Source organism: Microbacterium galbum, from assembly GCF_032464915.1.
Lineage (GTDB): Bacteria > Actinomycetota > Actinomycetes > Actinomycetales > Microbacteriaceae > Microbacterium > Microbacterium galbum.
Window position 1 is genome coordinate 394,090 of sequence record NZ_JAWDIS010000003.1, and the last position, 57,115, is coordinate 451,204.

The window sequence follows — 57,115 nt, forward strand, 5'->3', positions numbered from 1 at the left end:
CCGGAGCGCCGGTTCCGGAGGCTGCCCACCCGCCGGCATCTCACCGCTGAACAACTGCACGAGCCGGGACCGTGGATCCTCCCGGTCGCCGAAGACCTTCGCCGCTCGTTCGCTCTGCATGCTGCACCTCCCGGCATCCACGCTACGAACGCCGGTGCGCGGGTGCCTCCGCCGCGAGGAGGAGATGGCGTACGCCCAGGCCTGAACATGCCGCGGACATCCCGGACGCGACGAGACCCCCGGATGCGCTGGACCGAACCTCTCGCTCCGGGAACGACGAAGCCCGCCCCGCTGAAGCGGGACGGGCTGTCGAAACGGCTGCGGCTCAGAGAGCGTTGACCTGCTTCGCGATGGCCGACTTGCGGTTCGCGGCCTGGTTCTGGTGGATGACACCCTTGCTCACGGCCTTGTCGAGCTTCTTGCCGGCGAGGACGAGCGCCTTCTCGGCGGCTTCCTTGTCACCGGCCAGAACGGCCTCGCGGGTGCGACGCACGTGCGTCTTCAGCTCGCTCTTGACGGCCTTGTTGCGCTCGCGCGCCTTCTCGTTGGTCTTGTTGCGCTTGATCTGCGACTTGATGTTCGCCACGTCGACGGTCTTTCGTTTGAGTGAGTGTTGGAAGTGCCGGTCGAGCGGTAGAGGGGCGCTGTACCGGCGGTCGTGGAGGTCGGGAAAAACCCCACACGCAAGCCAAGAGACGAGTCTAACAGGTCGAGGTCTCGACCGTGGTGAGCGCCACCTCGAGCAGCGCGTTGAACACGCGGGGCCGCATCGCCGTGACGAGGTGGGTCGTGCGCGGGACCACGATCAGCTCGGCATCCTTCGCGATCGACGTGAAGAGCTTCTCGTTCACGCGGAGCTGGTCCCACTGCCCGTTCACGAACCACAGCGGCACCTCGATGCGCCGCAGCGCCGCGAGCAGGTCGAGCACCGACAGCGACGCGAGAGCGGAGTCCTGCGCGTCGAACGCGTAGCCGCCGGCACCGAAGTCCGGCCGCGTCTCGGGCGGGAGCGTGCGATCGAGCACCCGGTTGGTCAGACCCAGGCCGCGGTCGGGCAGGCTGTCGAATCGACGCGCGAGGAACCGATAGGCGGCGAGCCCCACCCCGCGCGGGATCGAGGTGCAGGACGCCGCGATGAACGCCGCGACCGGCGGCGGGTCTTCGCGCCCGACATATTCGATCGAGAGCAGACCGCCCATCGAATGGCCCACGAGCAGCACGGGACCGCGGGTCGCGGCATCCCGGACCGCCCGATCGATGGTCGCGAAGGCCTCGTCGAGGGTGAACTCCTCGCCCCGACGCGTGCCGTGCCCGGGCAGGTCGACGGCGGTCACCGGGGTGCCGCGCTGCTCGAGGTGGGCGACCTGCGCGCGCCACATGGTCGCCGACGTGCGGATGCCGTGCACGAGCACGACCTGGACCGCCATGGCATCCACCTTAGAAGCGCCGTCGAGGCGCAGCCTGAGCGTCCGCGGACGGCGATGTCGGCGCGCCACCGTAGAATCGACGGAACATGTCACCGCGCGCCCTGAAGCCCCTCGAGCCGTCCGCCACCCCGCCGGCGCAGATTCGCAACTTCTGCATCATCGCCCACATCGACCACGGCAAGTCGACGTTGGCCGACCGCATGCTGCAGATCACCGGCGTCGTCGCCGACCGCGACATGCGCGCGCAGTACCTCGACCGCATGGACATCGAGCGCGAGCGCGGCATCACCATCAAGTCGCAAGCGGTCCGGATGCCGTGGTCCACGGCAGACGGCACGTTCGCCCTCAACATGATCGACACCCCCGGTCACGTCGACTTCACCTACGAGGTGAGCCGTTCGCTGGCCGCGTGCGAGGGCGCGATCCTGCTCGTCGACGCCGCTCAAGGCATCGAGGCGCAGACCCTCGCCAACCTCTACCTGGCGCTCGAGAACGATCTGACGATCATCCCGGTGCTGAACAAGATCGACCTCCCCGCCGCCGACCCCGACAAGTACGCGGCCGAGCTGGCGGGTCTCATCGGCGGCGACCCCGCCGACGTGCTGCGCGTCAGCGGCAAGACGGGGATGGGCGTCGAGGAGCTGCTCGACCTCATCGTCGAGAAGATCCCCGCTCCCGTCGGCGTGGCGGACGCGCCCGCGCGCGCGATGATCTTCGACTCGGTCTACGACGCCTATCGCGGCGTGGTGACCTACGTCCGCATGATCGACGGGGCACTGCAGCCGCGCGAGCGTCTGCAGATGATGTCGACCGGCGCGACCCACGAGGCGCTCGAGATCGGCGTCTCCAGCCCCGAGCCGATCCCCACCCAGGGGCTCGGCGTCGGCGAGGTCGGCTACCTCATCACCGGCGTGAAGGACGTGCGCCAGTCGAAGGTCGGCGACACGATCACGACGCACCGCAAACCCGCCACCGAGGCTCTCGCGGGGTACACCGACCCGAAGCCCATGGTCTTCTCGGGTATCTACCCGATCGACGGCAGCGATTACGCCGAGCTGCGCGAGGCCCTCGACAAGCTCAAGCTCTCCGACGCCTCGCTGCAGTACGAGCCCGAGACCTCCGTCGCGCTCGGCTTCGGGTTCCGTTGCGGCTTCCTCGGCCTGCTGCACCTCGAGATCATCACCGAGCGCCTCTCACGCGAGTTCGGTCTCGATCTGATCACCACCGCTCCGTCGGTGACCTACGAGGTCACCACCGACACCGGCGAGACCGTGTCGGTCACGAACCCGAGCGAATACCCCGACGGCCGCGTGGCCTCGGTCTCGGAGCCGATCGTCAAGGTCGGCATCCTGCTCCCGAAGGACTACGTCGGTACCGTCATGGAGCTGTGCCAGTCACGCCGCGGCACGCTTCTCGGCATGGACTACCTCAGCGAAGACCGGGTCGAGCTGCGCTACAACATGCCGCTCGGCGAGATCGTCTTCGACTTCTTCGACCACCTGAAGTCGCGGACGCAGGGCTACGCGAGCCTCGACTACGAACCGGCCGGACAGCAGACCGCCGACCTGGTGAAGGTCGACATCCTCCTGCAGGGCGACAAGGTCGACGCGTTCAGTTCGATCGTGCACCGCGAGAAGGCCTACAGCTACGGCACGATGATGGCCGAGCGGCTGCGCAAGCTCATCCCGCGCCAGCAGTTCGAAGTGCCCATCCAGGCCGCGATCGGTGCGCGCATCATCGCGCGCGAGACGATCCGCGCGATCCGCAAGGACGTCCTCGCCAAGTGCTACGGCGGTGACATCACCCGTAAGCGCAAGCTCCTCGAGAAGCAGAAGGAGGGCAAGAAGCGCATGAAGATGGTCGGTCGCGTCGAGGTCCCCCAGGAGGCGTTCATCGCCGCGCTCTCCGGCGACGTCGAGGCCAAGAAGTAGAACGCACGCAACCGAGAGGGGTGGATCATGCGCAGGCAGAACTTCACCGATGACACGGTCGACTACGCGGCGGTCGGCGCCACCCAGGCGCCCGACCTCATGCAGTATCCGCCGGAGCACTCCGTGCCCGCCGAAGACGCCTGGCGCATCGGCAGCGGCGAGGAGCGTTTCGCCGCCGCGAGCGAGCTGCTGCTGTCGTGGGCGCCGTTGCGCGGCGAGGAACTCAGCATCACCGACGTGCGCCCGGCATCCGGGGAGGGCTACGCGGGCGTCGGCTTCGACGCCGAGGGCGCGCCCGTCGCGCCGAGCCGGCTCGAAGCAGAGCAGCGCTTCGCCGCGGACGGCACGCCGTTCGTCCGCCCCGGCACCGGCGTGCGCCTGCACGGCAAGGTCGACGGACACCGCGCCGACGCCGAGCTGCGCGTCATCTCGGTCTTCGAGGAGCCTCGTCGTGTCGGCTTCATCCTGGGCACCGTGGGGCACTCGATCGTGAGCGGCGAGGAGCTCTTCAGCCTCGAGTGGCGCGAGAACGACGAGGTCTGGTTCGTCGTACGCGCCTTCGATCGGCCCACCGCCCCGTCGTACCGCCTCTTCACCAGCCGCGTCCGGCGTCGGCGCAAGGCGTTGTTCGCGCGCTACCTGCGCGCGATCTCGCCGCTGTACTCCTCCTGATGGGCGGGCCCCTCCCGCTCGGAGACCCCGCGCCGGTCGACGGACGCCTCCCCGACGACCTCGTCATCGATCCCGGCGCCGATTTCAGCGTCTACCTGCACGTGCCGTTCTGCCGTGTGCGCTGCGGCTACTGCGACTTCAACACCTACACGGCGAGCGAGCTCCGCGGAGCGCGGCAGGACGACTTCGCCGACACCCTGGCCACCGAGGTGCGCCTGGCGGGCGCAGTGATGGATGCCGCGGGCGGTCGGCGCGCGGCATCCACGGTGTTCTTCGGGGGAGGGACGCCGACGCTGCTGCCGCCGGGTGACCTCGCCCGCATGCTCGACGCGGTCCGCGACGAGTTCGGTATCGCGGAGGGCGCCGAGGTGACCGTGGAGGCGAACCCCGACACCGTGGACGACGCGGTCGCCGACACCCTCGCCGCCGCCGGGGTGACGCGCCTGTCGATCGGCATGCAGTCGGCCCGGCCCCACGTGCTCGCGGCGCTCGACCGCACCCACGATCCGCTGAACGTCGCCACCGCGGTCGCGGCCGCGCGCCGCGCCGGTCTCGACGTCTCCGTCGACCTGATCTACGGCGCGCCGGGGGAGTCGCTCGACGACTGGCGCGCCTCGCTCGAGGCGGCGACCGCTCTCGAACCCGACCACGTGTCGGCGTACGCGCTCATCGTCGAGGACGGGACGAAGCTCGCGCGGCAGATCCGCTCCGGCGCCGTCGCGACGCCGGACGACGACCTGCAGGCCGACATGTACGAGCTCGCCGACGATCTGCTCGCCGCCGCGGGCTACGACTGGTACGAGGTGTCGAACTGGTCGCGGGGCGTCGCGCACCGTTCGCGCCACAACCTCGCGTACTGGCGCGGCACCGACTGGTGGGGCTTCGGTCCGGGCGCGCACAGCCATGTCGCGGGGCTGCGCTGGTGGAACGTGAAGCATCCCGCCGCGTACGCCCAGCGGCTCGCCGCCGCCGAATCGCCCGCCGCGGCGCGAGAGCGTCCCGACGAGACGGCGCGTCGGCTCGAGTCGGTGCTCCTGCGCAGCCGCATCCGCGAAGGGCTCGCGGTGTCGGAGATCCTCGGCGAGGGGCGCAAGGCCGTGGCATCCCTCATCGCCGACGGGCTCATCGAGGGCCCGGATGCCGTGCGCGGGCGCATCGTGCTGACCCGTCGCGGACGCTTGCTGGCGGATGCCGTGGTGCGCGCGCTGACGGCCTGACCCGGGGACGCCTCTGCTGCCCACGGGCTGAATCGTCGGGCGTGACGATGCCCGCGGCCCGTTGGCGCGTCGGTGCTTCGTGCAAACGCCCGGCGAGGCGTAAACGCCCTGTCCGGGGGTCCGCCGCTCGGAGCGGCGTTCACACGCACGCCGCGCCGCCTGACAGCGACGCCGCCGACCTCCGCGAGCCGCTCGACGCACGGGCGGGGCGATCGTCGTAGAATTGGCACTCAGTCGAGTCGAGTGCCAAACGGGAGGAGCAGCCATGGTGTCGGAACGCGGCCTCCAGGTCTTGCGCGCGATCGTCCAGGACTACGTCGACACGCGCGAGCCCGTCGGCAGCAAGGCCATCGTCGACCGCCATGCCTTCGGGGTGTCGGCGGCGACCATCCGCAACGACATGGCCCTTCTCGAGGACGAAGACCTCATCGTCGCGCCGCACACGTCGTCGGGACGCGTCCCGACCGACAAGGGCTACCGCGTCTTCGTCGACCACCTCGCCGAGCTCCGCCCGCTGTCGAGCGCGCAGCGCAGCGCCATCACCTCCTTCCTCGATGAGGCGGGCGACCTCGACGACCTCCTCGCACGCACGGTACGGGCGCTGACGCAGCTGACCGGCCAGGTCGCGATCGTGCAGTACCCCTCGTTCGCTCGCGCCAACGTCACGCACGTCGAACTCGTCGCCCTCGGCGGGCCCCGGGTTCTCGTCATCCTGGTCACCGACACCGGTCGGGTGTCGCAGCGCATCGCGCTCGTGCCCGCCGAGCCCGGCGAGAGCGACATCGCCCTGCTGCGCGCGCGCGTGGGCGCGGTGCTCGTCGGACACAGCGTCGCCGAGAGCTCCCAGCGCGTCTTCGAGGCCCTCACTGCCGGCCCGCGCCCCGGGGTCGTGCTCGACGCGATCGCCGACGCGGTCCTGCGCGTGGTCGGGGAGGAGCTCGAGGCCTTCCGTCAGGACCGTCTCGTCATGGCCGGCGCCGCGACCCTCGCCAAGCGCGAGCAGGACTTCCGCGGCAGTATCTACCCGCTCCTCGAAGCGATCGAGGAGCAGGTGACCCTGCTGCGCCTGATGAGCGAGATGGTCGCCGACGAGAAGGGACTGTCGGCGAGTATCGGGCGCGAGAACGAGCCTTTCGGCCTCGTCGAGGCCTCCGTGCTCGCGAGCCGGTACGACGGCTCCACCGGCGGGGCCCGCGTGGGTCTGCTCGGGCCGACCCGCATGGACTACTCCTCCAACCTCGCGGCGGTCCGCGCCGTCGCGCACTATCTGACCCGGATGCTCGAAGACGACGACAGCTCGCGCTGACGTCTCGCGCCGCGAGCACTCCCCACGAGAACGACCCCGCGCGAGCGGGCAGGAAGGCGATTGTGGCTGACCACTACGAGGTCCTGGGCGTCGAACGCGACGCCAGCCCGGAAGACATCAAGAAGGCCTACCGGCGTCTCGCGCGCCAGCTGCACCCCGATGTGAATCCCGGCGAGGACGCGTCCGAGAAGTTCAAACTCGTGACACACGCCTACGACGTGCTGAGCGATCCCGAGCAGCGCCGCCGCTACGACATGGGCGGCGACCAGAGCCCGTTCGGGGGCGGGGGAGCGGCCGGGTTCGGCGGTTTCAGCGACATCTTCGAGACGTTCTTCGGCGGCGCGCAGGGCGGCGGCGGAGGCCGCGGCCCGCGACCGCGGTCACGCCGGGAGCGCGGCCAGGACGCCCTCGTGCGCGTCACGCTGCAGCTCGGCGACGTCGTCTTCGGTACGCACCGCGACCTCGAGGTCGACACGGCGGTCCTCTGCGAGACGTGCCAGGGAGCGTGCACGCAGCCCGGTACCAGCGAGGTCACCTGCGACATCTGCCACGGTTCCGGTCACGTGCAGCGCACCGTGCGGAGCCTCCTCGGCAACGTCGTCACCAGCCAGCCCTGCACCGTGTGCCACGGTCACGGCACGACCATCCCCTACCCCTGCGGCACCTGCCAGGGTCAGGGCCGGGTGCGCGCGCGCCGCACGGTGTCGGTCGACATCCCCGCGGGCGTCGAGTCGGGCCTGCGCCTGCAGCTCCCCGGCTCGGGCGAGGTGGGCCCGGCCGGAGGCCCCAACGGCGACCTGTACCTGGAGATCACCGTGGAGGCGCACGACGCATTCAGTCGCGAGGGTGACGACCTCGTCGCCACCCTCGAGGTGTCGATGCCCGACGCCATCCTCGGCGCCACCACGACGATCGAGTCGCTCGACGGCTCCGTCGACCTCGAGGTGCGCCCGGGCGTGCAGTCGGGCGACGTGCTGACGATCAAGGGCCGCGGCATCACGCCCCTGCGGGGCAGCCAGCGCGGTGACCTGAAGGTCGGTGTGCACGTGGTGACCCCCACGCGCCTCGACCACAAGGAGCGGGCTCTCATCGAGGAGTTCGCCAAGCGCACCAAGGATCCGGGGCCCCGCCTGGCCGAGCACCAGCAGGGCATGTTCAGCAAATTCCGCGATCGCTTCCGCCACTGAGCATGGCGCTGCACTTCGTCACCGACGACGCCACCGACGCACAGCCGGGGGATGCCGTGACCCTCACCGGGTCGGAGGCGCATCACGCCGCGAGCGTGCGGCGCGTGCGGGTCGACGAGGCGGTCACGCTCGGCGACGGACGCGGCGTGTGGCTCTCGGGAGTCGTGACCGCTCTCGGCCCCAAGCAGGTCGACGTGCGGGTCACGGGCCGCGAGGAGGTCGCGGCGTCGGTCCCGCGGTTCGTGCTCGTGCAGGCATTGGCGAAAGGCGACCGCGACGAGCTGGCCGTCCAGGCGGCGACCGAGCTCGGCGTCGATGAGATCGTCCCGTGGCAGGCGGCGCGCAGCGTCTCGCGCTGGGATGCCAAGGCCGACAAGGGGCTCGCGCGCTGGCGGACGATCGTCCGCGAGGCTGCGAAGCAGGCGCACCGCGCGTGGGTGCCCGAGGTCGAGGGCGTGGCCCGGACGGCCGACCTCGTCGCCCGTGCCGGTGCCTCTGTCGTCCTCGTGCTCGAGCCGACGGCATCCGTCCGCCTCACCGAGGTGGCCGCGGAGGCATCGGACGGTCGCGACGTGGTGCTCGTGGTGGGCCCGGAGGGCGGGATCGCCCCGGAGGAGCTGTCGGCGCTCGAAGACGCCGGCGCCCGCCTCGTGCGGCTGGGCGACACCGTGCTGCGGACCTCCACCGCCGGGGCCGCGGCCATCTCGGTGCTGTCGGCGGCGCACGGGCGCTGGTGAGCCGGGCCGTGCCGGGCGCTTCTCGCATCCGGCGCGGATACGGCAGATCGGGGCGTCGATTCTCCGCCCCGAGCGGCCGGATCCGCCCCGATCCGGGTCGGTGAGCGCCGAGAGGGCGTCGGCGAAACGGCCGAGCCCCGGTGTCGGAGGCCCTCACTAGACTGGATGCCATGAGCGAACCGTCGATCTTCACGCGCATCCTGCAGGGCGAGATCCCTGCCGAGATCGTGGCCGAGACCGAGAACGCCTTCGCGATCCGCGACATCGCCCCTCAGGCGCCGGTGCACCTGCTCGTCATCGCCAAGACGCAGCAGTATCGCAACGTCGTCGAGCTCGCGGCCGGCGACCCGGAGCTGCTGACCGAGGTGATCGGTCTCGCGAACAGCGTCGCCGCCGAGCACGCCGACGGCGATTTCCGTCTGATCTTCAACACCGGCGAGGGTGCCGGACAGACCGTCTTCCATGTGCACGCCCACGTTCTCGCGGGCGGCCTGAACGAAAAGAGCCTGGGTGGCTGATTCCCCCGAAGAGACCGTCTCCGAGCAGATCGCCGTCGACGGCGTGGCCATGGTGCAGCTGCTCGGTCCGCAGGACCGTCTCCTGCGCGTCGTCGAGAAGGAGCATCCCGACGTCGACGTGCACGTGCGCGGCAACGAGATCACGCTGTCGGGCTCTCCCGCGGCGGTGCGGGCCGCTCGCGGCCTGGTCGACGAGCTGGTCGCCATGACCCGCTCCGGCCACGGCCTCGACCCGGCCGACGTGACGAGTTCCAACCGCATGCTCCGCACCGATGGCGGGCCTCGCCCGTCCGAGGTGATGGGCGAGGCGATCCTGTCGTCGCGCGGAAAGGTGATCCGCCCCAAGACGGCCGGCCAGAAGGAGTACGTCGACGCGATCGACGAGAACACGATCGTGTTCGGCATCGGCCCCGCCGGTACGGGCAAGACCTACCTCGCGATGGCCAAGGCCGTGCAGGCGCTTCAACGCAAAGAGGTCAACCGCATCATCCTGACCCGACCCGCCGTCGAGGCGGGCGAGCGCCTCGGGTTCCTCCCCGGAACACTGACCGACAAGATCGACCCGTACCTGCGCCCGCTGTACGACGCGCTCAACGAGATGATGGACCCCGACATCGTGCCCAAGCTCATGGCGACGGGCACGATCGAGGTCGCTCCGCTGGCGTACATGCGCGGTCGCACGCTGAACGACTCGTTCGTCGTGCTCGACGAGGCGCAGAACACCACGCCCGAGCAGATGAAGATGTTCCTCACGCGCCTCGGCTTCGGCACCCGCATGGTGGTCACCGGCGACATCACGCAGGTCGACCTCCCGCAGGGCGCCTCGGGTCTGCGTCTGGTCACCCGCGTGCTCGGCGACATCGACGACATCCACTTCTCGCGCCTGACCAGCGACGACGTCGTGCGTCACTCCCTGGTCGGCCGTATCGTCGACGCGTACAGCGAGTACGACGAGAAGCGCCTGGCCGCGCGTCGCGAACGCGACGAGGCCTCCGAGTTCGCCAACCGTGCGGAGCGACGCGGCCCCGGTGCCGCCGGTCCCCGCGATCACCTCCCGAGACGAAACCGCTCATGACGATCGAGATCAACAACGAATCCGGCCACGAGGTCGACGAGCAGGTCCTGCTGCGCCTGATGGAGTACAACCTGGCGGAGCTGCACGTCAGCGCCGACGCCGACGTGGCGATCGTGCTCGTCGACGAGGGGGCCATGGAGTCGCTCCACGTGCAGTGGATGGACGAGCCCGGCCCCACCGATGTGCTGAGCTTCCCGATGGACGAGCTGCGTCCCGGCTCCGAAGACGCCCCCACCCCCGCGGGGCTGCTGGGCGACATCGTGCTGTGCCCCGCCGTGGCCGAGACGCAGGCGGTCGCCGCGAAGCACTCGACGCAGGACGAACTCATCCTCCTCACCACGCACGGGTTGCTGCACCTCCTCGGATTCGATCACGCCGAACCCGACGAGGAGCGCGAGATGTTCGGGCTCCAGCGGGAGCTGATCACCGGGTTCCAGGCCGTCGAGCGCCAGCGTCGGGCATGACCGAAGCGCTCCTCCTCGTCGCCGCCTTCCTCCTCGTTGCGTTCGGCGGCCTGATGGCGGCCTCCGAGGCGGCGCTCGGCGTCACCTCGCGCACCGACCTCCTCGAGCTCGGCGCCTCAGGCCGCAACGCCCGATCGCTCCGGCGGATCGCCGACGACACGAGCGCGCACAACACCGCGGTGGTGTTCATCCGCGTGCTCGCCGAGACGACCGCCGCCGTGCTCGTCGCCGCCGCGTTCATGCTGATCTTCGACGACATCTGGTGGGCCGTGATCGCCGCGGCCGTGCTCATGACGGGCATCTCGTTCGTCGCGGTGGGGGCGAGTCCGCGCACCGTCGGTCGCCAGCACGCGCGCGGTCTGCTGCGCGGCGTCGCCCCCGTCATCCGGGGCATGCGCATCCTGCTCGGCCCGCTCGCGCATGGTCTCGTCGCCGTCGGCAACCGCGTGACGCCGGGGGTGTCGCACTCCACCTCGTTCGCGTCGGAGGAGCAGCTGCTCAGCATCATCGACGAGGCGGCCGAGAACGAGTTGATCGAGGAAGACGATCGCGAGCTGATCCACTCGGTCTTCGACTTCACCGATCGCTACGTCCGCGAGGTCATGGTGCCGCGCACCGACATGGTCAGTGTGGATGCCGCGGCCACCTCCCGCGAGGCCCTCGCGCTGTTCCTCGAGAAGGGCGTCTCCCGGGTGCCCCTCGCCGATGACGACGCCGACGACGTCGTGGGCGTGCTGTACCTGAAGGATCTCGTGCAGTTCGGCTTCCGCGACGAGGCCGGCTGGCGCGACGCCCCCATCCGCCGCATCGCCCGGCCGGCCGTCTTCGTCCCCGAGTCGATGAAGGCCGAGACGCTGCTGCAGCAGATGAAGAAAGATGCCGTCCACGTCTGCCTGGTCGTCGACGAGTACGGCGGCGTCGCGGGTCTCGTGACCCTCGAAGACCTCATCGAGGAGCTGGTGGGAGAGATCGCCGACGAATACGACGCTCCCAACACCGAGATCGTCGAGCTCGGCGAGGGCCGCTACCGCATCAACGCGCGCCTCGGGCTCGACGAGGTCGGCGACCTGTTCGGTCTCGAGCTCGACGACGAGGACGTCGACTCGATCGGCGGCCTGCTCGGCAAGGCGCTCGGCCGCATTCCTCAGCCCGGCGCCACCGCCGAGCACTCCGGCCTCGTGATGACCGGAGGCGCGTCGCGCGGCCGGAACCGGGGCATCGCCACCGTGATCGTCGAGCGCAGCGAGGTCTCCGCCGACGACGACGCCGACGCAGAGCTGTCGGCGCGTGAAAGGAACGACAGATGACCGACACCCGCTCCGGGTTCGTGACCTTCGTGGGGCGACCCAACGTCGGCAAATCCACTCTGACCAATGCGCTCGTGGGCGAGAAGGTCGCCATCACCAGTGAGAAGCCGCAGACGACGCGCCGCGCGATCCGCGGCATCGTCAACCGCCCCGGCGGTCAGCTCGTGGTCGTGGACACCCCCGGCATCCACCGCCCGCGCACCCTGCTCGGTCAGCGCCTGAACGACCTCGTCGAGCAGGTGCTCGGCGACGTCGACGTCATCGCCTTCTGCGCACCGGCGACCGAGAAGGTCGGTCCCGGAGATCGCCGCATCGCGGAGTCGCTGTCGGGCTACCCGCGCGCGAAGAAGGTCGCCCTCGTGACCAAGACCGACGCCGCGACCCGCGATCAGATCACCGAGCGTCTCGTCGAGGTCGATGCACTTCGCGAGGACTGGGCGGCGGTCATCCCGCTGTCGGCGGTGACCAACGATCAGCTCGACGTGCTGAGCGACGAGCTGCTCGCCCTCATGCCCGAGGGCCCCGCGCTGTACGCCGACGACGTGGTGACCGACGAGACGCTCGAAGACCGCATCGCCGAGATCATCCGCGAGGCGGCCCTGCACGGCGTGCGCGACGAGCTCCCGCACTCGATCGCCGTGACGGTCGACGACGTCGCGCCGCGCGAGGACAGCGACCTGACCGACGTGTACGCGAACATCGTCGTCGAGCGCGACAGTCAGAAGGCCATCATCATCGGCAAGAAGGGCTCGCGCCTGGCCGATGTGGGCGCGCGAGCACGCGCGGGCATCGAGCCGCTCGTGGGCGGCCGCGTCTATCTGTCGCTGCACGTGCGGGTGGCGAAAGAATGGCAGCGCGACCCGAAGCAGCTCGGACGCCTCGGCTTCTGAGCCCCGGAGACCGCGCGACACCCGCTCGGCCCCCGACCGTGCCGAACGCGCGGTCGCAACGAAAGGTGCAGGCATGGCGAAGAGGTGGACGGCTCCGGCTCCGGGGCCCATCGAGACGTGGAGCTACGACGAGGTCGACGTCGCCGCCCCCGGACCGGGCGAGGTGACGATCCGCGTGCGCGCGGCCGGCATCAACCCCGCCGACGCGAAGCACGTCGCGACGCAGCGCCCCGGCGCGACGTTCCCGGTGCCGATCGGGTACGAGCTGTCGGGTGAGATCACCGCGGTCGGCGATGGCGCGGTCGGCGGCTCGGGAGAGCTCGCGGTCGGCGACGAGGTCGTGGCGTTCCGGGTGCAGGGCGCCTACGCGACCGACCTCACCGTGCCCGCCCGCGACGTCTTCGCGAAGCCTGCGGCCCTCTCGCATCCCGAGGCGGCCAACCTGCTGCTCGCCGGAACCACGGCGGCCGAGATGATCCAGGTCACCCGGGTCGTCGAGGGCGAGACGGTGCTGCTGCACGCCGCCTCCGGCGCCGTCGGGGTGAGCCTGCTCCAGCAGGCGCGCGAACTCGGCGTCCGCGTGATCGGCACGGTCGGGGCGGATGCCGACGACTCGGCCGAGCGCGTTCGTCGCTACGGCGGGATCCCGGTGGCCTACGGCGACGGGCTGCGCGAGCGCGTCGAAGCCGCGGCCGACGGAGCGGCGATCGTCGCCGCCTGGGACGCGGCGGGGACCGACGAGGCCATCGACGTCTCGCTCGAGCTGGTCTCGGACCGCGACCGCATCGTCACCATCGTCTCGCCCGATCGCGCGAAGGCCGACGGCTTCCTGTGGATCGCCGGAGCCCGCCCGGAGAGCGCCCGTTTCCGTGACATCGCCCGCGCTCGGGTGCTGGAGCTCGCGGCATCCGGGGCCCTGGAGGTTCCCCTCGCCCGCACGTACCCGCTCGCCGAGGCGGTCGAGGCCGTGCGCTTCGTGATGACCGGGCACCCCGGCGGCAAGGTCGCCCTCCTGCCGTGAGCACGTCGCCGTTCGCCCTGCCGCCCGCGCCCGAGACCCTCGAAGTGACGGGGGAGCGCGTGCGCCTGCGCCCTTTCGAGGAGCGCGATCTCGAGGCCATGGCCGGCTACCGCGGCGACGCCGAGGTGTGCCGGTTCCTCCCGTTCGACCCCCAATCGCCCGACGACATCCGGCGCCGCATCGGGCATCTGTTCGGCGGGACGAGCCTGGAGGGCGAGCGCGGCGGTGTCGTCCTGGTCATCGAGAGCGAGGGCGCCGTCATCGGCGACCTCGTGCTGTTCCACCTCGACACGGACGCGGGATCCGCCGAGATCGGCTGGGTCGTGAGCCCGGGGGCATCCGGCCGGGGGCTCGCCACCGCCGCGGTGCGCGCTCTCATCGACACCGCCTTCGTCGTCTACGGTCTGCGGCGGGTGGAGGCCCGGATCGATCCCGACAACGCCCGCTCGGTCGCACTCGCCGAACGCCTCGGCATGCGCCGGGAGGCGCATTTCGTCGAGAAGGAATGGTTCAAGGGGCGCTGGGGCGACCTGCTCGTGTACGCCGTGCTGGCGCGCGAGTGGGCAGCGCCCGCGGCCTGACGTCGGCGGCTCGCGACGCGGACGCGGCGGGGGCCGCGGTGCGGGGCTGCTACGATCGCTCCATGCGCTTCGGTGGCCTTCTTCTTCTTAGCTGCCGCGACGAGTCCTCGTTCTAAGGGCCTTCCTCGTCGCGGAGATCGTCGTCGGCCCCACCGAACGAATCTAAAGAAGCGACACATCATGAAGAACACCCAGAAGCCCACGTCCGCTCCGGTGCACAAGTACCGTCCCTTCCACGAGCAGATCCGGGTCGACCTGCCCGACCGCACGTGGCCGAGCAAGCGCATCGAGGTCGCACCGCGCTGGTGCGCCGTGGATCTGCGCGACGGCAACCAGGCCCTGATCGATCCGATGAGCCCCGAGCGCAAGCGGGTCATGTTCGACCTGCTGGTGAAGATGGGCTACAAGGAGATCGAGGTCGGTTTCCCGAGCGCCAGCCAGACCGACTTCGACTTCGTACGCCAGCTGATCGAAGAAGAACTCATCCCCGACGACGTCACGATCCAGGTGCTGACGCAGGCGCGCGAGCACCTCATCGCCCGCACGTACGAGGCGATCGCCGGCGCGAAGCAGGCCATCGTGCACCTGTACAACTCCACGAGCGTGCTGCAGCGCGAGGTCGTGTTCCGCACCGATGAGCAGGGCATCGTCGACATCGCGCTCGAGGGCGCGCGCCTGTGCAAGAAGTACGAGGCGACGATCCCGCAGACCGAGGTCTATTACGAGTACTCGCCCGAGAGCTACACGGGCACCGAGCTCGCCTTCGCGCTGCGCATCTGCAACGAGGTGCTCGAGGTCTTCCAGCCGACGGCCGAGCGCAAGGTCATCCTGAACCTCCCCGCCACCGTCGAGATGGCCACGCCCAACGTCTACGCCGATTCCATCGAGTGGATGTCGCGGAACCTCAACCACCGCGAGAACGTCATCCTGTCGCTGCACCCCCACAACGATCGCGGCACGGCGGTGGCCGCCGCCGAGCTGGGCTACATGGCCGGCGCCGACCGCATCGAGGGGTGCCTGTTCGGCAACGGCGAGCGCACCGGCAACGTCGACCTGGTGGCCCTGGGCATCAACCTGCTGACGCAGGGCATCGACCCGCAGATCGACTTCAGCGACATCGACCAGGTCAAGCGCACCGTCGAGTACTGCAACCAGCTGCCCGTCCCCGAGCGCAGCCCCTGGGCCGGCGACCTGGTCTTCACCGCGTTCAGCGGTTCGCATCAGGATGCCATCAAGAAGGGCTTCGAGGCGATGGAGGCCCGCGCGACGGCCGAGGGCAAGACGATCGACGAGATCGAGTGGGCGGTGCCGTACCTGCCGATCGATCCGAAGGACCTGGGCCGCTCGTACGAGGCCGTCATCCGCGTCAACTCGCAGTCGGGCAAGGGCGGCGTCGCCTACCTGCTGAAGGCCGACCACGCGATCGACCTGCCGCGCAAGCTCCAGATCGAGTTCTCGGGCGTCGTGCAGGCGCGCACCGACGCCGAGGGCGGCGAGGTCTCGAGCGCCCAGATCTGGGACATCTTCACCGACGAGTACCTGCCCGCGACCGACGACGACCAGCGCTGGGGCCGCTTCGAGCTGCTGTCGACCCGCTCCTCGAGCGACATGTCGGGCGATGTGCACCTCGACGTCTCGCTGCGCGACGGCGACACCACGCACCCGGCCTCGGCCGTGGGCAACGGTCCGGTCGCCGCGTTCCTCGAGATCGTCCGTTCGCAGGGGTTCGACGTGACCCTGTACGACTACGTCGAGCACGCCCTCAGCTCCGGCGGCGACGCGCAGGCCGCGGCCTACGTCGAGCTGCAGGTCGACGACCAGCGCCTGTGGGGCGTGGGGATCGACGGCGACATCTCGACGGCGTCGCTGAAGGCGATCGTGTCGGGCGTCAACCGCGCGATCCGCACGCGTCAGGCCACCGTCGCCCTCGCGGGCGTCTGACCCGACCGGAGCCTCCGGCCGTGGCCTACGCCCACGGACACCACGAGAGCGTGCTGCGTTCCCACGCCGCGCGCACCGTCGTCGACTCGGCGGCGTACCTGGTGTCTTCGCTGTCGGCCGGCACCCGCATCCTCGATGTGGGCGCCGGCCCCGGCACCATCACCGTCGACCTCGCCGACCGGGTCTTCCCGGGAGAGGTCGTCGGGGTGGATGCCGCCTCCGACGTCGTCGAGATCGCCCGCGCCGCCGCCGGCGAGCGCACGAACGTGACGTTCCGCACCGGCGACGCCTACGCCCTCGACGTGCCCGACGCCTCGTTCGACATCGTCCACGCCCATCAGGTGCTCCAGCATCTCGAACGGCCCGTCGACGCCCTGCGGGAGTTCCGCCGCGTCGCGGGACCCGACGGCCTGGTGGCGGTGCGCGACGTCGACTACGGCGGGGTGATCTGGCATCCGCTCATCCCCGCCCTCGACGAATGGCTCGACATCTACCACGGCGTGCACCGCGGGTCATCGGGAGAACCCGACGCGGGGCGCGTGCTGAAGGCGTGGGCGCGCGAAGCCGGGTTCTCGCGCGTCGAGGCGAGCGCGAGCGTGTGGGTGTTCGACACGCCGGAGAAGCGCGCCTGGTGGGGCGGCATGTGGGCCGACCGTGTACTCGCCTCGGCGTTCGCGGGGCACGCCAGGCGACTGGGCCTCGCGGATGAGGCGACCCTGCAGCGCATCTCGGACGCGTGGCGGGAGTGGGCCGCGCACCCCGACGGGTGGATCCTGCTGCCGCACGGCGAGGTGCTCGCGCGGTGGTGACGGCGGTGGAGGGCGTGGATGCGAGGATGAGCGATGTGATCCGCGTCGACGCCCTCTACCGCTACCCCGTCAAGGGCTTCACGCCCGAGAAGCGCGACAGTCTCGTCGTCCAGGACGACGGTCGCGTGCAGGGCGATCGCTCGCTCGTTTTCCGCTTCGCCGATGCCCTCGAGCCGGCGGATGCCACCTTCCCGAAGAGCCGCGGACTCGCGCTCATGTCGTTCCCCACGCTGGCGCGCGTGGAGCTCACCTTCGACGATGAGGCGCGGACGCTGCGACTGCGCGTCGACGACATCGACGTCACCGCCGATCTGAGCGACGAGGGCCGTGCGCGGCTCAGCGAGGCGGTCACGGCCTACCTGCGCTCGACGAGCGATGCGAAGCTGCTCGAGGCCGACGGCATCCTGCCCCTGGGACTGCTCGGAGACGGGGTGACGGCACGCTTCCAGGACCGGCCCCGCGGATACGTCTCGCTGCATGGAGCGCCCTCGGTGTCCGACCTGGATGCCGCGGTGCCGGCGCCCGTCGACGACCGCCGGTTCCGCTCGAACATCGTCGTCTCGGGCGCTGCCCCGTGGGAAGAGCTCGCGTGGCGCGGTCGCGTGCGGATCGGCGAGGTGGAGTTCGAGGTGCAGAAGCCGATCGAGCGGTGCGCGGCGATCACCGCGAACCCCGACACCGGCGTGCGCGACGCGCGCCTGCTCCGCGTGCTGACCGGCGAGTTCGGCCAGGACGAGCCGACCCTCGGCATCCTGTTGCTCCCCGTCGCGGCGGGCGGAACGATCCGCGTCGGCGACGAGGTCGTCCTCGACGCGTGAGTCGCCGGGATTCGTCGCCGCCGCGCCCGAGGCGACGAATCGCGGCGACTCGCGCGGTCACTCGTCGGTGCGGATGATGGGGATGCCGGTGGTCTCGACCGCGACCTTGCGGCGGTAGAGCTTGCGCTGCTCGGGCAGCGAGAGGTCGAACAGCACGGCGAGCACGCGGATGACGGTCGTCACCACCACACCGATCACCGCGGCGATCGGCAGCGGCACGCCGAAGGCGGCGGTCGTGGCCAACACGACGCATCCGCCGCCCGCCGCCACGGCGTAGAGCGAGCCCACGTGCATGATCGCCACCGGCAGGCCCATCAGCACGTCGCGGAGCACGCTGCCGCCGGCCGCGGCCAGCACCCCCACGAAGATGGCGGGTACCGCGGGCATCCCCAGGGCCAGCGCCTTCGAGGTGCCGAAGGCGCCGAAGAGGCCGATCACGACGGCGTCGAGCATCACGATCGCGCGGTTGAGTCGCTGGAAGATCCCCGACAGCAGCATGCCCACGATCGAGGCGAGCGTCGCGGTGATGAGGTACCAGTTGCTCTGCAGCGTGGCCGGCGTGAGACCCAGCAGCAGGTCGCGGATGAGACCCCCGCCCATCCCGAGCAGGATGCCGATGATCGCCACCCCGAGCAGATCGAGCCGGCGCTGGCCCTGGAACCCCGAGGCGAAGAGGGCTCCCTGGACGCCGCCGAGCGCGACGGCGGTCAGGTCGGCCCACAGGGGGATGACGAAGGTCGGGGAGTCCACGGCATCCATTCTCCGGCCCGTGCCTGGGCGGGTGGGGGAGGCGCGTCGCGCAGGCCGCTCACGGGTGCGCGGACGGATAATGAACTGTGCCCACCTACCGCGACGAAGTCGTGGTCCTGCGTACCCACAAGCTCGGGGAGGCGGACCGCATCCTCACCCTCCTCAGCCGCCGCAACGGAAAGATCCGCGCGGTCGCGAAGGGCGTGCGGCGGACGTCGTCGAAGTTCGGCTCGCGCCTCGAGCCCTTCATGGTCGCCGACGTGCAGCTGTTCAAGGGCCGCAACCTCGACATCGTGCAGCAGGCCGAGTCGCTCGGCTCGTACGGAGCCGAGATCGTGGCGAACTACGACGTGTACACCACGGCCAGCGCCATGGTCGAGACCGCCGATCGTCTCAATGAGGCCGAGGCGACGCCCCAGCAGTATCTGCTGCTGGTCGGTGGACTGCGTTCCCTGGCGCGCGGTGAGCATTCCGAGCGGAGCGTGCTCGACTCGTACCTCCTGCGCGCCATGGCCCTCTCGGGCTGGGCGCCGGGGCTCACGGAGTGCGCGCGCTGCGGCACGATCGGCGACCACGATTACTTCCTCGCCCAGCTCGGCGGCGTCGTCTGCTCGACGTGCGCGCCCGCGGGCTCGCCGCGCGTCGCGCGCGACACCGTCGACATGCTCCGCGCGCTCATGGCGGGGGAGTGGGAGACCATCGACACCGCCCCCGGCCGCACGGTGGCCGCCGCCTCGGGCCTCGTGGCCGCGTACGCGCAGTTCCACCTGGAGCGCGGCATCCGTTCCCTCTCGCACCTGGAGTCGCATCGATGACACCGAAGCCGTTCACGCACCGCGACGCCGTGCCGTACCGCCCCCTCGACTGGACGGGCGAGTACCCGCCCAGCTACCCCAAGGGGGCCGTGCCCGAGCATGTCGCGATCGTCATGGACGGCAACGGCCGCTGGGCCAACCGCCAGGGGCTCACGCGCGTCGAGGGTCACCGCGCGGGAGAGGCCGCGCTGCTCGACGTGGTCGCGGGAGCCATCCAGGCCGGTGTGAAGCACCTGTCGGTGTACGCCTTCTCGACCGAGAACTGGTCGCGTTCTCCCGATGAGGTGCGCTTCCTCATGGGCTTCAACCGCGAGGTCCTGCACCGTCGCCGCGATCAGCTGAACGAGTGGGGCGTGCGCATCCGCTGGTCGGGTCGTAAGCCGCGCCTGTGGGGCTCGGTCATCAAGGAGCTGCAGCACGCCGAACGACTCACCGAGGGCAACTCGACTCTGACGCTGACCATGTGCGTCAACTACGGCGGGCGTGTGGAGATCGTGGATGCCATGCGCCGGATCGGCGACGACATCGCGGCCGGGAAGCTCAAGCCGTCGGCCGTGACCGAGAAGCTCATTCGCAAGAACCTCTACCAGCCCGACATGCCCGACGTGGATCTGTTCGTGCGCTCCAGTGGCGAGCAGCGCACCTCGAACTTTCTGCTGTGGGAGTCCGCGTACGCCGAGATGGTGTTCCTCGACACGCTCTGGCCCGACTTCCGCCGCACGCACCTGTGGGATGCCATCGGGCTCTACCTCTCGCGCGATCGCCGCTTCGGCGGTGCGGTCGACGCGCCGACGGCGTGACCGCTTACGGCGCCAGCTCGGCCCGAAGGGAGGCGGCGGCCTCCATGGCCACGCGACGCATCGCCTCGCGCGTCTGCCCGCCGATGTGAGGGGTGACCACCACGTTCGCCCGATCGCGCAGCGGGTGGTCGGCGGGCATCGGCTCGACTTCGGAGACGTCGAGGCCCGCTCCGCCCACCTCCCCGGCGTCGAGCGCGGTGGCGAGGGCGTCCTCGTCGACGACCCCGCCGCGAGAAGTGTTCACCACGACCGCGTGAGAGCGCATGCGCCGGAACTGCGCGGCGCCGAGCAGCCCTCGCGTCGCGGGGACGAGGGGGACGTGCACGCTGACCGCGTCGGACTCGGCGAGCAGTTCGTCGAGGGCACGTGGGTCGGAGCCGTCGGCGCGGACGACGTCGTCGGGCACGGCGGGATCGAACGCGAGGATGCGCATGCCGAAGCCTCCCTGGGCGATCCGCGCGACGCGGCGTGCGATCCGGCCGTAGCCGATGAGCCCGAGCGTCGAGCCGCTCAGTTCGGCCCCGACCAGGGCATCACGGTCGGCGGTACCTGCGGCCGCGGCCCCGATACCGCGCCGCACGGCCATGAGCAGGGCGATCGCGTGCTCGGCGACCGAGAGCACGTTCGCTTCGGGTGTCGTCGTGACCCGGATGCCGTGCTCCCGGGCGAAGGCGGTGTCCACGGTGTCGGTGCCGACGCCGTGCCGCGCGACGATGCGCAGCCGTGGCATCCGGCTCAGCTGTCCGGCATCCATCCGGGCGGTGCGCAGGAGCACGCCCTGTGCAAGCGGCGCGATGTCGGCCTCGGTCGCGGCATCCTCCCCCCAGCCCCGGCGCACCTCCGCCCACGTCTCGAGCTCGCCGATCGCGTCGGGGTGCACCTCGCGGGGGATCCAGATGAGCGGGCGGGCGGTTGCCACCTCAGACACGCGGCACCAGGGCGCGGTTGGCGCTGCGGCGGTCGGCCTCTGCGCGCACCAGGGCGTCGGCGGCGGACATGACCTCGGCGATGCGCTCGCGAGGGACAATCGTGACCCCGTCGGCATCGCCGACGACCCAATCGCCCGGCGCCACGGGGACCCCGCCCACGGTGACGACGCCGCCGAGGCGGTAGGGGCCGGTCTTCCACGGCCCCGCGGGCGTCACCGCGCGGGCGAAGACCGGCACCCCCACCTCGCGGAGCTCGACCGCATCGCGGGCGGCCCCGTCGAGCACGATGCCGGCGACGCCCAGCGCCTTGGCCTTCTCGGCGACGAGTTCGCCGATGAGCGCGCGCGTCTCATCCGCCCCGCCGTCGACGACGAGGACCTCGCCCGCGCGGATCTGCTCGAACGCCGCGTGCACGCCCTTGTTGTCACCGGGGCGGGTGAGGAGCGTGGCCGCGGGTCCGGACACGACCGCCCCCTCCCACAGGGGGGAGACGCCGCGGGCGACCCCGAAGCGCTCCATCGCATCGCCGACGGTCGCGGCGGCGTAGGCGCCCGGAGGCGGGTAGACGGTGCTGTCGGGGATCGTGCTCGTCATCGGGCGGTCCTCTCGATCGGGAAGGGGGTCAGTCCAGGGCGGCGGGCAGGCCGGTGCGCCGGATGTCGGCGGCCGCCGCCGTCAACGCGTCGAGGAACACGGGCACCCGTTCCTCGGTGAAGCGCGCGGTGGGTCCGCCGAGCCCGAGCACGACCGCCGGTCGGCGCTCGTCGCCCTCGCGCACGATGACCGCGACGCCGCTGTTCCCCGGCTCCCGTGCGCCGTGCGAGACGGCGTACCCGTCGCGACGGGCGTCGTGGACCGCGGCGCGGAAGGAGTCGACGTCGACGGCGGACCGCTCGGCCGCGGGAAGCGCCGCGAGGACGTGGTCGGCGGCGTCCGGCCCGCTCGCCGCCACGAGGAGCGTCGAGGCGGCTCCGAGCACGAGCGGCATCTCGTCGCCGACCTGGACGACGTGGCGGAGCGAGTAGGGGCTGGGCGACTGCCCGACGGCTACGCGCCGCAGGCCGCTGCGCGCGTAGAGGCTCGCGGTCTCGCCGGTCTCCTGGGCGAGCCGCGTCATGCGGTCGGCGGTCTCGTCGGGGACGGCCCACGCGGCCTCGGCGAACGCCGCCAGACGGATCAGGCGCGCCCCCACCGTGATGCGTCCGTCGGCGGCGTGCCGCAGCATCCGCTCGCCGACGAGGGTGTCGATCAGGCGCAGCACCGTGGTGCGCGGGAGCCCGCTTTCGCGGACGATCTCGGCGAGCGAGAGCACGGGCCGGGCCGCGGTGAAGCACTGCAGCACCTCGAACGCGCGGGTGACGGCGCGCACGCCCCCTCCCTCGGAAGCAGAACGCTCGGATGCCTCGGTCACGGTGGACACGGTCGCTCCCCTCCGCGGTGCGCCGGTTGCACCTGCTCGGTCCCGAGTGTACCGTCTGGTGGACACCTGAGTCCACTAGATGGACACCTGACATCTTCACGAAGGAGTGACGACGTGAGAACCAGACGCGTCCTGTGGAACGCCCTCGGGATCGCCGCCACCGCGGCGCTCGTCGGCGTGGCCGCAGTGAATGCCAGCGGCTCGACCGCCGGAGTGGACCCCCGCGCCAAGCTGACCATCATGGCCCCGGCCGCACCCGGCGGGGGGTGGGACCTCGCCTCCCGCGAGTCGCAGCAGGTCCTGCGCTCGACCTCGGTCGTGAACAACGTGCAGGTGGTGAACGTCCCCGGAGCCGGCGGCACGATCGGTCTCGGCCAATTCACACAGCTCGGCGACGATCCGACGAACCTCATGATGACCGGCACGGTCATGGAAGGCGCGATCACGGTCAACGGATCGGAGGCGACCCTGGGCGACACGACCCCCATCGCCCGGCTCGCCGAGGACTACATCGTCTTCATCGTGCCCGCGAACTCGCCCTTCCAGAACCTCGACGACTTCATCCGGGCCTGGCGCGCCGACCCGCACGGCCAGGCCGTCGGCGGCGGCGGCATCGGCGGCACCGACCATCTGCTCACCGGTCTGACGGCGCAGGCCGCCGGCATCGACCCCGGAGCGATCAACTACGTCTCGTACGCCGGCGGCGGCGAAGTACTGACCGCCCTGCTGTCGAACACGGTGGCGGTCGGCGTCAGCGGCTACAACGACTTCAGCGATCAGATCGAGGCCGGACGCCTCCGGGCCCTCGCCGTCTCGGCCGAGGAGCCGGTGCCCGGCATCGACATCCCCACCTTCATCGAGCAGGGCGTCGACGTGAACCTGCCGAACTGGCGAGGACTCGTGGCACCCCCCGGCATCACCGACGCGCAGCGCGACGAGCTCGTCGCGATCGTCGAGGAGATGGCCGCGACCCCCGAGTGGACCGAGGTGATGGAGCGCAACCGCTGGCGCGACGCACTGCTGACCGGCTCCGAATTCGCCGACTTCATCGAGCAGGACCAAGCGCGTGTGAACGCCATCATCGAGGAGCTGGGCCTGTGAGCGGCGTCATCCCCACCATCCCGCGGACCCACCGCGTCCGCACCTCCGACGGGTTCTGGCGCCGCCGCTCCGGACTCGTCGTCCCGGCGGTGATGCTCGCCATCGGCGTCGCGCTCATCATCGGAACGATCACGATGACCGTGCCGGCCAACACCGCACCCCCGGGCCCGCAGCTGTTCCCGACGATCATCGCGGTCGCCGTGATCGTGCTCGCGGTGCTGCTCGCGGTCGACATCCTGCGCCGGCCCGAACCGGTCGACGTGGCCGACGCCGGCGCCACCGACGATGACGCCGACGTCGACGACGAGGCGCTCCTCGCCGCCGTGGAGGGCCGCGAACCCGAAGCGCCCGCCGTGCGGCCCCGCAGCAACCTCTGGGCCATGCTGGGCGCCGTCGGGACGGTCGTCGTCTTCATCGCGGCGCTCACCCCGCTCGGGTGGCTGCTCTCGGGAGCGTTCCTGTTCTGGGGGATCGCGCGCGCGCTCGGCAGCCGCCGGCCGGTCTTCGACATCTTCCTGTCGCTGGCGATCTCCGCCCTCGTGCAGATCGCCTTCTCGGGCGGCCTCGGACTCAATCTTCCGCCCGGAATCCTGGAGGGACTCTTCTGATGGATGCGCTCGTCAACCTGGGGGAGGGCTTCGCCGTCGTCCTCACCCCCATCAACATGCTGTGGGTGCTCATCGGCGCCGTTCTGGGGACCGCGGTCGGCGTGCTGCCGGGCCTCGGCTCGGCGATGGCCGTCGCGCTGCTGCTGCCCGTCACCTTCTCGCTCGACCCCATCGGCGCGTTCATCATGTTCGCCGGCGTGCTCTTCGGCGGTCTCTTCGGCGACTCGATCGCCGGCATCCTCATGAACACCCCCGGCAACAGCACCGCGATCGCGGGCTCGATCGAGGGTCACCGCATGGCCAAGAGCGGCCGCGCCGCGCAGGCGCTCGCCACCTCGGCGATCGGTGCCTTCATCGGCGGGATCGTGGCATCCATCCTCGTGGTGTTCTTCGCGCCGCGACTGGCGGAGCTGGCGACCCTCTTCGGCCCCGCCGAGTACCTCGCGCTCGCCGTGTTCGCGTTCGTGGCGATCTCCGCCGTGGTGACCGAGTCGGTGGTGCGCGGTCTCGCGGCCCTGGTGATCGGCCTGGCGATCTCGGTCGTCGGCATCGACGGCGCCTCCGGCACCTCGCGCTTCACCTTCGGCCTGCCGGAACTGTTCGACGGCATCGACATCGTCGTGATCACGGTCGGGCTCCTGGCGCTGGGCGAGGTGTTCAGCGTCGCCGCACGACGCGGCACGCCCGACGAGACGAAGCTGCTGCCCTCGACCGGCCGGCTCTGGCTGTCGTTCCGCGAGCTGCGGCAGGCGCTTCCCGCGTGGCTGCGCGGCACGGCGATCGGCATCCCGTTCGGCATCATCCCCGTCGGCGGCTCCGAGGTGCCCACGTTCCTGTCGTACGGCGCCGAGCGCAAGCTCGACGGTCGCCGCAAGAAGCCGATGTTCGGACGCGGAGCGATCCAGGGTGTCGCCGGTCCCGAGGCGGCCGGCAACGCCACCGCCGGAACGGCGATGGGCGCCCTGCTCGCGCTGGGCCTTCCGACCTCGGCCACCGCGGCGATCCTGCTCGCGGCCTTCCGGCAGTACGGACTGCAGCCGGGGCCCCTGCTGTTCGACCGCGCGCCCGACCTCGTGTGGGCTCTGCTGGCGAGCTTCTTCGTCGGCATGGTCGTGCTGCTCATCCTCAACCTCCCGTTCGCGCCGTTGTGGGCGAAGCTGCTGAAGGTGCCGCGTCACTACCTCTACGCCGGCATCACGGTCTTCGCGATGCTGGGCGTCTACGCCACCAGCAGCAAGATCCTCGACCTCGTGCTCGTGCTCGTGGTGGGCCTGCTCGGCTTCCTCATGCGCCGGTACGGGCTGCCCGTCGCGCCGATGCTGATCGCGATCATCCTCGGACCGCTCGCCGAGACCGAGTACCGCCGTGCGATGGCCGTCAGCGAGGGGGATGCCGGCATCCTGGTGTCGAGCCCCATCTCGATCACCCTCTATGCGGTGCTCGCGGTCGCGATCGTCGGGGTCGTCTTCACCCGCGTCCGCTCGGCCCGCCGTTCGAAGGCCGCGGTATGACCGACACGGATGCCGGGACGCCCGGGCCGCTGGCCGGAGTGACGGTCCTCGATCTGACGAACGTGCTCGCGGGCCCCTATGCCGCGTACCAGCTCGCGCTGATGGGCGCCGACGTCATCAAGGTCGAGACCCCGCACGGCGGCGACCTGGCCCGACGGCTCGGCACCTCGGCCGAGCTGAACGCGCGCCACCTGGGCATCTCCTTCCTCGCCCAGAACGCGCAGAAACGGTCGATCACGCTCGATCTCAAGACCGAGGGCGGCGCGCAGGCGCTGCGCCGGCTGGTCGCGACCGCCGACGTGCTCGTGGAGAACTTCCGGCCGGGGGTGCTCGAGCGGCTCGGGTTCGGCTGGGAGCAGCTGCAGGCCCTCAACTCCCGCCTCATCCTGTGCCAGATCTCCGGATTCGGCCAGACCGGACCGATGCGGACGAAGCCGGCCTACGACCAGATCATCCAGGGCTACTCGGGGATGATGAGCGTCACGGGGACCGAGGAGACCGGCCCGCTGCGCGCCGGCTTCCCCCTCGCCGACACCATCGGCGGGCTCGCCGCGGCCTTCGCCGTGTCGAGCGCCCTCGCCGGGCGGGCCCGAACGGGGGTCGGCAGCGTCATCGACGTGTCGATGCTCGAGACCGCCGTGACCGCGATGGGCTGGGTGGTGTCGAACCTGCTCGTCGACGGTCACGAGCCGCGACCGCTCGGCAACGACAACGGCACCGCGGCACCCTCGGGCGCCTTCGCCACCGGCGACGGGCTGCTCAACATCGCCGCGAACAAGCAGGAGCAGTTCGAGACGCTGTGCGCGCTCGTCGATCGGGCGGAGCTCAGCACCGACCCGCGGTTCGCCGAACGCGAGAGTCGCAAGACCCACCGGGCGGCCCTCACGGCCGAGCTGGAACGCGCCCTCGCGGCCCGGCCCGCGGCCGAGTGGGAGGACCTCCTGAGCTCGGCCGGGGTCCCGGCCGCGGCGGTCCTGCGCGTGGACCAGATGCTCGCGAGCCCGCAGATCCGCGATCGCGGGCTCGTGCACGAACTGCCGTTCCCGGGCGGCGGTGGTGATCCGTTGCGGGTGCTCGGCAACGGCATCCGCATCGACGGGGCTCCCTCCACCCCGCGCACCCCGCCCCCCGTGCTCGGCGAGCACACCGACGAGATCCTGGCGGCGCTCGGCTACTCCGCCGACGACATCGCCGCCCTGCACGAGGAAGGCGCCGTATGACCGACGACCAGCTCGCCCCCGTCACCGCCTGGTGGGCGACCGCCATCACCCGCATCCAGCCCGGGGAGATCGCCTTCCGCGGTCGCCCGGTGCAGGACCTCATCGGCACGACGGGCTTCGTCGACACGATCTGGCTGCTCGTGACCGGTGGCGACCTCGCGCCGGCGCGCCGGCACCTCCTCGAGGCGACCCTGGTCGCCAGTGTCGATCACGGACCGCAGGCGCCGTCGATCGCGAGCGCACGCATGGCGGCCACGTGCGGCGTCGGCATCAACTCGGCGATGGCGAACGGCATCAACGTGCTCGGCGACACCCACGGCGGCGCCGGCCAGCAGTGCGTCGCGATGCTCGGCCGCATGGTGGACGCGCACCGCGAGGGCGCCGGGAACTGGGACGACCTCGCCACCGACGAGATCGCGCAGCACCGCGCGCGCGGCGCGTTCGTGCCGGGCTTCGGGCATCGCTTCCACCCCGTCGACCCGCGCCGCGATCCGCTGCTCGCGCTGGTCGAGCAGGCCGCGGCGTCGGGAGACGTCGTCGGCGACCATCTGCGTGCCGGCCTCGCGATCGAACGGGCGCTCGCCTCGCGCGGAGTGCCGATGAACATCGACGGCATCTCGGCGATCGTGTACGGCGAGCTCGGGGTCGAGCCGGAGCTCGCGCGCGGACTCTTCGTCCTCGCGCGCTCCGTCGGGATCCTGGCCCATGCGTGGGAGGAGAGCCGCTCGGGTCGGCGCATCAAGGGTCCGCTGCCTCCTCCGCTGCTCGCGGACTACACGGGGCCGGCGGTGCCGGAGCGATGACCCGCCGGTGATGAACGGCGAGGGATCCGGGAGAAGGATGCCGCGCGGGGAATAGACCGACGAGTCGCGCCGTTGCACGCGATATGACGGATGCCATCAAGATCGACGTGTGGAGCGACATCGCCTGCCCCTGGTGCTACATCGGCAAGCGGAACCTCGAGAACGGCCTGGCGGCCACGGCCGCGGACGACGACGCCCCGGTCGTCGAGATCGAGTACCACTCGTTCGAGCTGTCGCCCGACACCCCCGAGGACTTCCACGGCGGCGAGATCGACTACCTCTCGCAGCACACGGGCATCTCCGCCGAGCAGGCCCGCGAGATGCTCGACCGCGTCACGGGTGTCGCGGCCGACGCTGGGCTCGCGTACCGCTTCGACATCCTGCAGCACACCAACACCGTGAAGGCGCACGAGCTGCTGCACTTCGCGAAGGAGAACGGCAAGCAGCTGGAGCTCGCGGAACTGCTCATGTCGGCGTACTTCCTCGAGGGCAAGCACGTGGGTCGCGACGACGACCTCGTCGCCCTCGCGGTCGAGGTCGGTCTCGACGAGGCCGAGGTCCGCGAGGCCCTCTCCTCGCAGCGCTACCGCGCCGCCGTGCGCGCCGACCAGGAGCAGGCCCGCCAGTTCGGCATCACGGGCGTTCCCTTCTTCGTGATCGACGGCAAGTACGGCGTGAGCGGTGCACAGCCGGTCGAGGCCTTCTCGCAGATCGCCCGTCAGGTGTGGGGCGAGCGTCGTGAGGTCGCGGAGACCGCCGACGCGTGAGACTCCTCCCCACCCGGTGCCCGTCCCCGCATCCGTCGGGGGCGGGCACCGTCATGAGCGCACGTCTGGGAGAATGACATGGTGAACACGGCACTGGCCCCGGCGCGGACGCTCCGCATCGGCAACATCGAACTCGACGCCCCCGTCGTGCTCGCCCCCATGGCCGGCATCACGAACACGGCGTTCCGTCGCCTGTGTCGCGAATACGGTGCCGGGCTCTACGTGAGCGAGATGATCACGACGCGCGCCCTCGTGGAGCGCAACGACACCACGATGCGGCTCATCCGGCATCACGAGTCCGAGACGCCGCGCTCGATCCAGCTCTACGGCGTCGACCCCGCCACGGTGGAGGCGGCGGTGCGCATGATCGTCGACGAAAACCACGCCGATCACATCGACCTGAACTTCGGCTGCCCCGTCCCGAAGGTCACCCGTCGCGGCGGGGGAGCCGCGCTGCCCTGGAAGACCTCGCTGTTCCGCGAGATCGTCGAGCGCGCGGTCGCGGCCGCGGGCGACAAGCCGCTGACGGTGAAGATGCGCAAGGGCATCGACGCCGACCACCTCACCTATCTCGAGGCCGGTCGCATCGCCGAAGGGGCGGGGGTGGCATCCATCGCCCTGCACGCCCGCACCGCGAGCGAGTTCTACTCGGGCCACGCCGACTGGGCGGCGATCACCAAGCTGAAAGAGACCGTCACGAGCGTGCCGGTCCTGGGAAACGGCGACATCTGGTCGGCCGACGACGCCGTGCGCATGATGGACGAGACCGGCTGCGACGGCGTCGTCGTCGGTCGCGGCTGCCTCGGTCGCCCGTGGTTGTTCGGCGACCTCGCCCGCGCCCTCGGCGGCCCCGGTGCCGCGCACGGAGAGCCCGTCGACGCCACGCTCGGATTCGTGGCGAAGGCCTTCCGCCGCCACGCCGAGCTGCTCGTGGAGTTCTTCGACGACGAGGGCCGCGGATGCCGCGACATCCGCAAGCACGTCGCCTGGTACTTCAAGGGCTACCCCGTCGGCGGCGAGCTTCGTGCGAGCCTTGCGACCGCGTCGACGCTCGAGGAGATCGACGAGCTGCTGGCCACGATGGAGCTCGACGCGCCCTACCCGGGCGCGGCGGCGGAGGGGCAGCGCGGTCGCGCCGGCACTCCCAAGCGCCCGGCCCTTCCCGACGGCTGGCTCGACTCCCGCGAGATCGGCCACGACGCCGGCCGCGCCCTCGCCGATGCGGAGCTGCACCACAGTGGTGGTTGAGGCGTCGGCCACGGCCGCCCGTCCGGCCGGCTACGACGATGACGACGCCGGCCGTTTCCACGTCGAACGGCACCGCTCGCAGCGCGACGACTTCGCGCGCGATCGCGCCCGCGTGCTGCACTCGGCCGCTCTGCGCCGCCTCGCCGCCAAGACGCAGGTGCTGAGCCCCGCGAGCCCCGCCGATTTCGCCCGCAACCGCCTCACGCACTCGCTCGAGGTCGCTCAGGTGGGCCGCGAGCTCGCGACCGCGCTGCAGCTGTCGCCCGACGTTGTCGACACCGCGTGCCTCAGCCACGATCTCGGTCACCCGCCCTTCGGGCACAACGGCGAGCGGGCGCTCAACGAATGGGCCGACGACATCGGCGGGTTCGAGGGCAACGCGCAGACCCTGCGGATCCTCACGCGCCTCGAGCCCAAGGTGTTCGGCGCCGACGGCGAACCGTTCGGTCTGAACCTCACCCGCGCCAGTCTGGACGCCACGTGCAAGTACCCGTGGACGGTCGACGAGCCGGTGCCCGACCCGGGCGGTCGGCTGAAGTTCGGCGTCTACCCCGACGACGAGCCGGTGTTCCACTGGATGCGCGGGGGCGCCCCGGCGCGACAGCGCTGCATCGAAGCCGAGGTCATGGACCTCTCCGACGACATCGCCTATTCGGTGCACGACTTCGAGGACGCCGTCGTCAACCGCTACGTCGATCCTGCGCGACTGGCCTCACGGGTCGGTCGCGAGGGGCTCCTCGACGCCATCCAGCGCTGGGTCGGGTACGACTTCGTGCGCGACGACCTGGCCGCAGGGCTCGAGCGGCTCATGGCCATGCCGGAGTGGATCCACTCCTTCGACGGCACCCGGCCCGCGCTCGCGCGACTGAAGAACCTCACCTCCGACCTGATCGGTCGGTTCGCCCGCGCGGCCACCGCGGCCACGCGCGAGGCGTACCCCGCCGACGAGCTCACCCGCTACCGCGCGCATGTCATCGTCCCGGCCGAGGTCGAGGTCGAGATGGCGGTGCTGAAGGGCATCATCGGCGCGACCGTCGTCTCGATCGACGGCCGCAAGGTGCTGTACCGCGAACAGCGCCACGTGCTCAAGCGTCTGGCCTCCGCGCTGTGGGAGAACCCCGGTGCGCTCGACGCCCTGCACGCCCCCGACTTCGCCGCCGCGGCCGACGACGCCGCGCGCCGCCGCGTCGTCGTCGACCAGGTCGCGAGCCTCACCGACCAGCTGGCTATCTCGTGGCATGGGCGTCTCGTGGGCGAGGTCGACGCCGCCGAGCTCGGTGTCTGGGCCCCCGGCGCGCGGGCGTCGCGCGGAGCGGATGCCTGATGGCCGGACGCATCCGTCAGGCCGACGTCGACGAGGTCAAAGCGCGGGTGAACATCGCCGACGTGATCGGCGAACGGGTCGCGCTCAAGCCCGCCGGCGTCGGGTCGATGAAGGGACTGTGCCCCTTCCACGACGAGCGCAGCCCGAGCTTCAACGTGCGGCCGCAGGTCGGCTACTACCACTGCTTCGGCTGCGGCGAATCGGGTGACGTCTACTCGTTCCTGCGCGCGATGGACCACGTCTCGTTCACCGAGGCGGTCGAGCGCATGGCGGCCCGTGTCGGCTACACCCTGCACTACGAAGACGGGGGAGCGGCCCCCGAGACGTCGGGGCGATCGCGCCTGTACGCCGCGAACGCGGCCGCGGCGGAGTACTTCCGCGCGCAGCTGATGACCCCCGAGGCCGAGACCGGCCGCCGTTTCCTCGGCGATCGTGGGTTCGACGCGGGGGCGGCGGCGCACTTCGGTGTCGGATACGCACCCAAGGGCTGGTCGCATCTGCTCGACCACCTGAATGCGCAGAAGTTCACGCGCGACGAGCTGCTGCAGGCCGGGCTCATCTCCCAAGGGCAGCGCGGGGTCTACGACCGGTTCCGCGGGCGCCTGGTGTGGCCCATCCGCGACATCACCGGCCAGGTGATCGGCTTCGGGGCGCGCAAGCTCTACGACGACGACCAGGGCCCGAAGTACCTCAATACCCCCGAGACCCCGCTCTACAAGAAGACCCAGGTGCTCTACGGGCTCGACCTGGCCAAGCGCGACATCTCGCGATCGCACCGCGTGGTGGTCGTCGAGGGCTACACCGACGTCATGGCCTGCCACCTCGCGGGCGTGACCACCGCCATCGCCTCGTGCGGCACGGCCTTCGGCAGCGACCACATCACCGTGCTCCGCCGCGTGATGGGCGATGACAGCAGCTCCGGCGAGGTCGTGTTCACCTTCGATCCGGATGCCGCGGGGCAGAAGGCGGCGCTGCGCGCCTTCGCCGACGAGAAGCGATTCGCGGCCCAGACGTACGTCGCCGTGGCTCCCGAGGGCCTCGACCCGTGCGACCTGCGCCTCCAGCGCGGCGACGGCGCCGTCCGCTCGCTCATGGAGACCAAGGCCCCCATGTTCGAGTTCGTCATTGACCAGCGTCTCAAGGACTTCAACCTCTCCAGCGTCGAGGGGCGCGCCGGTGCCCTCCACGCGGCGGCGCCCATCGTGGCCGACATCCGCGACCCCGCGCTGCGGCCGGGTTACGTCCGCGTGCTGGCGCGCCGACTCGGACTCGACATCCCCGAGGTGCAGGCCGCCGTCGAACGCGCCGCCCGCGGCGCCGACCGCGCCGAGAAGCGCGACGCGCAGCGCACCGCCGCGCCCGCCCCGGTCGCCGTGTCGGTCACGATGGCTTCGCTCCCGCACACCCGCGACGTCGCGCTCGAACGCGGGGCCATGATGGCGTTCCTGCAGTACGGGCACCGGATCGATCCCGACCTGTTCCTGCGTGCGCTGCAGACGCCGTTCGGCCACCCCGCTCTTGAAGCGGTCCGCAGCTCTTTGGCATCCACCGATCTGTCGCAACCGGGCTGGGCCGTCACGGCCGTCGAGGCGGTGCGCGAGCCGTTCCGTTCGCTCGCCGCCGAGCTGCTGACGGCCGAGTTCCCGGCGCGCACCGAGGAGGGCGCGGTGGCGTCGGCGAACGACCTCGCGCGCGGCCTGCTCGTGCGCGAACTGCAGCGCGAGAAGGACGAGCTGCTGCGCGGGATCCAGCGTGTTCCCGCGGAGTCCGAGGAGGGGCGCCGCCTCCGCCTGCGCCTGCGCGAACTGGATGCCGATCGCCAGCGTCTCGTCGCCGGCTGAGACCGACGCGCGCTACCGCACCGGCGTGTCGCGAGGAAGCCCCGCGACGGGGAGGCGGATCCTCGGCGAGGATGGAGGGCATGCCCCGGTCACTCGACACCGACGTCGCCCTCCGCACCGACGACCTCTCGCTCGCGCGCAGCGGCGTGCGCGTGATCGACGGCATCACCCTCACCCTGCCCGCCGGGCGCACGCTCGTGGTGCGCGGGGCGACCGGGGCGGGGAAGACCTCGCTCGTGTCACTGCTGGCCGGTCACCCCGACGACGGCCTCACGGTCGTCGGCGGAGACGCGCGCGTGCACGGCATCTCGGCACGGCGTCCCGGTCGTGCCCGTCGTGAGTGGACCTTCCACACCGGCTACCTGCCGCAGGGAGCCGGTGCCGGATTGCCCTCCCGCCTCACCGTGCAGGATGTCATCGCCGAGCCCATCACCAGCCGCGACCGCCGGGTCAACACCCGGGCGCTGGCGGTGCGCGTGGCGACGCTGCTCGATGAGATGGAACTGCCGCTGGGCACCGCGCCCAAGTACCCCTACGAACTGAGCGCCGGCATGCGCCAACGCGTCGCCCTCGCGCGCGCCCTCGTTCTCGAGCCGCGCCTCTTCGTGGCCGACGACCTCTACGCCAACCTCGACGTCGAGGTGCGCGCCGCCGCGCGCGCGTCGATCATCCGCCGCCGCGACGAGCGGGGGATGGCCTCGCTCATCGTCACGAACGACGCGGATGCCCCGCGCGATCTGGACGCCGACGTGCTCGTGCTGCACGCCGGCCACGCCGTCGCCCTGGGACACGGCGACCAGACGCTGCAGTGGACACCCGACGGCACGCCCGAGCGACGGATTTCGGCCCGCTGATTTTTCCGCCGCCCCCGCGTGCTGTTAGTATCGTGGGGTTGCCCGCCGCGAGGTGAGCATGATCCTCGGTAGCTCAATTGGCAGAGCAATCGGCTGTTAACCGATAGGTTCTTGGTTCGAGTCCAAGCCGGGGAGCCACAGAAGGCCCGACGTCCGCGTCGGGCCTTCGTCGTCTCACCCGACGGCGACGGGCAGGTCTTCGTCGGAACGCGGCGGATGCGCGACGAGGTCGCGCGCCTGCGCGGCGTCGAGGTGCGTGGGGAACAGCGTCCGCGAGAACTTCCCCGTCGGATCTTCCTTCGCGCGGGGCAGCTCGATCGCCGCGGCGTCCACCAGGGCGAGCGCGGCTCGTCGCTGCATCGGAGTCATCGCGAGCGCGCCGTGGCGACGCAGCAGCAGAGGGACGCGGAGCTTCTCCGGCCCCTCCAGGATGAGGAACAGCGATCGCGTCCCGCCGATGATCATCGCGGTGGCGCTCAGGCGCGCCGAGGTCAGCTCGCTCCCCGCGACGACCCGCGACCCGACCCGCGCGCGTCCCGCCTCGACGTCGACCCAGACGTCGGGGACCTGGCGCCGCGCCCACGCGACGCCGCCCGCGACGGCGGCCACCACGCCGACCCCGAGGGCGACGAGGATCCCCGCCGGCGCCTCGCGAACGGACAGCAGCACGAGCGGCACGAACTGCCACACGCCCCACACCCCGGCGACGAGGGCGGGAACGGCGAAGAGGAGCAGGGAGCCGCGATCTCGCCGCGAGACGAGGATCCACCCCGAGGGGAGCGGACCGTCGTCGGGTGCGGCATCCTCTTCTTTCCGACCCCGCCCCGTCGCGCGCGCGATGACGATGCTCACGGCGCCGAGGATCAGCAGGCCGACCCCCAGAGCGCCGAGGCGCACCGTCGCGCGTTCGCCGTCATCCATCCCATGCGAGAGCACCAGGATGCCGAGCCCTCCGGCCACACCGACCCACCCCTGCACCCGCAGCAGACGGCGTGCGCGGCGGTGCGCCGCGGCGCGGTCGGGGGTGCGCGGGGAGGCGGCGGGCTCCGGCTCCCACGACGAGCGGGTCGCCCAGACCAACGCGACGCCGACGCCCGTCAGGCCCGCGGCGAGCCCGAGGGCCGACACCAGGCTGACGACGCCGCCCGAGGGGAGCGAGACGAGGGATGCCACCACCACAGGCAGTGCAACGACGGCGACGACGATCGCGGCTCTCCTCGGCGACATTCTTCCCCCCGCGCACAGTGAAGCGCGATCCGCGCCCGCACGCGAGGGGTTGCGGCCGGCCCGCTCCGGATGCCAAGGCCGTGAACGGGGGAGGCGGCTTCGCGCCGCGGAGCAGGCATACGCGCCAGAGCGAGATCGGCGGGTCAGGCCCGGTCGTCGAGGCCTTCAGTGCGTCGGGCCTCTTCCTCGACGGGGTCGGCGTCCATGTCGGGGACGATGGAGGTGTCGTCGCGGTCGGTCTTCTGCGCGGCGGGGTCGGGGACGGGGAGACGGTCGGGATCACTCATGCCGGTAGCGCATCATGCTGCCGCGTCCGGCGTCACGACCGTTGACACGCAAGACCCGCCGCGCCGATCCGCACGACCGTCGCATCACCGCTTCCCGGGGCCGCCGTTCGCGTTGCCGACGCCCGCGCCGTTTCCGTTGCCTGAGCCGTTGGCGTTCCCGTTCCCGTTCCCGTTATCTGCGCCGTTCGCGTTGCCTCGGCCCGATCCGGGCCCCCCGCCGGCATCCCTCCCCGGCTCGGCTCCTGACCCCGGACCGGGGTCCGTTCCCGGGTCCGACACGGGCGGGTCGGCGGGCGCGGGCTCGAGCGGCACGACCTCGACGGGAGTCTGATCGGCGGGTGACGTCTCGGTCGTTCGCTGGTCGGTGTTCACGACCGGATCGACGAGCGTGTCGGAGACCGGTGCCGAGGGAGTCGACTCCGGGGTCTCGGCCACGATCGAGGGCGCGGGGGAGGGGACGCCCCCGGTGGCGGGGAAGCCGCCCGCTCCCGCGAACGAGAACGCGACGAGGTGGCCCCCGACCACGACGGCGGCGGCCGTCCCGACCCCGGCCCACGCCCACCGGCGTCGGCGTGAGCGCGCCGCAGCGGGAACCGTCTCTCGCTCTGCCGGGTCGGATGCCACAGGCGAGGGGTGATCTTCGTTCAGCGCGGCCGACCTCGCCGTGGAGGATGCTTCGTCGAGGAATGCAGGAGCTGCCACCGGCCCGGCGGGCCGGCTGGCAGCCACCGCCGGAACGGGGGCCGTCACCCGCGCGGTGGGGGAATCGTCATCCGGCGTCGGATCGGGCAGGCCGAGCTCGGCCCATGTGGTGCCCGTCGCCACGGTCATGGGACCCGTGTCGGCCGCGATCGCCTGCTGCCCGACCGCGAGCGCCGCCGCTCGCTCGGCCACCGCGGACGCACGGGGGCGGGCCGACGGATCGTGGGCGGTCATCGCCGACAGCAGGGATCTCCACTCGTAGCCGAGCGTCGAGGGAACGTCGGGTTGCCGCGCGAGCCGCGCCAGCAGGGTCTCCTGCACGGATCCGCCGCCGAACGGGTGAAGGCGGGTCAGGGCCTCGATCGCCAGAAGGCCGAGCGCGTAGACGTCCGAGGCAGGCTGCGGCGCCTCACCGCGCACCTGCTCGGGGGCGAGGTACGCAGCGGTGCCGATGACCGTCCCGGGTGTCGTCAGCCGCGTGGCATCCACGAGGTGGGCGACGCCGAAGTCGGCCAGCACGGCTTCGACGGCGCGGTCGCTTCCCCGCAGGGGTCGCAACAAGACGTTCGAGGGCTTGACGTCGCGGTGCACGATCCCCGCCTCGTGGACGACGGCGAGGGCTGCGGCGAGGTCGGCCATGATGCCGGCGACCTCGGCGGGGGCGAGCACCCCCTGTTCGATACGCCGCTGGAGCGACGGACCGTTGATGAGCTCCATCACGAGGTAGACGTGATCGTCGGTGTCGAGGCGGGCGTCGTAGAGCGTCACGAGCGCCGGGTGATCGAGGGCGGCCGGTGCGCGCGCCTCCGCCATCCGACGCAAGGACTCGGCCTCGTCGGTGCGGTCGGTGAAGAAGATCTTGATCGCGACGTCACGGCGGAGCACCTCGTCGCGGGCGCGGAACACCCGTCCCATCCCTCCGGCGCCGATGCGCTCGGCGAGCACGTAGCGCCCGCCGAGGATGTCACCGGCGTGGGGCATCGTCAGGTCGGGAGCGTGGCTCATCGGTTCCTTCACAGGGGGTGCCGCGAGGGCGAGCAGCGGGCGGGCGTCGGGCGACATCCACCGATCCGAACGCTACGGGCCTCCGCCGCTCGCACGGCAGGGGTAGCGGCGGGCGCGGGGGGCGCGCATAATGACGGGCCGATCAGTTGCCGCCGCTGTCGCTCGACCACACCGCTCGCGCCCCGCTGTCGCCCACTTGCACGACCGAGTAAGTGGTCGCTCCGGCGACCAGCACCGCGACCACCGCGATGACGATCGTGGCCACGCGCGCCCCGGGTCTGGTCGTGCGCGCCGCGTCGTCGGTGCGTCGTGCCCGCAGTCGGAACCACAGCCACTGCCCGGCGGCGACGACGAAGAGCCCGATCGCCCACGGCAGGAGCTGGTCGCCGAGCTCGGTGTGCCGTTCGAGCACGGCGGATTCCGGCACCTGCCGCTCCAGCGCCTCTCCGGCCTCCTTCGCCAACGGTACGAAGACGAGGGCGACGAGCGCGACGATCGGGGTCAGCATGCCGAGCCGTCGGCGCGCCGCCGGCCACACGCTTCCCACGACCAGCATGAGGGCGGCGAGGGGGATGAGCACCACGACGGCATGGACCAGGAGAGGGTGGGCGGGGAGCCCGGCGATCTGCCACATGCGCTGATCGAAGCACCACCGCACGGGGGAATCTGGGGCTTGCACGTGGTCAGGCTCCGTGCTGCGTAATGAGGACACCGGTGGCGTTCATATGGGAGCGCTTCCACTATGCTCTTCCCGGCCGCTTCCCACCGGTCGGAAGGGACTCCCGTGACCGCTGGTGCCCCGCGCGTGCGCCGCGACCTCCAGGGGCTTCGAGCGGTGGCCGTTCTCGCCGTCGTCGCGACGCATCTCACGGGGTGGCCGCGCGGAGGGTTCGTCGGTGTGGACGTGTTCTTCGTCTTGTCGGGGTTCCTCGTGACCGGCATCCTTCTCGCCGATCTGCGCGCCGAGGGGACCGTTCGCCTGGCAGCCTTCTTCGCGCGGCGGGTGAAACGCCTGCTCCCCGCGGCTCTGCTCGTCATCGGCGGGGTCGTGGCCGTGGCATCCGCGCTCTTCTCCGCCACCCGGGTCGATCGCACCCTCGGCGACGCCCTGGCCGCGGTGGGCCTGGTGTCGAACTGGCGCTTCGGGCTCGAGGGCCGCGACTACTTCGCCACCGGCGACGTCTCACCCCTGCAGCACTTCTGGTCGCTCTCGGTCGAAGAGCAGTTCTCCCTCGTCTGGCCCCTCCTGGTGCTGCTGGCGGTGGCGCTCCTGCCCGCAGCTGCCCGTCGCGGACGCATCGCCCGCGCGACGATCGCGGTCCTCGCGCTCGCGGTCGTGGTGGCATCCGGTGCCGCCGCCGTGATGCTGACGCCGGGCGACCCCTCGTTGGCGTACTTCTCGACCGTCACGCGGGTGGGGGAACTCGCCGTGGGTGCGGTGCTCGCCGCGAGCGCCGGCCCGCTCTCCCGCGTCCCGGCCCCGATCGGCGGGGCAGGGGCCTGGACCGGTGTGGCGGTCATCGTCGCGGCGTTCTTCGTGGTGGACCCCGCCGCTCCCTTCCCCGCGCCCTGGGCGGCGCTGCCCGTAGCCGGTGCTGCTCTGGTGATCGCGGGCGGAGTGGCCGGCGACCCGCGTCACCGCCATCTCTTCGTGTTGACCAATCCCCTCTCCGTCGCCCTCGGCGACATGTCGTACTCGCTTTACCTCTGGCACCTCCCGGTCATCGTCTTCGCCGGCGTGGTGCTGACGCCGGGGCCGGCGGCCCTCGCGATCACCGCTCTCGCGATCGTCGTCCTCTCGGTCGCGACCTTTCTGGGCGTCGAGCAACCACTGCATCGCCTGCCGTGGCCGCGCGGTCGACACGTCGCCCTCGAGGCCCCGGCCTCGGCGCGCACCACCCCCGCCGCGCGACCCACGACCGCCGCGCGCACCACCCCGGCCGCGCGCACCACCCCCGCCGCGCGACCCACGACCGCCGCGCCTCCGGCGGCCGCCGCGCCTCAGGCCCGTGTCGGCGCCCTCGCGTCGCGTCCCGCGGGCTGGGTGCCCGGTCAGCGGTACTACCCGGGCGCGCGACCCGCCGCCCGCGCCGAGGTCGAGGCCGCTCTTCCCGCGTCCGAGGAAACCGCCTCCGCCGAGCGCTCCGCCCCCGCGGCGCAAGCGCCCCCGGCCGCCCCCGCCGAGCCGGGTCGTGCGACCGCCTCGCCCGTACGCACCCCCGCCGCGACCTCCTCGCCCGCGACCGGCGCCCCGACCACGGTCCCGTCCACCGCCGAGGCATGGGCGTCGTGGCGCTCTCGTTTCGCCCCGCGCGTCGGAATGGCCCTCGCCACCCTCGTCATCGGCGCCGGCGCGACCCTCCTCGCCGTCTTCGCGACCTACGGCGCCCCCACCCTTCCGGGCATGCCCGTCGCCGCGCCGGCCCCGGCCGAGGTCGACGCCGTGGCCGGAGACGCGCTCGCCACGCTGCAGAGCGACCTCGCGGCCGCGACGACGGCGAGCACCTGGCCCACCCTGCATCCGTCGCTCGACGACGCCATGCGCGACTCGTCGGCCGCCAACCTTGCGCACGACTGCTTCACCCCCGATCGTGCCCCCGATCTCCGCGGCTGCACGTGGGGCGATCCCGGCGCCGCGCACCACCTCTACCTCGTGGGCGACTCCAGCGCGATGGCCTACGCGCCCGCGTTCGCGCGTCTGGCCGACGAGAGCGGCGGCGCCTGGCGGGTGACGACCGTCGGCATGTACGGATGCCGTTTCACCGACGTCCTGATCGAGAGCCGTGACCCCGCGGTCACGGCCGGCTGCGGCGCACGCAAGAGCGACGTGGCGGCGATGGTGGCGTCCGACCCCGCGGATCTGCTCGTGGTGTCGAACGCGTTCACCCTCGCGCGCACGATCGACGGTCGGGACCTGAACGCGGGCGAACTGGCATCCTCCACCGCCCGGGAGGTCGCCGGCTGGGCTCCGCCGGGACGCACCGTGTATCTGGCGCCTCCGCCGCACGGCGCCGACCTCGGCCGGTGCTTCTCGCCCATCATGGGACCGGCATCGTGCCTGTCCGCCGTCGACGACGTCTGGACCGCCATGGAGGAGGCGAGCGAGAAGCAGGCGGCGTCGACCGGCGACGCCGCGATCAGCGCGCTGCCCTTCACCTGCTGGCAGGGGGTCTGTCCCGCTTTCGCCGGCGACACCCCCGTGCGCTACGACGACACGCACGTGACGCCGGCTTTCGCCGAGCGCCTGACCCCGATCCTGCGCGGCGAACTGGCGGCGCGCGGCCTCTACTGACCGCCGGAAAGCGCAATCGCCCGCGCCTGCGCCGGAGAGGGCTGCGAGGGTGGGGGAGTGACCCCTCCCGCATCGCCGTCTCCTGCCGACCCCTCCCGTTACGACGTCGAGGCGCTGCGCACGCGCCTGCGCCCCCACCGCGATGGTCGGGTCGACGACAGCATCCCGGCTCTCGCCGCCGCCGACCCCGACCTGTGCGCCATCGCCCTGGCCCTGCCGGACGGCAGCGTCCGCGGCAGTGCCGAGGCCGGTGTTCGCGTCAGCGTGCAGTCGGCGGTCAAGCCGTTCCTGTTCGCTCTCGCGCTGCTCGACACCGATGGCGGTGCCCTGGAGCGCGTCGGCATCGAACCGACGGGGGAGTCCTTCGACGCCATCACGCTCGAGACCGGCACGGGTCGTCCGCCGAACCCGATGGTCAATGCGGGTGCGCTGCTCACGGCATCCCTCGTCGACGGCACGGGCCCGGAGGGGCGGATGCAGCGGATCGCGGCCGGGCTGGCGGCATTCGCCGGCCGCGAGCTCGACGTCGACGACGAGGTCGCCCACGATGAGCACCTGCGGGGTGACCGCAATCACGCCCTCGCCCACCTCCTGCGCGCGGAAGGCGTGCTCGACGCGTCGGCCGACGACGCCGTCGCCGTCTACGCGCGGGCGTGCGCGACGCTGGTGGATGCCGAGACCCTCGCCATCATGGGCGCGACGCTGGCGGGAGGCGGCGTCAACCCGCGCACGGGAGACCGCGTGATCCCCGCGCGCGTCGCTCGAGACGTCGTGTCGGTGATGGCGACGTGCGGGATGTACGACGGATCGGGACGATGGATGCGGGCGGTCGGTGTCCCGGCCAAGTCGAGCGTGTCGGGCGGGATCGTCCTCGCCGCACGCGGCGGTCTGGGAGCCGCGATCATCAGCCCGCCGCTGGACGCTCAGGGCACGAGTGTGCGAGGACACGTGGCGAGCGAGCTCCTCAGTGAGGACCTCGGGCTGCACGCCTTCGGCGGGTGAGGTGCGGGGCGGTCCCGGGCGCACGACAGCAGACGAGGCCGTCGGTCGGCCGCTCGTATGGTCCGGATCGCGTCCCCCGGATGCCGGGACCGGCGGGGACGGTCAGGCGTCGATGTCGTCGACGCCCGGCATCCACGAGGCGCCCGGCTTCCCCCACTTGCGCTTCTTCGCGATCTTGGCGACCACGCGCGCGTCCTCGTCATCGAGACGGTCGATGTACAGGATGCCGTCGAGGTGATCGAATTCGTGCTGCAGGATGCGTGCGCGCCACCCCGACACCTCGATGCGCACCGCGTGGCCGTCGAGGTCGGTGCCCGTGAGCACAGCGGCCTCCGACCGGCGGAGCGGGAAACGCTCGCCGGGGAACGACAGGCACCCTTCGCTCTCGTCGTCGGGGTCGGGGTAGCCCGGCTCGAGCGGACGGATCCACAGCTCCGGGTTGATCACGACGCCGCGCCACGGGAGACCCTCGTCGTCCTCGTACGTGTACGTGAAGATCCGCAGACCCACGCCCACCTGGGGGGCGGCGAGGCCGACGCCGGGGGCGGCATCCATCGTCTCGAACATGTCGGCGACGAGCTGACGCACCTCGTCGGTGATCTCGTCGACGCGGGAGGCGGGAGCGTGCAACACGGGATCGCCCATGATGCGGATCGGGAGTACGGCCACGTCACCAGCCTATCCAGCGGGCGGACGGCTATCGTCGAGGGGTGATCCCGCTCGATGCAACCCTCAGCGACGGAATCGACCAGCTCGTCGGCGTGTTCCGCGATCCGCGCATCCTGCTCGGCATCCCGCTCGCCCTGCTGGGTGCGGTGTTCATGTCGTTCGGGGCGCAGTACCAGCACCGCGGGGTGCAGAAGGTGGAGCGCCTGTCGGGCAAGACCACCGGGGGGCTCTCGCGCTCGCAGCTCGCCTCGTTGCTGACGCGCCCGTCGTGGGTGGCGGGCACGCTCATGCTGGGCCTCGCGATCGTCTGCCAGCTCTCCGCGCTCTCGGTGGCGCCGCTCATCCTCGTGCAGCCCCTCGGCGCGATCGCCCTGGTCATCACGACCGTGCTGAATGCGCGCGTGTCGCGCCACAAGCCGACCAAGCAGTCGCTGTTCGCAATCGCGCTGTGCGTCGGCGGCATCTTCATCTTCGTGACGATCGCCGCGTTCTTCGCCACCGAGCACGTCATCACCGAGCGCGAACTGCTGATCATCCTCGGCATCCTCGCCGTGGTCGTCATCGTGTTCGGCGTGTTCTGGGTGCTCATTCGTCGTCGCGCGCAGGCGCTGTTCTACATCATGGCCGCGGGCGTGATCTACGGGTTCGTCGCGACGCTCGCGAAGGTCGTCATCAGCCGCGCCCAGGCCGGCAACTTCGAGTGGCTGACGCTTCTCTGCCTCGTGGCGCTGCTCGCCGCGGTCGCGGTCGGCGCGTACTTCGTGCAGACGGCCTACTCGGTCGGTCCGCCCGACCTGGTGATCGCGGGACTGACCGTCATCGACCCCATCGTCGCCGTGCTCATCGGCCTGCTCGTCCTCGGCGAGGCCTCCACGGCCCCCGCCTGGGCGCTCATCGGGTTCGTCATCGCGGGGGCGATCGCCACCTGGGGCGTCATCCAGCTGACGAAGCACCACCCGCAGATCACCGCCGACGGCAAGCCCGCCGCACCGCGCGTGCACTGACGAGGCGACGGGATCCGGCGGTGTCGTTGCGTTCGCCGACCGCACGCCTGGCCGGTCGCACGTACTTCGCGCTGCAGGCGGTGGCCGGCGCCGCCTGGTGGGTGTCGGTGTTCACCGTGCCCTTCGTCCGTGAAGCGACCCTCGGCGGGCTCGACCCGGTCGTTGTGGCCGTGGTCGACATCCCGCTGTTCGTCGTGTCGTCCGCCCTGGCCGCCGTGCTGCCGGGCCGGGCGTCACGGGTGGCAGCGGGAGCGGCGACCGCCTGGACCCTGGTGGTGACGGCCCTCCTCGCGCTGTACGCGACGTTGACGACCCTCGCCGGGGTGGGGGTGATCCTCATGATCGCGGCGAGCGTCGCCTCCGTGGGCGCGTGGCTGCTGCTCGTCTTCGGCCGCATCCCGACCTCGCTGCTGCTGGTCGGTCCGTTCGCCTTCCGACCGGCTCGCTCGCGCGCGACGCCCCTGGCCCACGTCATCGCGACGGCCACGCAGATCGTCGTGTTCTGGGGACTCTTCCTCGTCGTGTTCCCCCTCGTCATCCGTTTCCTCGAGGAGCGGTGGCGGCTCGTGCTGCCGCTGCCCCACGGCGTGGTCATCACGGGGGTCGCGGTCGTGGTCGCCGCCAGCGCCCTCGGGCTGTGGTCGGCGGCGGCCATGACCGTCAAGGGGGACGGCACGCCCCTGCCCTCCGCCATGCCGAACCGTCTGGTGGTGGCGGGGCCGTACCGTTTCGTCCGCAACCCGATGGCGCTCGCGGGCATCGCGCAGGGCGTGGGGGTCGGACTGCTGATGTCATCGTGGATGGTGGTCGTCTACGCTCTCGCGGGCTCGCTCGTCTGGAACTACGCGATCCGCCCCCACGAGGAGTCCGACCTGGCCCGCGCCTTCGGCGCCGACTACCTCTCCTACGCGCGCGACGTGCGGTGCTGGATCCCCCGCCTGACGCCGGTGGGCTCTCGGCGCTAGCCGCGCGCGTCACGGAGGGCGCCGGCCGCGACCGCTTTCGAGATCGGCATCCGGATGCCGGTAGGCTCATTTCCGCTGGGGGCGGTGGCCAAGCTGGTCAAGGCAGCGGGCTCATAACCCGACGATCGTGGGTTCAAGTCCCACCCGCCCTACTCCTCCCCTCGGGGCTCACGCGGGTCCGGCCCCTCCGGGGCGTGCGCGCGAAGGAGCTCGACACCGAGCCGCACGCCACCGGCGATCACCAGGGCGAGCCCGAGAGCCATGATGTTCCACCGCCACAGCCCGTCGGTGTCGAACAGCGCGACCGCGGCGAAGGCGATCACCGCGGCGGTGCACAGCCACATCGACAGCGGGACGGATCGGCGCGGGGGACTCGTCATCACTCGACACTAGGCGCCTACACCCGGCCTCGCCTCCGTCCCGCGGGGGAGCCGGCTCCCGCGCGCCGGCGATTCCGCGGCTCTTCCGTCGGTGTCGGAGGTCGGCGCTACCGTCGGGCGCGTGCCGGAGAGAGTGCAAGCGTGGTGGGCCCGCAGGCAGTGGTCGAAGGGGCTCGAGGTGCCCTACCCCCTGGGGGCGTACCGCGCGGCCTGGGCCGCGTTCCCGGCTCTCGTGCGGCAGTATCATCCCGATCTCAACGACGGGATCGCGCTGAGCCAGGTCCCTCCCGCCGCCGACGTCCTGCTGCTCTGGCAGTGCGACGCCGGACACCGGTTCGCCGCCACCCCGGCCGAGCAGCGCCTCCGCCCAGGGCGGGAGCGCCGTCGCAGCGCGTGGTGCCCCGACTGCAGCGAGCGGGCGAACCCCACCCGCGCCGTGGCGCTGCCCCTGCGCGATGACGTCACGAAGCCCGCGGTGTCCGCCAACGCGGTCCTGCGGGCGCGACGCGCCCCGCGCCCGCAGCGTCTGTGCGGCAAGACGCCCGACGTGACCGTGGGGGAGGCGTTCGTCTCGGTGTGCGCTCCGAAGCCCGCCTCCGCCGTCGAAGGGCGGGTGCGCGCTGACCTGCGCGAGCGGCTGAACCTGAGCGAGGAGCTGAACGCGGTCCGCGTGGCGCGGCCGTTCTTCGATCACCTGGAGGTGTGGCCCGACTTCGTCTTCCCCGAGCTGCGCATCGCCGTCGAGTACGACTCGATCGGCAGGCACGGCCTCGAGCACGTCGGTCGTCGCGAAGACGCCGATCGGCGCAAGGACCGCGCGCTCCGCGGGGCGGGGTGGGAAGTCGTGCGGCTGCGCACCGGGAGGCTCGAGCCACTCGGCCCCCACGATCTGCAGCTAGCGAGCTGGAACCGCGCGGCGCTCGATCGATTGGTCGAGGCGTTCCGCGGCATCCGGGGGTCTTTTCTCGTCGACGCTTACGTGCGCTGACCCACCCGCGGCGCGACGGCGTTCGATGGAGCGTCCGTCGAGGCGCACGTGGCGAGACGAGCGCCGATCGCTCAGGTCGACTCGCGCGTGTGCAGCACGGGGAGGACGTACGTCCGCTGGACCGGCCGGCTCGCTCCCTCGCTCAGGCGTCCGACCATGGTCTCGACAGCGAGACGTCCGACGTGCTGCTTCGAGGGGCGCAGGGCCGTGATCGGCGGTTCGGCGCTCTCCGCGACCTCGTCGTCGTAGGCGAGTATCGCGAGGTCTTGGGGAACGTGCCAGCCGTGGTCGCGCGCGTACTGCTGCACGAGCACCGCCTGCGGGTCGGAGTGCACGAGCAGCGCTGTGGTGCCGGTGGCGCGGCACTGGGCGAGCAGGTCGGCCACGACCGCCTCGCGGGCGGTGCCGTCGAGGGCGTCGAGCGAGGCGTCGACGTCGACGGGGCAGTCGAGCCCGAGTTCGGCGAGCGAGCGTTCCCATCCGCGCCGCAGCTGCGACGAGGTGGGCGATCCCGCCGAGGTGAGGATCCCCACGCGGGTGTGTCCGCGCGTCGCGAGGTGATCGGCCGCGAGCGACCCGCCGAAGACGTGATCCGTCGTGACCCATTCGAGCTTCGTGAGGGCGAGGGCGGATGCCGCCCGGCGTTCGGCGAGCACGACGGGGAGCGGGAGCGACTCGAGCCAGTGCAGGAAAGCCCGCCCGTCGGCGCCGGTGGTCTCGGGGGCGACGATCAGGCCGTGGAGGCTCCCCGAGTCGACGAGCGAGGCGATCTGCCGCCGCTGATCGGCGACCGAGTAGCTGGCGCCGCGCAGCACGAGCTGCACACCGAGCTCGGTGGCGGCGGCGCGGGCGCCGACGATGATGTGCGGCCAGTAGTACGTGAGCGACGGGGTGACCATTCCGACCCGAAAGCGGATGGGCGCCGACGTCCGAGCCTCGGCGGGAACGCTGGTGTCGAGCCGGCTGCGCAGCGTCGCTCCGCCGTGCACCCGGGTCAGCAGTCCACGGTCGGCGAGTTGGCCGATGTCGCGCCGGATGGTCAGCTCGGCGACGCCGAGATCGCGGGCGAGGTCGGCGACCCTCACGGATCCGGTGCGGCGAAGCTCGTCGAGGATGCGTTCACGGCGCGACAGTCCGAAGGGCGGAGAACCTGCGCTCATGATCGGCCAGCGTAGGGCGATGTACGTATCGATTCAAGAGTGATCGAACGTGTTCGTTTTGCTTCCGCGCGACATACCTGGTGACCGACGATGTGGGCGGGCACACGGGCGTGCCCTGCGGCGATCGGAACGGACCGACGCTGCGCCCCCGTCGAAGGAGACTCCCCATGGTCACGGCACCGATCCCCCCGGTTCGACCTCATCCCCGTCCTACGGTCCGCACTGCGGCGGCGGCCGCACTCGTCACGGCGACGATGATCGGCGCCCTTCTCGTTCCGACCGCGGCACAGGCGGCCGGCGCCGATCCCGTCACCGTGACGGTGCGCGGCAGCGACGTCGCCGCGGCGGCGAAGAACGTCAACGGTCTGACCTTCAAAGGCTTCGGGGTGCTCAGCGCGAACTCGACGAGCGCCCTGCTGCTGGACTACAAGTCGCAGCACCCCGAGAAGTACTGGGAACTCATCGAGACGCTCTTCGGTGGCGACCATCCGATCATGAACACCGTAAAAATCGAGATGGGCAACGACCGCAACACCTCGACCGGAGCGAACGCCTCGACCATGCGCTCGCGCGACGAGTACCCCAACGTGCTCCGCGAGCCCGGATTCCAGCTCGCCGCCGATGCGAAGACCGTCGCGCACGGTCCGGTGCACGTCAGCATCCTCCGCTGGAACCGCCCGACGTGGGTGACGAACCACCAGGACCAGTACGTCTGGTTCAAGAACACCACCCTGGCTGCCTACCGGCAGTTCGGCTACATGATCGACTCGATCAACCCCGACGCGAACGAGACCTCGAACCCCGACCTGCAGCTCTATAAGGACTTCTCCGGGTGGCTGCGGAACGACACGAAGGGCTACGAGGGCGCCACCGCGGGCGACCCGAACAACGGCTTCGCCTCGCCGACCGAGCGCGAGCTGTACACCTCGATCCGTACGATCGCCGGCGACACCGTCGGCACCCCGCCGGTCGCCCTGGGCGATGCGATGACCGGCAGCGACTCCTCGTTGCGTGACGCCGTCGATATCGTCGGCTTCCACTACAGCAGCGCCGACGACCGCAACGGCAACATGAAGAAGATCGCCGAGCAGCTCGATCGTGAGGTGTGGAACTCCGAGGGCCAGTCGACGTTCTCGAACTCCGCCGACCGCCCGAACAACACCAACAGCAACGAGCAGGGCGGGGTGGGCACCTCGATGGGCGGCCCCGGCAGCGCGCTCGAGATGGGCAACTGGGTCACCACCGGCTTCTCGGCGTCGCGCCGCACGCTCAACATCTTCCAGCCGGCGATCGGGTCGTTCTACGACGGCTTCCAGTACTCCTCGAAGGAGCTCGTGAACGCCCGTGAACCCTGGTCGGGCTGGATCTCGTACGACGGCGGCCTTGCGGTGCTCGAGCAGTTCACGCAGTTCGCCACGCTCGGGTGGGAGAACGACGACAACACCGCGGGCATCTGGCGCGCGATCCCGCAGGCCTCGGGCAGTGAGCTCGGCACGGGCAACCCGCCGAGCGGCGCCCGTTCGGGCGGGGCGTCGTACACGACCCTCGCCGACCCCGACGGTGCGGACTTCTCCACCGTCATCGTCAACGACAGCTCGTTCACCAAGACCTACCGCGTCGCCGTCGACGGGATGCCCCTGGGCGACGACAGGACGCTGGAGGTGTGGGAGACGCGCGCGGCCGACGCCGGGCAGGCGGCGGATGCCAACTACGTCCGCCCCCTCGCCGAGATGGCGCCCGCCGCTGACGGGAGCTACACCGTCACCGTGAAGCCGTGGTCGACGGTGACGGCCACGACGCTCGATCACGCCGAGACACGCGATGGCGAGATCGCGCCGCGCGAGGGCTTCGGACGCACCGCCCCCGCGACGACGGAGTACACCGCCACCGACGGCGGCCGCGACGTGCTCGATACCGATTCGACCGGCGACGTCAACGGTGTGGTCGACGACGGCTACCTGTACGCCGACGACTTCGACTACCGCGGCACGGGCGACGTGCAGGGCTACGACCCTGACACGCGCACCCTCGTCGACAGCGGCGAGGGCTACCTCTCCAGCAGGGGAGCGGCCGACAAATCGTCGGGCACCCCGAGCGTGCAGGCCGAAGACCAGGGTGCGACCCCGCGCTACACCAACGACACGAACGGCGCCTTCGAATCCGTCGCGACCTCCGACGCCGCGCACGGGCGCGTGCTGCGCCAGCAGATCGATTCGGGCATGGCCGGCGGCGCATGGAACGGCGGTGACCCCAAGACGACCATCGGCGACGCGCGGTGGGCGAACTACGTGGTCGGCGCCGACGTGATGTTCGAGGCCGACGGGGCTCAGTACGCCACCATCGGCGCGCGCGAGCAGGGCGGCACGGCGAACGGCCAGGCGGTCTCGGCCGCCGAGCTGCGCGTCGAGCCCACCGGGGCGTGGGCCCTGCAGCGCTACGGCACGGTGATCGCCACCGGCAACACCTCGACGACGGCGGGCGTCGACTTCCGCACCGGCTCGGGCGTGTGGAACCGCATCGCCCTGAAGGTGGCGGGAGAGGTCTACACCGCGCAGATCAATGGGGTCGAAGTGGCCTCGTACACGGATGCCGCCCCCCAGGCGACCGGACGCATCCAGCTCGGATCGAGCTTCAGCTTTGTGCGCTTCGACAACCTCACCGTCGAGACGGTGCCCGGGTACACGCCGTACTACACCCAGATCATCGACGGCATGCACCAGACCAGCTGGAGCGACACCTCGGCATCCGTCCTGCGTTTCGACGACGGGTGGAGCCATGTCAACGGCCAGGGCATGTACGAGTGGCAGCGCACCGCCTCGAAGAGCACCCGACAGGGTGCGACCATGGCGTACACGTTCGCGGGGACCGGTCTCGACATCGTCGGCACCAACTCCGGAGCTCCGACCCTCGACGTGATCGTCGACGGCGAGCAGCTCGTCGCCGCCGCACCGACGCTGGCCGCGGGCAGCGAACGCACCGCGTACATGCTGCGGGGGCTCCGCAACGGCACCCACACGGTCGAGATCCGCACCGCGAACGCCGACGCGCTGAACGTCGACGCGGTGGGGGTCGTGACCGCGAACGCCGACGCGAGCAAGGTCGACACCTCGGCTCTGGCCGCGCGCGTGGACACGGCACGCGCCCTCGACGAAGACGAGTACAGCGTCGACTCGTGGGCGCGGCTTCAGTCGGCGCGCGACGCCGCTCGCGACGCGGTCGCCGATCCGGGAGCGTACGGACTCGACGCCGAGGGCGCCCGCGCTCTGGAGGCGCGTCTGGCCGTCGCCGTCGATCAGCTCACCCCGCGCGACGTCAGCGACGACGTGAAAGACGTCGGCACGCTCTCGATGACCCTCCCCGCTCGCACCCTCCCCGCGACGGTGTCGGTCGAGGGCACGGATGCCGCGATCACCTGGACCGCGGGTTCGGTGAGCGCTGCGGGCTCCGCCGCCGAGCTGAGCTCGTTCACGGCCACCGGACGCACGTCGGAGAAGACCGCCGCCGGCGTGTACCAGCGCATCACCGCGTCGGTGCTGACCCTGCCGGCCGATCTGACGTACTTGATCGACTCCGGTTCGTCGGGCGCGGCCGCCGGCTCGGTGTTCGCCACGGCGAAAGCGGCGTTCCCCGACCTGCGCAACGACAGCGCCGACCAGAAGTGGGACGGCACCAGCTCCGCGGCGACCTGGGGCTACGCGACCACCGCGACGACCGTCGCGGCGGGTTCACCGACCGATTGGGGCTCGTCGTACCTCGGCGCCGACTTCAACAAGCCGATCGTCTACAGCCTCACCCTGCCCGCCGGCTCCTACAACGTGGTCGCCGTGCAGGCTCCGCGGGCGGGGCTGACGACCAACGTCTACAGCAAGGTGCGGGCTCCGGGCGCAGCCGAGACCACGCAGTCCGCGGTCTCGAACGGCGCGGCCACGCCGGTCGCCCAGCGCATCACCCTCGCGGCGGACGGTGTCGTGCGCATGGAGTTCGGCACCACGGGGACGTCGGGTTACAACGCCCGCCTCGCCCTCGTCTACGTGCAGGCGCTTCCGCGCGATCTCGGCGTGGTCGGCACGCTGAAGGCCGACGACGAACTGCCCGCAACGGTCCCGGTCGACGGGGCCGACATGGCCGTGACCTGGGATGCCGACTCGGCCGCCCAGAAGCGCACCGACCTGCAGAAGCTGGTGTTGACCGGGCGCTTCACCGAGGGCGGTCAGAAGGTGGTCGCCGCCTATGAGGTGATCCCCTCGGGGCTCGTCTACTACATCGACTCCGGAACCGGCACGACGCCGTCGCCGCAATTCACCGCGGTCCAGAAGGCCGTACCGACGCTGCGCAATGACGAAGTCGATCAGGTCTCGACCTCGGCGGGCGAGTGGGGATACGTCGCCGACGGCATGAAGGTGAAGGGCTCGACCGACATCACCGACAAGTTCTCGACCGGGCTATACCAGGACACCACGCGACTCACCTACCGCCTCCCGCTGCCCGCGGGGCAATACACGCTGACCGGCGGGTTCACCGAGTGGTGGGGTCTGAACCGCACGATGAATCACACCGTGTCGGTCGGCGGGACCGAGCTCGCCAAGGGCAATGTGCCACTGACCGGGGTGAGCGGACCGCTGACGGGCGATCTGACATTCACCCTGACCGAGGCGGCGACGGTCGACTACGTGATCACCAACGAGGGCGCGGGCAGCGAGAAGCCCGTCATCTCGTGGCTCGCCGTGAGGGACACCACCCGCGCGACGGCACCGCAGAAGGTCACCGCCACCGCGGCATCCGACACCTCGATCACTGTCGCGTGGGAGGCGCCGGCGCAGATCGGCGCGGCGCTGTCGGGCTACCGGGTCTACGAGGCCGGCGCCACCGAGCCGGTGTGCGAGGTGGCCGAGACCACTTGCACGCTGTCCGACCTCGCGCCGGGTTCGGCGCACGCCTTCGAGGTGGCGGCCGTCAACGCCGTCGGCGAGGGAGACCGCTCGGCCGCGACGTCGACGATCACCCTGCCCGAGGTCCCGTCGAACGACGGGGCCACCGCCGCCCCGGGCACGGGCGTGCTCTCGTCGAACGACGGCTGGGACACCGGCCTGAAGGACGGCACCTTCCAGCTCACGATGAACCTGTGGTGGGGCTCGAACGGCTCGCTGTTCAAGCTGTACCGCGACGGGGAACTGGTCGCGACAATGCCCCTGACGATGGCGACGCCGAATGCGCAGAAGAGCGTCGTCGACATCGCCGGGCTCGGCAACGGCACCTATCAGTTCACGGGTGAGCTGGTGAACTCGAAGGGGACGACGGCGACCAAACCGCTCACGGTGAAGGTGACGGATGCCGCCCCGGGAGCGCCCGTGCTCTCCTCCGACAACAGCGACCGCGACGGCGCGTACTCCCTGACGGCGAACCTCTGGTGGGGCACGAACGCGACCTCGTACCGCCTGCTCGAGAACGACGTCGAGATCGCGTCGGGCGCGCTCACCGCGGCGACCCCGGCCGCGCAGAAAGTGGTCGTTCCCGTCACCGGCCGCGCGGTCGGCACGTACACCTACACCATCGAGTTCGCGAACGCCGGAGGAGCGACCACGAGCGCTCCGTTGAGGGTGGTGGTGGTGGCGAAGTAGAGCGGCGCGAGATCGCCCCACGGGTGCCTGCTCGGGCGCCCGCGGGGCGGTTCACGTGTACCGGGGCGCATCCCGTGCGAGGGGCGGTCACCGGACGCCCCACTGCACGGACGGCGCCCCGGAAGGCGCCGGACTCGCGATTACGAGCCGTGCGCCTCTTCGGACACCGGCTGCCATTCGCGCCACGTCTGCAGACGCGACTCGTAGTCGCGCTCGGCGATGCCGAGGGGCGCCTTGCCGAAGAAGATGCGCAGCGGCGGGTTCTCGGCATCCACCACCTTCAGGATCGCGGAGCGTGTGGCTTCGGGCTTACCGGGGTCGTTGGCCGACGGACGCTTGGCCGCCTCCTCGCGCACGGCGGAGTACGCGTCGATCTCGTCGCTGCGCTTGGCCGACGGACCCGACCAGTCCGTGGAGTACCCGCCGGGCTCGATGAGGGTGACATGGATGCCGAAGCCCGCGACCTCTTGCGAGAGCGACTGCGACAGTCCCTCGAGCGCCCACTTCGACGCGTGGTAGGCGCCGACGGTCGGGAACGCGCTGATGCCGCCGATGCTCGAGACCTGGATGATGTGGCCCGAGCCCTGCTCCCGCATGATCGGAAGAGCCGCTTGAGTGACCCACAGCGCGCCGAAGAAGTTCGTCTCGAGCTGAGCGCGCACCTCGTCTTCGGTGAGCTCCTCGACCATGCCGAAATGCCCGAAGCCGGCGTTGTTGACGACCACGTCGAGTACGCCGAACTTCTCGTGCGCCTTCCGCACGGCGTCGATGTCCGCCGAGCGGTCGGTGACGTCGAGCTGCAGGGGCAGGAACGTGTCGGGGTGGGAGTCGACGAGCTCCTGCACGTCGTCGAGGTTGCGGGCCGTTCCGGCGACGTTGTCGCCGCGCTCCAGCGCCGCCTCGGCCCATTCGCGGCCGAAGCCCTTGGATGCACCGGTGATGAACCAGGTCTTGCTCATGGATGTCCTCCGAAGAGATGAGGGGGTGAATGCGGGCGACGGTACGCCGCGTTCCTCATCCCTCCGGACGGCTTGACAGCCCGACCTGACTCTCGCGCTCCGGCATCACCCGACCGGTTCGGGGCGGAATCCTCGCCTCGGGGCGCGCGATTCTCGCCCTGAACGGAAGGATCCGCCCCGAACCGAGTCATCCCGCGGCGACGACCTCGGGCTCGCCCGGCCCGGGCAGGATCTCGCGCAGCAGGTCGTCGAGCGTGACGACGCCGACGAGCCTCTCGCCCTCGACCACGGTCGCGAGCTGCACCCGTCCGCGGCGCATGCGGGCGAGGGCGTCGTAGGCGGATGCCGAGGGCTCGAGCAGCAGCGGATCGCGGGCGATGTCGCGCGCCGGCGTCGACGGATCGATGGCAAGCGTGTCGCGCACGTGGATCACGCGAGACGCCGCACCCGAGCCCACCAGGATGCGCAGGTGCGTGGACGACGCCGCGACGGCCTGGACGTCGGCGACCGTGGCGTCCATCGCAACGGCCGTGGGGGAGCGGTCGGTGCGCACGATGTCGCCCACGGTGAGCGTGCCGAGCGCGATCGCCTGGGCGATGGGTTCGGAGTATTGCTGCTCGAGCGTGCCCGCCTGACGCGAGTGCGCGACCAGTTCGCGGATCGTGTCGGCGTCCTGCCCACCCGCCGCGGCCTTGTCTACGGGCTCGACGCCCGAGGCCTTCACCAGGCGGTTCGCGATGTGGTTGATCCACAGCAGGAACGGACGCAGCGGCCAGGTGAGCGCACGGGCCAGGATGCCGGTGGCCTTCGCCGCGGTCTCGGGGTGCGCGATCGCCCACGACTTCGGCGCCATCTCGCCGATGACCAGGTGCAGGAACGTCACCACGATCAGCGCGAGCATGAACGCGATGATGTCGGCCAGGACGTAGGGGAGACCCCACGCCTCGAACACCGGGGCCAGCGCGTAGTCGATCGCGGGCTTCGTGATCGCTCCGAGCAGGAACGTGCAGGCGGTGATGCCGAGCTGCGCGAACGCGAGCATGACGGTGAGCTCGTTGACCCCGCGCAGGGCCGCGCGGGCGGACGCGCTCGTGGCGGCCTCCTCCTCGAGCCGGTGACGACGGGCCGCGAGGAGGGCGAACTCGACGATGACGAAGAAGGCGCTCGCGATGATGAGCGCGGCCGTGATGAGCGCGACGGTCCAGCCGTTCATCGGGCCACCTCCTCGCCGTGGGCCGGGCCGTCGACGGCGGCGGCATCCCGATCCACCTCGTGCAGCTGCACGCGCAACTGCGACGGCACGTGACGGTCGACCTCGACGACCTCGACCGCGAGCCAGCGCTCGTAATCGAGTCCCTGCACGGTCTCGGACGCCCGCTCGGGCAGGTCGATCCGTACGACCCCGCCGACGGGCGGGAGGTCGCCGTGCGTTTCGATCACGAGACCCGCGACGGTCTCGACGTCGCTGTGGGCGAGGTCGTGACCGATGAGCCTCTCGAGCTCGTCGAGGTGCAGGTCGCCCGGTACGCTCCACGCGTCGTCGCCGACAGCGGACACCTCGGCCACCTCGGCGTCGTGCTCGTCCGAGAGCTCGCCGATGACCTCTTCGGTCAGGTCCTCGATGGTCAGGATGCCGTCGAAGTTGCCGTACTCGTCCACGACGCACGCCAACTCGTTGCGCGTCTGCCGCATGCGCTCCAGGGCCACCGGGAGCAGCATCGATGTCGGGATGACGACCGCCGACCGCATGACGGATGCCACCGGCGCGGCATCCGCGGAATCCTCTCGGAGGATGTCGATGAGCTCGACCACGCCGACGGGGGAGTCCTCCGCGCCGATCACGGGGTAGCGCGTGTGGCCGGTGGCCATGAGAGCGCGCACCTCGCCGACGGTGGTCTCGGGCGTCACCGATCCCACCTGCGATCGCGGCACCATCGCATGCTCGACGTCGCGCTGGGGGAAGTCGAGGATGCGGTCGATGATCATCGACAGGTCGTCGGGCAGGTCGCCGCTCTGGCGCGACTCCTCGATGATCGCTTCGAGGTCTCGCGCCGTGGCGCTCTCGTCGACGTCCTCGAGGGGCTCGATGCGCAGGAGGCGCAGAAGCGCGTTGGCCGCGACGTCGAACACCGTGATGAGCCAGCCGAAGAGCAGCAGGTAGATGCGCGTCGGCACGGCGAGGGCGCGCGCGAGCGGCTCGGGGTTCGCGATCGCCAGGTTCTTCGGGTAGAGCTCGCCGAAGATCATGGTGACCACGGTCGCGAGCAGCAGCGCGCCGACGGTTCCGATCAGCACGGACACGGCCGGGTCGACGCCGACGCCGCCCAGCAGCGTGCCGATCGACTCGCCGATCAGCGGCTCGGCGACGTACCCGATGAGCAGTCCGGTCACCGTGATGCCGAGCTGGGCACCCGACAGCATGAACGACGTGCGCTTGGTGATCGCGAGAACACGTTTCGCTTGCGCGTCGCCCTTCTCGGCCCGCGCGGTCAGCCGCGCCCGGTCGACGGACATGTAGGCGAATTCCTGCGCGACGAAGAATCCGCAGGCGACGATGATCGCCAGGGTCACGATGATCCCCAACAGAAGCGTCAGGGCCGCAGCCAGCATCAGATCTCACCCCCTCTCGAGAAGAGGGGGCTCGAAGATCGGCCCTCCTGGTCGGGGGAGGTGCGGTGATGGCTCACGGGTTTCTCTCTCGTGGGTCGGATGATCGCAGATCGTGACCCAACTTAGCGACCCTGTCGTCGGACAGCCTGGGCATTCGCCGCGACCTCTAGAACGGCCCCCGAGGCGCGACACACCCGGTGAGCGATATATCGCTCGCGGAGTATCCCCACGGCGTGCGGAGTGGAATACTGGAACTCCCGCATTGCCTCGCTTCCCGGCGTGGTCCCGCCCTTGCTCTACCGGTACGTTTCGGCGCGCCAGAAAAGGACCTGTCGTGGGAAGACTTATCTACCGAGACCGCGCATCGTTCGACATCGACGACCGCATCCTCGCTCACCTCCGCATCGTCGTCATGAACAAGTTGCGACGCAATGAGGGGTTCATGCTCCAGCTGCCCGTCAACGAGGGCGTGCGCCAGGCGAGCCTGTGGATCCACGCCTCGAACGCGTTGGTCATGCAGTTCTACGGCGGTCGGGAGCCCGCGATCGACCGCGAGCTCATCGATCAGATGATGCACGACGCCAGCGGCGCCGACGGTCTCACACTCACGGCCGCGGGAATCGCCCCGCCGCCCGCCCCGCCCCGCCGCCCGGTGGGTCGCACGGCGAACTGACGCATCCCCGCCCCGGGCTGACGGCGCGGGCGCCGTTCACGCTCCGCCCGCCGGGCGGACGGCGCCCGCGCCCGGCGCGCGCTCATCGTCTCGCCTCACGCGCGGCGCGCTGATCGCGCCGCGTTCAGGCGACGGTGAACGGCAGCTCGACTTCGAAACGCGCCCCCGTCGGCAACGCGACGTACTGGACGTCGCCGCCGTGCGCGCGGGCGATCCCGCGGGCGATCGGCAATCCCAGTCCGACGCCCGCGGCCGAGGCCCGCGCGGCATCCAGGCGCACCAGCCGGTCGAAGATCCGCTCCCGGTCGGCGGCGGGCACCCCCGGGCCGTCGTCGGTCACCGAGATCACGGCGCGTCGGTCGTCCATCCGCAGGGCGAGTTCGATCTCCCCGGTCCCGCCCGTCGCACGGGCGGCGTTCTCGATCAGGTTCGCCACGACCTGGGCGATGCGATCGACATCCACGGTCGTCCGGACCGGCTGGTCGGGGACGGCCGTTCGCAGCCGCACCGAGGGGTGCACCAGCGGCATGCGACGCGCTTCGGCATCCACGAGCGTGCGCAGATCGATGTCGACGCGTTGCAGATCGAGTCCACGATCCACTCGCGCCATCGTCAGCAGGTCGTCGACGAGGCGCGACGCGCGCGTGGCCTCCCGTGCCACGTGCGCGGCGAGCATCTCGCG

At 71.2% G+C, this 57,115-nt stretch carries 52 protein-coding genes and 2 tRNA genes (1 of these 54 cut by a window edge); 37 read left to right on the top strand and 17 right to left on the bottom strand.

Going from position 1 to position 57,115, the window contains the following annotated elements:
• Positions 1–325 precede the first annotated feature (325 nt).
• Both rpsT and RWH45_RS14680 read right to left on the bottom strand, forming a co-directional pair.
• Positions 326–586 (bottom strand): 30S ribosomal protein S20, encoded by a 261-nt coding sequence (rpsT, locus tag RWH45_RS14675; RefSeq protein ID WP_136585549.1) that lies wholly within the window; start codon positions 584–586, stop codon positions 326–328.
• A 115-nt stretch (positions 587–701) separates the two neighbouring features.
• Entirely contained in the window at positions 702–1,427 is a 726-nt protein-coding gene (locus RWH45_RS14680) for an alpha/beta fold hydrolase (RefSeq protein WP_315995621.1), read from the bottom strand.
• Positions 1,428–1,513: 86 nt separating this feature from the next.
• Here RWH45_RS14680 and lepA point away from each other — a divergent pair, with 86 nt between their 5' ends.
• The 16 genes from lepA to RWH45_RS14760 all read left to right on the top strand — a co-directional run bounded on the left by lepA (position 1,514) and on the right by RWH45_RS14760 (position 17,901).
• The gene (gene lepA / locus RWH45_RS14685) at positions 1,514–3,358 is read left to right on the top strand and encodes a translation elongation factor 4 (protein ID WP_315995622.1); all 1,845 of its coding nucleotides are present in this window, start codon (positions 1,514–1,516) and stop codon (positions 3,356–3,358) included.
• 27 nt (positions 3,359–3,385) lie between these two features.
• Complete coding sequence (locus RWH45_RS14690) at positions 3,386–4,030, top strand: DUF1990 domain-containing protein (protein ID WP_315995623.1); 645 nt, start codon at positions 3,386–3,388, stop codon at positions 4,028–4,030.
• Positions 4,030–5,247, top strand: coding sequence for a radical SAM family heme chaperone HemW (gene hemW, locus RWH45_RS14695; protein WP_315995624.1), 1,218 nt, complete (start codon positions 4,030–4,032; stop codon positions 5,245–5,247). Before RWH45_RS14690 ends, hemW begins: the two co-directional genes overlap by 1 nt.
• A gap of 265 nt (positions 5,248–5,512) precedes the next feature.
• On the top strand, positions 5,513–6,553 hold the full coding sequence (hrcA, locus tag RWH45_RS14700) for a heat-inducible transcriptional repressor HrcA (RefSeq protein WP_315995625.1): 1,041 nt from the start codon (positions 5,513–5,515) through the stop codon (positions 6,551–6,553).
• Positions 6,554–6,615: 62 nt separating this feature from the next.
• Complete coding sequence (gene dnaJ / locus RWH45_RS14705; protein WP_315995626.1) at positions 6,616–7,740, top strand: molecular chaperone DnaJ; 1,125 nt, start codon at positions 6,616–6,618, stop codon at positions 7,738–7,740.
• Positions 7,741–7,742: 2 nt separating this feature from the next.
• A complete protein-coding gene (locus RWH45_RS14710; protein ID WP_315995627.1) occupies positions 7,743–8,477 on the top strand; it encodes a 16S rRNA (uracil(1498)-N(3))-methyltransferase in 735 nt (244 codons plus the stop codon).
• A 170-nt stretch (positions 8,478–8,647) separates the two neighbouring features.
• Positions 8,648–8,995, top strand: coding sequence for an HIT domain-containing protein (locus RWH45_RS14715; protein WP_315995628.1), 348 nt, complete (start codon positions 8,648–8,650; stop codon positions 8,993–8,995).
• A gap of 49 nt (positions 8,996–9,044) precedes the next feature.
• Entirely contained in the window at positions 9,045–10,070 is a 1,026-nt protein-coding gene (locus tag RWH45_RS14720; protein WP_315995901.1) for a PhoH family protein, read from the top strand.
• Positions 10,067–10,534: an rRNA maturation RNase YbeY gene (gene ybeY, locus RWH45_RS14725; RefSeq protein ID WP_076675771.1), complete on the top strand. Its 468-nt coding sequence runs from the start codon at positions 10,067–10,069 to the stop codon at positions 10,532–10,534. Before RWH45_RS14720 ends, ybeY begins: the two co-directional genes overlap by 4 nt.
• Positions 10,531–11,841, top strand: coding sequence for a hemolysin family protein (locus RWH45_RS14730; protein ID WP_315995629.1), 1,311 nt, complete (start codon positions 10,531–10,533; stop codon positions 11,839–11,841). Before ybeY ends, RWH45_RS14730 begins: the two co-directional genes overlap by 4 nt.
• Positions 11,838–12,731: a GTPase Era gene (era, locus tag RWH45_RS14735; RefSeq protein WP_315995630.1), complete on the top strand. Its 894-nt coding sequence runs from the start codon at positions 11,838–11,840 to the stop codon at positions 12,729–12,731. Before RWH45_RS14730 ends, era begins: the two co-directional genes overlap by 4 nt.
• A gap of 73 nt (positions 12,732–12,804) precedes the next feature.
• Positions 12,805–13,752 (top strand): quinone oxidoreductase family protein, encoded by a 948-nt coding sequence (locus RWH45_RS14740; RefSeq protein WP_315995631.1) that lies wholly within the window; start codon positions 12,805–12,807, stop codon positions 13,750–13,752.
• The gene (locus RWH45_RS14745; RefSeq protein ID WP_315995632.1) at positions 13,749–14,333 is read left to right on the top strand and encodes a GNAT family N-acetyltransferase; all 585 of its coding nucleotides are present in this window, start codon (positions 13,749–13,751) and stop codon (positions 14,331–14,333) included. The genes RWH45_RS14740 and RWH45_RS14745 overlap by 4 nt, the downstream gene beginning before the upstream one ends.
• Positions 14,334–14,513: 180 nt before the next feature.
• Entirely contained in the window at positions 14,514–16,274 is a 1,761-nt protein-coding gene (gene leuA, locus RWH45_RS14750) for a 2-isopropylmalate synthase (protein WP_315995633.1), read from the top strand.
• Between the two features lie 20 nt (positions 16,275–16,294).
• The gene (locus RWH45_RS14755; RefSeq protein ID WP_315995634.1) at positions 16,295–17,083 is read left to right on the top strand and encodes a methyltransferase domain-containing protein; all 789 of its coding nucleotides are present in this window, start codon (positions 16,295–16,297) and stop codon (positions 17,081–17,083) included.
• A 26-nt stretch (positions 17,084–17,109) separates the two neighbouring features.
• Entirely contained in the window at positions 17,110–17,901 is a 792-nt protein-coding gene (locus RWH45_RS14760; RefSeq protein WP_315995635.1) for an MOSC domain-containing protein, read from the top strand.
• A 57-nt stretch (positions 17,902–17,958) separates the two neighbouring features.
• Here the strand turns inward: RWH45_RS14760 and RWH45_RS14765 are convergent, their stop codons facing one another.
• Positions 17,959–18,651: a trimeric intracellular cation channel family protein gene (locus RWH45_RS14765; protein ID WP_363391780.1), complete on the bottom strand. Its 693-nt coding sequence runs from the start codon at positions 18,649–18,651 to the stop codon at positions 17,959–17,961.
• A gap of 86 nt (positions 18,652–18,737) precedes the next feature.
• Here RWH45_RS14765 and recO point away from each other — a divergent pair, with 86 nt between their 5' ends.
• Positions 18,738–19,466, top strand: a complete 729-nt coding sequence (gene recO, locus RWH45_RS14770) for a DNA repair protein RecO (RefSeq protein WP_315995637.1) — start codon at positions 18,738–18,740, stop codon at positions 19,464–19,466.
• Positions 19,463–20,266 carry an isoprenyl transferase gene (locus RWH45_RS14775; protein WP_315995638.1) on the top strand — a complete coding sequence of 268 codons (804 nt, stop codon included), beginning with the start codon at positions 19,463–19,465 and terminating at the stop codon, positions 20,264–20,266. The genes recO and RWH45_RS14775 overlap by 4 nt, the downstream gene beginning before the upstream one ends.
• Positions 20,267–20,270: 4 nt before the next feature.
• Here RWH45_RS14775 and RWH45_RS14780 read toward each other — a convergent pair whose 3' ends face one another.
• The 3 genes from RWH45_RS14780 to RWH45_RS14790 are packed head-to-tail and all read right to left on the bottom strand — an operon-like array spanning position 20,271 to position 22,615.
• Positions 20,271–21,194, bottom strand: coding sequence for an NAD(P)-dependent oxidoreductase (locus RWH45_RS14780; RefSeq protein ID WP_315995639.1), 924 nt, complete (start codon positions 21,192–21,194; stop codon positions 20,271–20,273).
• The gene (locus RWH45_RS14785) at positions 21,187–21,789 is read right to left on the bottom strand and encodes an RraA family protein (protein WP_315995640.1); all 603 of its coding nucleotides are present in this window, start codon (positions 21,787–21,789) and stop codon (positions 21,187–21,189) included. Before RWH45_RS14785 ends, RWH45_RS14780 begins: the two co-directional genes overlap by 8 nt.
• 28 nt (positions 21,790–21,817) lie before the next feature.
• A complete protein-coding gene (locus tag RWH45_RS14790) occupies positions 21,818–22,615 on the bottom strand; it encodes an IclR family transcriptional regulator (protein ID WP_315995641.1) in 798 nt (265 codons plus the stop codon).
• 114 nt (positions 22,616–22,729) lie between these two features.
• Here RWH45_RS14790 and RWH45_RS14795 point away from each other — a divergent pair, with 114 nt between their 5' ends.
• The 11 genes from RWH45_RS14795 (at position 22,730) to RWH45_RS14845 (ending at position 34,030) form a co-directional block, all read left to right on the top strand.
• Positions 22,730–23,716, top strand: a complete 987-nt coding sequence (locus RWH45_RS14795) for a Bug family tripartite tricarboxylate transporter substrate binding protein (RefSeq protein WP_315995642.1) — start codon at positions 22,730–22,732, stop codon at positions 23,714–23,716.
• Positions 23,713–24,324, top strand: coding sequence for a tripartite tricarboxylate transporter TctB family protein (locus tag RWH45_RS14800; protein WP_315995643.1), 612 nt, complete (start codon positions 23,713–23,715; stop codon positions 24,322–24,324). The genes RWH45_RS14795 and RWH45_RS14800 overlap by 4 nt, the downstream gene beginning before the upstream one ends.
• Complete coding sequence (locus RWH45_RS14805; protein ID WP_315995644.1) at positions 24,324–25,835, top strand: tripartite tricarboxylate transporter permease; 1,512 nt, start codon at positions 24,324–24,326, stop codon at positions 25,833–25,835. The genes RWH45_RS14800 and RWH45_RS14805 overlap by 1 nt, the downstream gene beginning before the upstream one ends.
• Complete coding sequence (locus tag RWH45_RS14810; RefSeq protein WP_315995645.1) at positions 25,832–27,055, top strand: CaiB/BaiF CoA transferase family protein; 1,224 nt, start codon at positions 25,832–25,834, stop codon at positions 27,053–27,055. The genes RWH45_RS14805 and RWH45_RS14810 overlap by 4 nt, the downstream gene beginning before the upstream one ends.
• Positions 27,052–27,858 carry a citryl-CoA lyase gene (locus RWH45_RS14815; RefSeq protein WP_315995646.1) on the top strand — a complete coding sequence of 269 codons (807 nt, stop codon included), beginning with the start codon at positions 27,052–27,054 and terminating at the stop codon, positions 27,856–27,858. The genes RWH45_RS14810 and RWH45_RS14815 overlap by 4 nt, the downstream gene beginning before the upstream one ends.
• Before the next feature lie 83 nt (positions 27,859–27,941).
• Positions 27,942–28,625, top strand: a complete 684-nt coding sequence (locus tag RWH45_RS14820; RefSeq protein WP_315995647.1) for a DsbA family oxidoreductase — start codon at positions 27,942–27,944, stop codon at positions 28,623–28,625.
• A gap of 78 nt (positions 28,626–28,703) precedes the next feature.
• Positions 28,704–29,873 carry a tRNA dihydrouridine synthase DusB gene (gene dusB, locus RWH45_RS14825; protein WP_315995648.1) on the top strand — a complete coding sequence of 390 codons (1,170 nt, stop codon included), beginning with the start codon at positions 28,704–28,706 and terminating at the stop codon, positions 29,871–29,873.
• Positions 29,845–31,197 carry a deoxyguanosinetriphosphate triphosphohydrolase gene (locus tag RWH45_RS14830; protein WP_315995649.1) on the top strand — a complete coding sequence of 451 codons (1,353 nt, stop codon included), beginning with the start codon at positions 29,845–29,847 and terminating at the stop codon, positions 31,195–31,197. Before dusB ends, RWH45_RS14830 begins: the two co-directional genes overlap by 29 nt.
• A complete protein-coding gene (gene dnaG / locus RWH45_RS14835) occupies positions 31,197–33,038 on the top strand; it encodes a DNA primase (RefSeq protein WP_315995650.1) in 1,842 nt (613 codons plus the stop codon). Before RWH45_RS14830 ends, dnaG begins: the two co-directional genes overlap by 1 nt.
• An 80-nt stretch (positions 33,039–33,118) precedes the next feature.
• The gene (locus RWH45_RS14840; RefSeq protein ID WP_315995651.1) at positions 33,119–33,892 is read left to right on the top strand and encodes an ATP-binding cassette domain-containing protein; all 774 of its coding nucleotides are present in this window, start codon (positions 33,119–33,121) and stop codon (positions 33,890–33,892) included.
• Positions 33,893–33,954: 62 nt separating this feature from the next.
• Positions 33,955–34,030, top strand: a tRNA-Asn gene (locus RWH45_RS14845).
• Between the two features lie 36 nt (positions 34,031–34,066).
• Here the strand turns inward: RWH45_RS14845 and RWH45_RS14850 are convergent.
• The 4 genes from RWH45_RS14850 to RWH45_RS14865 all read right to left on the bottom strand — a co-directional run bounded on the left by RWH45_RS14850 (position 34,067) and on the right by RWH45_RS14865 (position 37,792).
• Positions 34,067–35,119, bottom strand: coding sequence for a hypothetical protein (locus tag RWH45_RS14850; RefSeq protein ID WP_315995652.1), 1,053 nt, complete (start codon positions 35,117–35,119; stop codon positions 34,067–34,069).
• Between the two features lie 143 nt (positions 35,120–35,262).
• Positions 35,263–35,406 (bottom strand): hypothetical protein, encoded by a 144-nt coding sequence (locus RWH45_RS14855; protein ID WP_315995653.1) that lies wholly within the window; start codon positions 35,404–35,406, stop codon positions 35,263–35,265.
• 84 nt (positions 35,407–35,490) lie between these two features.
• A complete protein-coding gene (locus RWH45_RS14860; protein ID WP_315995654.1) occupies positions 35,491–37,170 on the bottom strand; it encodes a serine/threonine-protein kinase in 1,680 nt (559 codons plus the stop codon).
• An 85-nt stretch (positions 37,171–37,255) separates the two neighbouring features.
• The gene (locus tag RWH45_RS14865; protein WP_315995655.1) at positions 37,256–37,792 is read right to left on the bottom strand and encodes a DUF2231 domain-containing protein; all 537 of its coding nucleotides are present in this window, start codon (positions 37,790–37,792) and stop codon (positions 37,256–37,258) included.
• A gap of 105 nt (positions 37,793–37,897) precedes the next feature.
• On the opposite strand from RWH45_RS14865, the gene RWH45_RS14870 reads away from it, so the two are divergent.
• Positions 37,898–40,405 carry an acyltransferase family protein gene (locus tag RWH45_RS14870; RefSeq protein ID WP_315995656.1) on the top strand — a complete coding sequence of 836 codons (2,508 nt, stop codon included), beginning with the start codon at positions 37,898–37,900 and terminating at the stop codon, positions 40,403–40,405.
• Positions 40,406–40,462: 57 nt separating this feature from the next.
• On the top strand, positions 40,463–41,407 hold the full coding sequence (glsA, locus tag RWH45_RS14875) for a glutaminase A (RefSeq protein ID WP_315995657.1): 945 nt from the start codon (positions 40,463–40,465) through the stop codon (positions 41,405–41,407).
• Positions 41,408–41,509: 102 nt separating this feature from the next.
• Here the strand turns inward: glsA and def are convergent, their stop codons facing one another.
• Positions 41,510–42,076, bottom strand: coding sequence for a peptide deformylase (def, locus tag RWH45_RS14880; protein ID WP_315995658.1), 567 nt, complete (start codon positions 42,074–42,076; stop codon positions 41,510–41,512).
• A gap of 41 nt (positions 42,077–42,117) precedes the next feature.
• On the opposite strand from def, the gene RWH45_RS14885 reads away from it, so the two are divergent.
• The 3 genes from RWH45_RS14885 (at position 42,118) to RWH45_RS14895 (ending at position 44,197) form a co-directional block, all read left to right on the top strand.
• Positions 42,118–43,080, top strand: coding sequence for a DMT family transporter (locus RWH45_RS14885; RefSeq protein WP_315995659.1), 963 nt, complete (start codon positions 42,118–42,120; stop codon positions 43,078–43,080).
• 20 nt (positions 43,081–43,100) lie between these two features.
• A complete protein-coding gene (locus tag RWH45_RS14890) occupies positions 43,101–44,045 on the top strand; it encodes a methyltransferase family protein (RefSeq protein WP_315995660.1) in 945 nt (314 codons plus the stop codon).
• A gap of 78 nt (positions 44,046–44,123) precedes the next feature.
• Positions 44,124–44,197, top strand: a tRNA-Ile gene (locus tag RWH45_RS14895).
• Here the strand turns inward: RWH45_RS14895 and RWH45_RS14900 are convergent.
• Positions 44,195–44,425 (bottom strand): hypothetical protein, encoded by a 231-nt coding sequence (locus tag RWH45_RS14900; RefSeq protein ID WP_315995661.1) that lies wholly within the window; start codon positions 44,423–44,425, stop codon positions 44,195–44,197. The genes RWH45_RS14895 and RWH45_RS14900 overlap by 3 nt on opposite strands.
• 121 nt (positions 44,426–44,546) lie before the next feature.
• On the opposite strand from RWH45_RS14900, the gene RWH45_RS14905 reads away from it, so the two are divergent.
• The gene (locus RWH45_RS14905) at positions 44,547–45,413 is read left to right on the top strand and encodes a zinc-ribbon domain-containing protein (protein ID WP_315995662.1); all 867 of its coding nucleotides are present in this window, start codon (positions 44,547–44,549) and stop codon (positions 45,411–45,413) included.
• Between the two features lie 71 nt (positions 45,414–45,484).
• Here RWH45_RS14905 and RWH45_RS14910 read toward each other — a convergent pair whose 3' ends face one another.
• On the bottom strand, positions 45,485–46,573 hold the full coding sequence (locus RWH45_RS14910; RefSeq protein ID WP_315995663.1) for a substrate-binding domain-containing protein: 1,089 nt from the start codon (positions 46,571–46,573) through the stop codon (positions 45,485–45,487).
• A gap of 254 nt (positions 46,574–46,827) precedes the next feature.
• On the opposite strand from RWH45_RS14910, the gene RWH45_RS14915 reads away from it, so the two are divergent.
• A complete protein-coding gene (locus RWH45_RS14915; protein WP_315995664.1) occupies positions 46,828–52,191 on the top strand; it encodes a fibronectin type III domain-containing protein in 5,364 nt (1,787 codons plus the stop codon).
• A gap of 140 nt (positions 52,192–52,331) precedes the next feature.
• On the opposite strand, the gene RWH45_RS14920 is transcribed toward RWH45_RS14915, so the two are convergent.
• The 3 genes from RWH45_RS14920 to RWH45_RS14930 all read right to left on the bottom strand — a co-directional run bounded on the left by RWH45_RS14920 (position 52,332) and on the right by RWH45_RS14930 (position 55,760).
• A complete protein-coding gene (locus tag RWH45_RS14920; protein ID WP_315995665.1) occupies positions 52,332–53,150 on the bottom strand; it encodes an SDR family oxidoreductase in 819 nt (272 codons plus the stop codon).
• A 187-nt stretch (positions 53,151–53,337) separates the two neighbouring features.
• Entirely contained in the window at positions 53,338–54,363 is a 1,026-nt protein-coding gene (locus RWH45_RS14925; RefSeq protein WP_315995666.1) for a CNNM domain-containing protein, read from the bottom strand.
• Positions 54,360–55,760: a hemolysin family protein gene (locus tag RWH45_RS14930; RefSeq protein WP_315995667.1), complete on the bottom strand. Its 1,401-nt coding sequence runs from the start codon at positions 55,758–55,760 to the stop codon at positions 54,360–54,362. Before RWH45_RS14930 ends, RWH45_RS14925 begins: the two co-directional genes overlap by 4 nt.
• A gap of 334 nt (positions 55,761–56,094) precedes the next feature.
• Between RWH45_RS14930 and RWH45_RS14935 the strand changes: the two genes are divergently transcribed.
• Positions 56,095–56,433: a DUF7882 family protein gene (locus RWH45_RS14935; RefSeq protein WP_298872682.1), complete on the top strand. Its 339-nt coding sequence runs from the start codon at positions 56,095–56,097 to the stop codon at positions 56,431–56,433.
• Positions 56,434–56,557: 124 nt separating this feature from the next.
• Here the strand turns inward: RWH45_RS14935 and RWH45_RS14940 are convergent, their stop codons facing one another.
• Positions 56,558–57,115, bottom strand: the final stretch of a protein-coding gene (locus RWH45_RS14940) for a sensor histidine kinase (RefSeq protein ID WP_315995668.1). The gene runs 870 nt beyond the window's last position; only the last 558 of its 1,428 coding nucleotides appear in the window; its start codon lies beyond the right edge, outside the window — the gene reads right to left on this strand; it ends in the stop codon at positions 56,558–56,560.

What these genes read in the sequence shown, in the direction of transcription:
- RWH45_RS14740 (WP_315995631.1), top strand. Translation starts at nt 12,805, where the DNA reads ATGGCGAAGAGGTGGACGGCTCCGGCTCCGGGGCCCATCGAGACGTGG.
- RWH45_RS14920 (WP_315995665.1), bottom strand. Translation starts at nt 53,150, where the DNA reads ATGAGCAAGACCTGGTTCATCACCGGTGCATCCAAGGGCTTCGGCCGC.
- leuA (WP_315995633.1), top strand. Translation starts at nt 14,514, where the DNA reads ATGAAGAACACCCAGAAGCCCACGTCCGCTCCGGTGCACAAGTACCGT.
- RWH45_RS14900 (WP_315995661.1), bottom strand. Translation starts at nt 44,425, where the DNA reads ATGACGAGTCCCCCGCGCCGATCCGTCCCGCTGTCGATGTGGCTGTGC.
- RWH45_RS14820 (WP_315995647.1), top strand. Translation starts at nt 27,942, where the DNA reads ATGACGGATGCCATCAAGATCGACGTGTGGAGCGACATCGCCTGCCCC.
- RWH45_RS14855 (WP_315995653.1), bottom strand. Translation starts at nt 35,406, where the DNA reads ATGAGTGATCCCGACCGTCTCCCCGTCCCCGACCCCGCCGCGCAGAAG.
- RWH45_RS14715 (WP_315995628.1), top strand. Translation starts at nt 8,648, where the DNA reads ATGAGCGAACCGTCGATCTTCACGCGCATCCTGCAGGGCGAGATCCCT.
- RWH45_RS14850 (WP_315995652.1), bottom strand. Translation starts at nt 35,119, where the DNA reads ATGTCGCCGAGGAGAGCCGCGATCGTCGTCGCCGTCGTTGCACTGCCT.
- dnaG (WP_315995650.1), top strand. Translation starts at nt 31,197, where the DNA reads ATGGCCGGACGCATCCGTCAGGCCGACGTCGACGAGGTCAAAGCGCGG.
- hrcA (WP_315995625.1), top strand. Translation starts at nt 5,513, where the DNA reads ATGGTGTCGGAACGCGGCCTCCAGGTCTTGCGCGCGATCGTCCAGGAC.
- RWH45_RS14815 (WP_315995646.1), top strand. Translation starts at nt 27,052, where the DNA reads ATGACCGACGACCAGCTCGCCCCCGTCACCGCCTGGTGGGCGACCGCC.
- RWH45_RS14785 (WP_315995640.1), bottom strand. Translation starts at nt 21,789, where the DNA reads ATGACGAGCACGATCCCCGACAGCACCGTCTACCCGCCTCCGGGCGCC.
- RWH45_RS14680 (WP_315995621.1), bottom strand. Translation starts at nt 1,427, where the DNA reads ATGGCGGTCCAGGTCGTGCTCGTGCACGGCATCCGCACGTCGGCGACC.
- RWH45_RS14720 (WP_315995901.1), top strand. Translation starts at nt 9,045, where the DNA reads ATGGTGCAGCTGCTCGGTCCGCAGGACCGTCTCCTGCGCGTCGTCGAG.
- era (WP_315995630.1), top strand. Translation starts at nt 11,838, where the DNA reads ATGACCGACACCCGCTCCGGGTTCGTGACCTTCGTGGGGCGACCCAAC.
- RWH45_RS14690 (WP_315995623.1), top strand. Translation starts at nt 3,386, where the DNA reads ATGCGCAGGCAGAACTTCACCGATGACACGGTCGACTACGCGGCGGTC.
- RWH45_RS14915 (WP_315995664.1), top strand. Translation starts at nt 46,828, where the DNA reads ATGATCGGCGCCCTTCTCGTTCCGACCGCGGCACAGGCGGCCGGCGCC.
- RWH45_RS14775 (WP_315995638.1), top strand. Translation starts at nt 19,463, where the DNA reads ATGACACCGAAGCCGTTCACGCACCGCGACGCCGTGCCGTACCGCCCC.
- RWH45_RS14710 (WP_315995627.1), top strand. Translation starts at nt 7,743, where the DNA reads ATGGCGCTGCACTTCGTCACCGACGACGCCACCGACGCACAGCCGGGG.
- RWH45_RS14730 (WP_315995629.1), top strand. Translation starts at nt 10,531, where the DNA reads ATGACCGAAGCGCTCCTCCTCGTCGCCGCCTTCCTCCTCGTTGCGTTC.
- RWH45_RS14830 (WP_315995649.1), top strand. Translation starts at nt 29,845, where the DNA reads ATGCGGAGCTGCACCACAGTGGTGGTTGAGGCGTCGGCCACGGCCGCC.
- RWH45_RS14810 (WP_315995645.1), top strand. Translation starts at nt 25,832, where the DNA reads ATGACCGACACGGATGCCGGGACGCCCGGGCCGCTGGCCGGAGTGACG.
- RWH45_RS14840 (WP_315995651.1), top strand. Translation starts at nt 33,119, where the DNA reads ATGCCCCGGTCACTCGACACCGACGTCGCCCTCCGCACCGACGACCTC.
- ybeY (WP_076675771.1), top strand. Translation starts at nt 10,067, where the DNA reads ATGACGATCGAGATCAACAACGAATCCGGCCACGAGGTCGACGAGCAG.
- dusB (WP_315995648.1), top strand. Translation starts at nt 28,704, where the DNA reads ATGGTGAACACGGCACTGGCCCCGGCGCGGACGCTCCGCATCGGCAAC.
- RWH45_RS14805 (WP_315995644.1), top strand. Translation starts at nt 24,324, where the DNA reads ATGGATGCGCTCGTCAACCTGGGGGAGGGCTTCGCCGTCGTCCTCACC.
- RWH45_RS14760 (WP_315995635.1), top strand. Translation starts at nt 17,110, where the DNA reads ATGAGCGATGTGATCCGCGTCGACGCCCTCTACCGCTACCCCGTCAAG.
- lepA (WP_315995622.1), top strand. Translation starts at nt 1,514, where the DNA reads ATGTCACCGCGCGCCCTGAAGCCCCTCGAGCCGTCCGCCACCCCGCCG.
- hemW (WP_315995624.1), top strand. Translation starts at nt 4,030, where the DNA reads ATGGGCGGGCCCCTCCCGCTCGGAGACCCCGCGCCGGTCGACGGACGC.
- RWH45_RS14930 (WP_315995667.1), bottom strand. Translation starts at nt 55,760, where the DNA reads ATGCTGGCTGCGGCCCTGACGCTTCTGTTGGGGATCATCGTGACCCTG.
- RWH45_RS14860 (WP_315995654.1), bottom strand. Translation starts at nt 37,170, where the DNA reads ATGTCGCCCGACGCCCGCCCGCTGCTCGCCCTCGCGGCACCCCCTGTG.
- RWH45_RS14910 (WP_315995663.1), bottom strand. Translation starts at nt 46,573, where the DNA reads ATGAGCGCAGGTTCTCCGCCCTTCGGACTGTCGCGCCGTGAACGCATC.
- RWH45_RS14925 (WP_315995666.1), bottom strand. Translation starts at nt 54,363, where the DNA reads ATGAACGGCTGGACCGTCGCGCTCATCACGGCCGCGCTCATCATCGCG.